The organism is Paenibacillus sp. FSL R7-0163, assembly GCF_037969975.1.
Lineage (GTDB): Bacteria > Bacillota > Bacilli > Paenibacillales > Paenibacillaceae > Paenibacillus_AQ > Paenibacillus_AQ odorifer.
The window spans coordinates 3863986-3921656 of record NZ_CP150224.1; the positions used below are offsets into that span (position 1 = coordinate 3863986).

Consider the following 57671-nt stretch of genomic DNA (forward strand, 5'->3'; position numbering starts at 1 on the left):
ATGAACGAGAACAAAAAAGCGGAGAGTATGGGGATTCTTAATTACGAGGTCTATACTATTTTTGCCGATACAAGGGAAACAGAAGAAATAATCGACAGCAAAGAAATCACGCAACCATCCATTAACGAGACCAAAGGAATTACAGAGCCTGGCTCACCGAAGTACTGGGCGGCAGCTCAAGGTAAAAATCTAATCGTGGTACAAATGGAATCTTTTCAGAACTTTTTGCTGGACCTGAGCATTGACGGACAGGAAGTAACACCCAATCTAAATAAGCTTTTGAAAAGCGAACATTATTTCAATAACTTCTATACTAATGCCGGGCAAGGAACAACTTCGGATGCTGAATTTGTGGTGAATACTTCGTTGTACGTTCCTCATCACGAGGTAGCCACTTCATCCAATTATATGGATAAGGCGCTTCCGAGCCTGCCTAAGCTGATGAAAGCTAATGGATATAATACAGCAACCTTTCACACCAATAGCGTAGAATTCTGGAACCGCAAAACTCTATACAAAGTCCTAGACTTTGATAAGTATTACGATCAAGCGTTCTATGGGGATGGTGATCATATCGCATTCGGTGCTTCTGATGAGGTACTCTATGCCAAGACTGTGCCTGAATTAGTCAAAATGGATGCTAAAGATGATCCTTTTTATGCAATGGTCATTTCTATGAGTGCTCATCACCCTTATAAAATGCCAGAGTCAAAAAATAAAATGACGCTGCCTAAACGGTATGAAGGTACCCTAGTTGGCAACTATATTCTAGCTCAAAATTACGCAGATTATGCAATGGGACAATTTCTGGATCAATTAAAGTCCAGTGGTCTATGGGATGATAGCGTCATTGTCTTTTACGGGGACCATCAGGGTGTATCGCTATATTCCCTTGATGGCAACGAGAAATCGTTAATGGAAGAAATGGTCGGTCACGAATATGGTTATACCGATATGTTCAACATTCCTTTCATCGTACATGCGCCAGGGGTAGGTCAACCTACGGTATACAGCCAAACTGGCGGCCAGATCGACATTATGCCAACTGTAGCTAACCTGTTAGGGATTTCAATGAAAGATCAGCTCTACTTCGGAGAAGATCTGATGAACCAACAGACCAACATGCTCCCTGTCAGACACTTTTTGCCTACCGGCTCTTTCATTAATGACACAAGCATGTATTTGACTGGTGTCGATTACGATGATGGAGACAACTTTAATCTAATCGATGGCTCTGAAACAGAGGGCGGTTCGACAAAAGAACAATTTGACGCCGTTCAGCGGCTTCTAAATATGTCTAACAGCTACATTCAACAACTGCCGGATTTACCATCTACGGATAATGCAGAGTAACTATAAAAAGAATGCCCCTCAGCCAAATAGCTGAGGGGCATTCTTGTATTATTTTATAAGTATCTAAAACTTAATTAAGCTTCAACATCCTATCAATAATCACTGCTGCTTGAGCACGGTTGGCAATGTTTTTAGGACCGAAGGTATCCGCAATCAGACCTTGCACAATACCTTCCTGAGTTAGTAATGCCACCGCTTCTTTACCGTAAGCAGCGATTGTTGCCTGGTCTTTAAAGTTAGCCAAAGCGGCATTTGTATCATTTACCGACTTGCCTTTAAATTTCTTAAGTGCATTGGATACAATGATTGCCATTTCCTCGCGTGTAATCGCACGGTTAGGATCAAACCTTCCATTGCCTACACCGTTAATCAATCCGTTCTTGACCCCGGATGCAATGTATCCATAAGACCAGTCAGAAGCTTTCACGTCACTGAAGGCAGCGGTTGATTTCACATCAAGCAGATCAAAAGCTCGCACGATCATGGTAATAAACTCGGCACGCGTCACCTCTTTAAGCGGAGCAAAGGAATTATCGCTCACTCCTTGCAGGATCCCTTTTGCCGCCAGCTCTTGAATTGCCGATACTGCCCACGCCACCTTACCTAGATCCGTGAAGTTAGAACCTATTGGGTTTGGTGTTGCAGACGGCTGCACAGTTGGAGTTGGAGCTGGCGTTGGTGTTGCAGACGGCTGCACGGTCGGTGCAGGTGTTGATGTTACAGATGGCTGCCACGGTGTCGAAGGTGTTGTTGGCTCTGGTTCATTCACCCCGTTATCCATACCATCCTCTTTAGTCGCCGCTGGAGCAGCAGCATAGATTGAATTGGCAAGCAATCTGAATTGATTTTGCGGATGATATTTATTCATCAGATCATTCGCAAATAACGTCACATGGATGTTGTCTGTATTGTAAGTAAGCGCCAATACTTGGTCTTGTGCAGCCTCGTTATTCGGCCACCAGCCTGCTTTGAAAAAGTCAGCTCCTGATCCGTATTTCGCCAAGATCTCTGCGCCTTCAGGCACTTTTGTAATATAAGCCGCGGAAACTGTGTAGAGATATTCGCTATCGGCATAAGGCGCTGTAATTACATTGTCCTGAGAGACCTCAGCCTTAAACAATCCCTCATGAGCATCTTCTTTACCATCCTTATTGACCGGAGTTGAATAGTCCAGTCCAGGGAGGACCTTAAGCCCTTTAACAGTTTTTAGCATCGTTCTTCCATAACCGATAAACGGTTTACCTGTAGCAATCAGATTCGTTCCCGAATTGATTAGAACATCTGCTGCCACTGTATCCGTAGTTACGTTAAACCCAAGATCCTTCAGCATAAATGCAGTCGCTCCTGCAATAGCTACCTTAGGAGCCTTAAGCAATTTACCCGTTCTGTTCTCTGCAGCACTAAACGGCACAATATCCAGCAGATATTTAGACGATACCGTTCTAAGATTGGATCTGGAAACAAGGAAACTTCCCTTCTCGTAACCCGTCCCCCCATTCTCCAGCAGTGTCACTGCCTTATGGTTGGCTAGCAGCTCATTCACAGCTTTTATCGCATCATTGTTGCTGTTTTTAATCACATAATTTTGCTCGAACGGAGATTGATCCAGATTCGTACTAGGGATCGTTACACCGCTAACCTCTTCTGTCTTCCCAGTGAATGCTCCTACAGAACGGCTAATATATCGGTCAAAACCACGCATAGCCGAGAAATTCTGTACCGTATCGGAATACATCTCATTAAAATCCGAGACATCTAGTCCATCATACAAGACAAGATTCGCATAACCTCTTTTGGCTTGATGCATATTCACCACATAGGTTCCAGCCGGATAGACTACAGAATCTACAGTTACACTGGCTGTTGTCCGTTCTACTTTCACATTGTTACGCAGTAGGTACTGAACCATTTTGTAGGTTTCCAGATCATTTTTTTGCAAATCTTTTGCAACCGGAAGAATGTAATACTCAGGGAAGAAATTCGTATTCTCATCTACCCCTGGACGTCCAATAGACTCATTCTGTGCATTGATTAGATAATCTTTAACAGCAGCATTAGTATTCTCATTTTGGATACCCCGTTTGAAGATTTCCAATTGATTCAGGAACAGTTCCTGCTTGTTGTTGATCACATAATCGGTGGCCCCCAAAGCCGCATAATAAAAGGCATCCAGTGAATCTTCATTCAATTCAGGCACTTCAATGGTATGCCCAAGTGCTCCTTGATGCATGGCATATACAGCTGTGTAGGCTGGCGAAGCATCATCCCAACCTGTTGCATTCGTTCCTTTATAGTTCGGATCCTGTTGTGTTTTTTCGTATTCTTCATAAGGGATATGGTAGGAATCATATTTTGTATTAGCAATCCCCGCCTTACCCATGGCATTTGCTTGCTCAAGCATACTTGGCATTACAAGATCATATTCAATGTTAGGATCATGAGGTGGTGTGCAAGGCTCAATCAAGAAGCCACTTACAAATCCATGCATGTCCAAAAAGGTAAGCGGCGTCCACTTAGCAATTTGTGCAGTTACCGCTTGTGTCTCAGGTTGGGTCTGGTAAGAGTTGTCCCGATTTGGATCAAGCAGCGTTGAAGTTTGACGCGTGTTTAACGCGCGACCGTCAGGATTCTCTACATAATCAAGCAGGAAAATCACATGGTCAAGCGCTTCGTCGATGTTCAGAACTACCTTTTTCGGATTTCCATTCTCATCAGTGGTATCATAGGTGACAATTTGCTGTGTCATCAGCGTATCCAAAAACTTAATGATTACATCGACACCATTGGCTTCATCGGCATGAATGTTATTCAACCAAATAGGTACCTTATAATTCTGCAGATCCCCGTCGTTAATTTTCTTTTGCAGGGCTTCAGGATCATTCATCATAAGCGGTAAGGTCTCGTTCAAATATTGATCTACTGAGGACTTATCCTTAGCAACAATAGAGAAATGAATGGCACGACCTTGAGTTGAGGTCCCAATTTGCTGATACTCTACATATCGATCATATTTATTATTGCTTTCAGCAGTAATCCTATCGATCGCGGGTTTAATCTCATCATATGTATGATAGGTTTCATATGGATTTAGTTTGACTTGCTGCTCTACCAGCACATCTCCAGCAGGTAATGTCCCGATTAGATTATAAATTCCCACTCGTTTGACGTACTCTGCACGTATACCCGTTAGTGAGAGATTCTCTCCGTACAGCAAATCAAAATGAATTAAAGCCTTTACTTTTGAACCTGAGATCGGCTCATATGTCACTGTTACGAAAGGATTACCTGAATAATCTTTCGCATCTTTATTCCATTTTTTCCACTCTGCCAGCGGCTTCATCTCTTCCGCCGTTCTGCCAAAATTCCAGATGATATCTTGAGGCGATGCCCCATCAGGAAGATCTAAAGTCAATTCTAATGTTCTAGCTTCCGTCATAGAAGCTTTGTATACTTCTGTGGAAACTGTCGCCGCTATTTGTTCATAGACAGCAGTCGCTACCGTAGTTTGTTCTGAAGAAAGCACCGCAAGATCAGCTGTGTTCTCCGTAGAAACCGGAGCAACAACCGCCTGCGGGTTAATTTCGGTTGCAACTTCACCTGCATATGCAGCTGGAAGCAGACCCGACATCATAAGTGTAAAAGCTAGTAATAAAGATAGTATTCTCTTGGACATTTTTTACCTCCTATAATTTTGTCTACTTTCACCCCAAATTGAATGAATATACACTTATATGAATCTGTATTCATAACATAATATAGTATTCTATTAATTTTGGGAACAAAAATAATAGAAAAAATAATATTTTTATACGACTTGCCTAGGTAAGCGCATTCATTTTGTGCAAGAGTCCTACACTACCGCAATCGAGTAGGAGGGGGCGGCTAGCCCCCGACCTCTCACACCACCGTACGTACCGTTCGATATACGGCGGTTCATGAAATATTCCGTAAGGAGTTGTATCTGTCCAATACACTCTTTAATCCATTGGCTTCCCAATATTGGTTATTCAATGCATGTTGTAGAATTGGACTCCCTGCAATTCGCCAATACCCTTTTCGGGTATTTCCCCACTCATAGGCTTTATCCTTAGGTACCCCTAAGGATATAAGTCTTTTGACTTTGGTTCTAGGGGTCTTCCACTGCTTCCAGAGGCACATTCGTAGCCTTCTTCGTATCCATTTATCCATATCTCGAAAGGTACTTGGGGTATCCGCCAGCGAGAAATAACCGCACCATCCCATGAGGTAGTGGTTTAGTTCCTTGATTCGCTCTTCCATCTTCATCGATCTCTTTCGAGAGGATATCTCCTGTATTCGAACCTTGACTCTCTGTAAGGACTGCTTCGCAATTCTCACCTTTGGTTCTTTGTCCACACTAAAACTAAATCCTAGAAACTTTCGTTTCCAGGGACGGTCTACCGCGCTCTTTACTTGGTTCACCTTCAGCTTTAGCCTCGTCTCGATGAATCGGGTGACCGTTGTCTTGACTCTCTCTCCTGCTCTTAGCGTTTTCACGTAAATATTGCAATCATCCGCATAACGAACGAAGCGGTGCCCACGTTTCTCGAGTTCTTTGTCGAGCTCATCTAGGACAATGTTAGATAATAACGGACTCAGTGGACCGCCTTGCGGGGCACCTTCCGTTGTCGGGGTTACTAACCCGTTCTCCATCACACCTGACTGAAGATATTTGCGGATAAGCAGGAGAACTTTCTTGTCCTCCACTTTCTCCGAAATCTTCATCATCAGTCGGTCATGGTTGACGCGATCAAAGAATTTCTCCAAGTCTAGGTCGACTACGAATCGATATCCTTCTTTCATAAAGGTTCGAGCTTTCCTCACCGCATCATGCCCTCGTCTTTTCGGACGGAATCCATAGCTATGGTCGGAAAACTCTGGATCAAACAATGGAGTTAACACCTGCGCGATTGCTTGTTGAATCATTCGATCTGTCACGGTAGGTATTCCTAGTAACCTAACACCTCCGCCACCGGGTTTCGGGATTTCGACTCGGCGCACGGGGCTCGGTTCATAGGTTCCTTCTTCTATGGCATGCCGCAAGGTCTGCCAGTTTTGTACGATGTGTTCTCGTAAGGATTTTACGGACATCCCATCTACGCCATGACTTCCTTTATTCGCTTCAACACGCTTTAAGGCTTGCAGAAGATTTTCCCGTGATAGCAGTTGCTCCAACATTTTTTTTTAACCTCTCTTTACGTGATTTATACCTTCCATTTGTGCCAAAGATGAACTCCGCCCTGCTGAAGACCCCCACGGGATTCACCGTTTCCTTCTTCAGTCAGGTCCTTTCGGATTTTTTTTTCTGCATTCATCGCTCATCTTGAACGCCTGGATGTATAAATCCTATTCCATGTTCAGCCCTTCCGCAGCTGTTGCAACAGCTTGCGTACTATGGCGTCTGCTGACTTCTGTGCACTCAGCCTACTCTCACAAGTAGGGTTACGAAGTATACTCGCCTATCACACAGATCTCCCCAGGTAAGAACGCTATCTTCCTCTCCATCTATCTGCTTCATTTACTCTCGTACGCCTTTGGCAGTATGGACTTTGGTTTGTTGTGCAACCTCATCCAGCCTACGTTAGCCTTGTATGAAGTTCGTATTCCTCAGACCGGAGATTTGCCGCTGGCTTCCTTCAGATTCCACCTCGCGGTGGACACCCTTGCCTTAAGCTAATGGCTACTACTGCCTTCGCCATTCGGGACTTCAACCCTATAGATAGCGCCCATGCTGGGCGCACACAAAAAAAGCGCCCGGATAACCGGGCGCTTTGAATTACAATAAATATATTAAACTGTTTCTGGAAAAGAAGCTTCACTTAACTCTTGTGCAGGTACAAGTTCACTGCTCCCCTCTTGCTCTACAGGTGCGTTAACCAGCATATACACACGGGACTCGTAAGGCCGTAATGCGACAGTCTCAATCGGCTCCGCAGGATCAACCTCATAGTTATGCAAGAGCAACTCACTAGTATCAAACTCCAATTCAAATGGAAGGTCAAACAGCGCTTCCTCTGCTGTCAGGTTAGACATGACCAGCAGTTTTTCATTTCCAAGCGTCCTAGTATAAGCATAAATACGTTCATCTTCAGGCAAAATGAGATCATAAGTCCCGTAAACAGTAACGGGATTAGCAGCCCGAAGAGCGATAAGCTTTTTGTAATGATGATAGATGGAATAAGGGTCCTGCTTCGCCCGCTCCACATTGATTTCCGTATAATTCGGATTCACCTTCATCCATGGCTTGCCGCTGCTGAAACCAGCGTTTTCAGAGTCGCTCCATTGCATTGGTGTTCTAGAGTTGTCCCGACCGTTCTTCCAGATTACCTCCATGACTTCCTCATGTGATTTACCGGCTTCAGTCTCCAAACGGTACAAGTTCTTCATCGCCACATCATCGTAATCATCCATTGATTCAAATCTTACATTGGTCATCCCAATTTCTTGACCTTGATAAATAAATGGTGTTCCCTGCATCAGGAAATACATCGTAGCCAACGATTTAGCTGACTCTTTCCAATACTGGCCATCATTTCCCCAAGTAGAAACTGAACGCGGCTGGTCGTGATTTTCGATGAACAATGCGTTCCAGCCTCTGCCCTCAAGACCTTTTTGCCAACGGGAGAGAGCTGATTTTAGCTGCAGAACATCCAATCCACCTGTCACACTCTTATTCCAAAGAGCTAAATGCTCGAATTGAAAAATCATATTAAATTTGCCTTGCTCTTCACCCACCCACGACTCCGCCTGATCAACATTTACACCACTCGCTTCGCCAACCGTCATGATGTCATATCGGTCAAACGTCTCCTGCTTGAGCTCCTGCAAGAAATCGTGAATCCCTTCACGGTTCATGTGACCATCGCCAGACGGAACATACGGAAGATTCTGTGGATTCGGCAGATCGGGATGTCCGGTGATTTTTTTAATATGTGAAATGGCATCCACCCGGAAGCCGTCGATTCCTTTGTCCAGCCACCAGTTGACCATGCTATACAATTCACGGCGCACCTCAGGATTCTCCCAGTTGAGGTCTGGCTGTCTTTTGGAAAATACATGCATAAAATATTGCTCTGTGGCGGGATCAAGCTCCCAAATCGAACCGCTGAAAATACTCTCCCAGTTATTCGGCTCCTCCCCGTCCTTAGGATCACTCCAAATATAATAATCCCGCTTCGGATTATCCTTGCTTGAACGTGCTTCAACAAACCATGGATGTTCGTCCGAAGTATGATTAATCACTAGATCCAGAATCAGCTTCATGCCTCGTGCATGAACCTCGTGCAGCAGCTGATCAAAGTCGGCCATGCTGCCGAACTCCGCCATAATATCCTGATAATCCGAAATATCATAACCATTATCATCATTTGGGGATTTATAAATAGGACAGATCCAAATGACATTGATACCAAGCTCCTGCAAATAATCAAGTTTAGAAATGACTCCTTGCAGATCGCCTATACCATCACCATTGCTGTCCATAAAGCTCCGTGGGTAAATTTGATACGCTGTGGCTTCTTTCCACCATGTTCTGTTCAATGCATGCAGCTCCTTCGTATTCATATACCCTTCATAGGAAAATATTTTCCCTAAATTCATTAAAATTAATAATTCAGTTATTGTTTTTAGCAAAAATCCAACTTTATCGTTGAAAACAAGCTTTTTTCAAGGAAATAATTTTCCTACAGCGATCATTATAGGACCTTTTATTTCCTAGGTCAACAACAATCTTTTGGATTCTTGAAGCTATCCGTGATATGCTTGCGAGAGTTGAAACACCAAGTGAATCATATGGAAAGTTATGGTGATCTTCTTGAAGGTAAAGATAAAAGATATAGCCCAAATGGCGAACGTTTCGATCTCTACGGTGTCCAGGGTAATCAATAACAGCAAACCAGTAAACGAAGATGTCCGTAAACGAGTACTGGAAGCTATTAAACAAACCAACTACCGTCCGAATGTCATCGGCCTTGAAACGGACAAAGCTAATACACAGCTGATCGGTGTGATCATTCCGCAGAATAGCAACACTGTACTGGATGACTTCAATGTTGGTATTCGCGATCTTGCGGATTTGTATGGATACGACATTATGGTCGGATTAACGGACGGCAGTGCAGAAAGTGAACAACACTATTTGAAGATGTTCCAGCGTATTGGGACGGAAGGAAATATATTTGTGGGTTCAATTCCAAACCATGAACATCTGGAGATCATCCGCAGCTCAAATACACCTTGCGTGCTTGTCGGGCAACAATCGCAGGTGGATATGATTCCTTCCGTTCATCTGGACAATATAACTGCCTCCTATGAAGCTGTTACTTATCTGATTCAAAAAGGTCATCGCAAAATCGCTATGATTCGCGGCTCGGGAGATAATGCGGTGGGTGGGGATCGGTATAAAGGCTATCTACAAGCCCTTATGGATGCAGGCATAACCTTAAGGAAAGAATGGGTAGTAGAAAGTGCGATGGCCGTCGAAGATGGGAGCGACGCCATGCGCCGAATTATAGATAGCGGGGAGTTACCTACTGCGGTGTTTTGCTCTACAGATTGGATGGCAGTTGGAGCCATGAATCATTTAACCGATAACGGTCTACGGGTGCCAGCTGATGTCGCCGTGTTCGGTTTTGATAACAGCTTCATTGCCTCTATCGTTCGACCTAAGCTTTCCTCGGTTGAATACTCTGGAACGGAGATTGGGATGACCGCCACCCGAACCTTAATCAAGCTGATTAAAGGGGAGACCGTTGTGCCGCATCATGCAAATGTGGCTCATTATTTGGCTATTCGGGAAAGTACGGGTTAGGAGCTGTGGAGCTCCTAACCCTTTTTTATACAGATGATGTTGTTGATGTTATTGTGTGAACCCTACTTTGGCTCGTTCACGCGTTTTGGTATCTAGAGAGATAGAACAGATCGAGCTGATTGGAATATAAAACTCTTCAAAATCCGTCCGATATTTGACGAAATTTTCACTTACCGTTTCCAGCACTCCTTTTGTAGCGTTGGAGCCATCCACAAAATAGATTGTTACCTCTTTTCCCTGCAAAACCTCCAGCATAGCCTTCTTCACTCCTTCGTCTTAGAGATTTGTGATGACCTTATCGATAATTCCGTATTCAACTGCCTCCTCGGCTGACATGAAATAATCTCGATCCATATCTTGCAGTACCTTCTCTACCGTCTGCCCAGTTCGGTCCGCTGTAATTTGCACAAGCACTTCCCTTGCCTTCAAAATACGTTTGGCACTGATCGCAATGTCACTAGCTTGCCCCTGCGCCCCACCATGCGGCTGATGAATCATAATCTCGCTATTCGGCAAGGCATAACGTTTCCCTTTGGCCCCAGCCAATAACAACAAAGAACCAAAAGAAGCTGCCATTCCTGTACAAATGGTATTCACCGGCGGCTTAATAAGCTGCATCGTGTCATAAATACTGAAGCCTGCGGTGATAGAGCCACCTGGACAATTAATATACATGTGTATATCTTTATCCGGATCTTCTGCTGATAAGAACAATAACTGGGCAACAATACTGTTAGCCAGCTGATTCTCAATTTCCGCACCTACGAACACTATCCGGTCCTTCAACAGCCGCGAATAAATATCGTAAGATCTTTCACCTTGATTCGTTTGTTCGACTACATAAGGAACGTACGCCATCCGTATTCGACCTCCATCTGTTTTAGAGTTTTGAAATCTACCCTGTAAACGGATTAATATGGGGATAGGATACGTTAGGCGTGAGAATTTTTATTTTTTAAAATTGCGTATCTTAATTTCCTGCTCATTCGTTTATTATTAGAAGTAATCGAAATCACCTTACTGGAAAAGGAGTTATGCAGAGTGATCATCCTTGAGAAGCTTAGCACCGGAGATGAGCCGGATGAAAGTAACAGCAGGTCTTTGCAGATAGCTCTGAAGCGATATTGTCTTGCATTGACACAATCCCCGTGGGATGCCGATGATTTAGCTCAGGATACATGGGTCAAGGCTCTAGGTTATATGAAGACTTCGAACTCAACGAGCGCAAATAATGGGAACAGTCCAATGAATGAAGTTAAACAAAATAAAGAAACCATTGAAAATGATAAGGCTAATGGAGCAAATGGAGCTAATGAAAAACTTGAAACTAATCAAACTAATCAAATGAACTATACGTTTTCTAAGGCTGCAACGTCTGCTAATCCTGCAACGTCTGCTAAGGCTGTAACGCCATCTAAGACTGCACCATCTACAAGATCTGCAAAATCTGCAATGCATTCTACGATTCCTACAAATTCTACTCATCATACAAGTTCTACAAATCACCCAAATCCTGAGGCATTGCTTTTTCGGATTGCCCGAAACACATGGATTGATATCATGCGGCGAAAAGCCACCTTGTCACGAGTGTTGGAGTTGGATCAGTCCCCCACTGAGGCCTCTGCGGAGTATGGTTCATTTGAGATTGAAGCTGCTTTTCAAGTACTACAGGAGCATTTATCTCCGCTGCAGCAGGCGGTATTCCTGCTTCGAGATGTGTTGGGACACTCTGCAATGGAAGCTGCCGAGATTCTAGATACCACAGAAGGGGCAATAAAAGCCGCTCTGCACCGAGCCCGGCAAGCCCTTCCTCTCGTAAGACAAGAGCTGCTTCAGGCCGATGGTCCTTCCTTACCACAGGACACAGCCATGCAGATTGTCTTGAGCCGCCTTGCAGCCGCGTATGAACATGGGGAAATTGCCGAGCTGATCGAGCTTGTATTTGCGGACGAAAGCCAGGAACCTGTAATGGCGGTATCGAGCCAAAGCTTGCAAGGCTTCCAGACCTTCCAAGCTGGTGGATTCAGTTCAAACAGCTGGAATTATACCACGCCAGGAATGTGTATGGTGGCGTAGTTTTTCGTTAAGCTCGATTTCGGGCAGCTAAGTGTCTCGTTACGTTAAAAACGAACAGATATAATTGTGATTAGTGCGCTTAATCTGTAATTAACATTTGGGCTGTTTGTGGTAACTAGCTACAAACGTTGCATATTGTACAACAGAATCCGCCGTCCTAGCCGCAAAAATTGAATCTGCTGCAATCTCTGCAATAGATTCTGGTGAAAAGCTAGTTTAATGCCACTTGCTCATCCATTGATTGTATAGAGTGCAATAGGATCAAATTTTCTCCACTCTAATACGAATTCTATTGCACGAAGTACAATCAAACTAACTCTTTCCCGTTAGTCCAATTTGTATCACTCAAAACTCAATACATTGCTGCTGATCTGGCTGATCCCGCCGCTTCTCTACAATGAATCAGAAGCTTCACATAAACCAATAAACAGTCATTTTAATAACCATTAATAGCAATCAAGGAGTGAGGTTGATGAGTAAGATTCTTATTTTAGGCGGCACACGCTTTTTTGGGAAACGTTTGGTCGAGCGTCTGCTTGAGGATTCTAAGAACGAAGTAACCATATTAACGCGCGGGGAAACAAGCGACCCTTTTGGCGATCTCGTTCACCGGATACAGGTGGATCGGTCTCAACCGGAGGCCTTCGCTCAAGCATTAGGTGATACGAGTTGGGATGTAGTCTACGATAATATTTGTTTTTCACCTGATGAAGCGGATCAGGCGCGCCGTATTTTTGACGGCAAAACCACACGTTACATACTGACTTCAAGTTTATCTGTTTATGATTTCAGTGAGCAAGCGCTGACGGAAGAGGTGTTCGATCCTGAAACGCACCCTATTCGTTATGGAGGACGAAATGACTTCACCTATCAGGAGGGGAAAAGACTGGCGGAAGCCGTCCTTATCCAACAAGCTAACTTCCCTGTAGCCGCTGTCCGCTTTCCGATTGTTCTGGGAACTGACGATTATACACGAAGACTCCATTTTCATATCGAACATGTACGTAACGAGCTGCCCATCGGGATTCCGAATCCAGATGCAAATATCTGTTTTATCCGTTCGGACGAAGCCGCTGATTTTCTGTATTGGCTTGGCAACTCGACGGTGACGGGTCCTCTCAACGCTTGCTCAGACGGTACGGTTAGTATTAAGGAGCTTATCTCGCTGATTGAAAAAGAGACCAGAAAACAAGCCGTCATTCAAAGCGAAACAGCGGATGCGCATAATTCTCCATTCGGGATCACACAATCCTGGTTTATGGATACAGCTAAAGCTCAATCGGAGGGATACAAGTTTCTCACTCTAAGCGACTGGCTCCCAGAGTTAGTTAGCACCCTAAATCAAACTTACGAGGACTAATTATATTTCTACATAAAAAAGCTGGCTCCTTCGTGGATACTCCCACGAAGGAGCCAGCTTCTTTATGCAACAAATCACAATTATGCGTTGAGTTAATTGCACTCTATACAACTATTTTCAGGTATGTGCACTCCCACCTGGTTTTAGTTGTATTTCATGCAATTAAATCCCCACTAAACAGCCGCTATCCCCTTTTCAGCTCGAAATAGCTGCACTAAATACAACTAAACCCTAATCAAGCTAAATACAAACCTTTTTAGTTGTATAAAATACACTTAAAATCAAAACGGCAGATAGAACCTCACTAAGCGCTAAACTTTAGCCTCTCATCTCTAAACTCTATTCTATAAACTCTAATCTCTGGACTCTACTCTCTACTCTCTACTCTACTCCCTACTCCCTACTCCCTACTCCCTACTCTCTACTCTCTTCTCTCTTCTCTCTTCTCTATTCTCTATTCCCTATTCCACCTTACGCTACGAATGCCAATTCCCGCTGAGCTACGCAGAGATTGTCAGATAAGACCCCTCTTTAGAAGCGTCTGCATTTGGTGTACCACCATCATTTGGAGTACCGCTATCATCTGGAGGATCGCCAGCACCTAATGTATCATCTCCTAATGCGTCTCCTAATGTGTCCCCAGCTTCTGGAGTGCCAGCATGCTTTGTATCCCTGTCCCCTTCATCGCTGACCCCATCGTCCCCATCTGAATCAATCTTAAAAATATTGATTTCTTTGAATAAATTCTGCGAAATTTCATTAATCTCAATGGCTTGACGGGCTATATCACGGATAGCATGATCCTGCTGTACGCTGGAGGCGTTCACCTCTTGCACTCCTGCCGCAGTTTCCTCGGCGATGGCCGCGACGGCATGCACAGACTCTGCGAGTCTACGGTTCATAGTCTGAGTCATATCCACTTTGTCGTGAATTTGCCCAATCTGTTTACTAATCTCCACAATAGATTGATCAATCGCTTCGAAAGAGGACAACGTTTCGGCCACTTTATGATCCTGTTCCTCAAGATTTCCTTTGGTCACCAGCATATATTGCTGGAATTCATCCATCCCGGATTGCAGCTCGCTAATAATCTGACTGATATGTACGGAGGACTCTTTGGTCTGCACAGATAATTGTCTTACTTCATCAGCGATGACAGCGAACCCTTTTCCGTAGGCACCTGCACGAGCTGCTTCAATTGCTGCGTTAAGTGAGAGGATATTGGTCTGATTAGAAATATCTGTTATGGATTTAGTGATGCGCGAGATGTCCTTTGATTGATCACTCAGTTTGGTTAAAGCCAGATATACTTTATTAACAGATTCTCGCGAATGCTCAGACACCTCCCGGAGGGCGATGACGGATTCAGATCCTTTACGAGTATTGTGATTAGCCGTTTGACTGGTAGCCAGCATAACCTCGGTATACTCCGTGATCTCATTCACTTCACGTTCCAGCTCCTGAATCAGGCCAGCGCTCTGCTCGGATTGTCCTGCCTGCTGTTCTGCGCCTACCGAAATTTCCTGTATAGTGCTTACGATATCTTGATTCGTATGCGCCGTTATAGATGAAGATTCTTGAAAAGAATGCGAATAAGTTGCCAGCGAAGAGGCTACTGACTGGGTATGCTGAAGCATTTCCCGGACCCGCTCCACCATATGATCAAAATGATGACTCAAACTGCCCAACTCATCGTTGTAAGGTGAGTTAATCTGCTGACGCAAATCTCCTTCTGCAATTTTTCGCAGAGCCACTTGCAGTTTATGGATAGGATTCAGGAAGGAACGTATGAGCATAACCGCAATCACTAATGTGAAAATAAACACTAGCACAGCTGCGTAAGCAACTATAGAGGTGGTTAGATTAAGCAGATCAAAAGAATAATCCTGTGCTTTTTCTGCATTTTCTGCTGCTGCCGTATACAAATGTTCATTAGTCACTAGCATGACTTCACTCAACGCTGTAGCCTTCGTATGTAATTCATCGATTTGTTCCAGCACACTCATGGGATCGAGCTGCTCATCTTCTATGGTCTTTACCAATTCGTCAAAATATCCCGTATATTCCCCAATCTGACTATGTAATTGTTCTAACTCTTTAAATGCCGGCGAATCTGCCGCAAAATCCACCGTCGCCAACTCTTTAGTCAGCTTTGTTTGCTTGTCCTTAAAGGGTTGGACGAACTCCAAATCACTCGAACCCGCTAACGAAGATTCTACCGCATTCATTTCCTGCAGCAGCTGCGTAATTAATGACACGGTAATTCGTTTTTCCATCTCAGCTTTTTGCGTTTCCATAGAAATCTCCACTTGGCTGATTTTATGGTTTTGATAAAACGCTACTCCCAAAAAGAAAAGAACAACGGCGGAAAAACTCAAAATCAACTTCCATTTCATAGTTAGATGCATAGACCTAGCTTTCAACAATATCATCCTCCGTATAAAGCCTCATATTGCAATAGGTACATTCTACCAATATCTTGATTGTAGAAGCTGGACGTTAAATACTGGACAATGTTTTGTATGAGAAATGTAAATTATCTCGAATACCCAATCATTAATTCTCCTTGCAATTGACGTAACGTTAAATGCTAAAATAATCCACATAAGGCGCCTTATCAAACTATGAAACGGGAGTTGTCTATGAGCGGATTTGTTACCATTGATAAGCTTTCTGCGCAATTCGGACTGACGAGTCGGACTCTGCGTCACTGGGAAGCACAAGGATTGTTTGAAAGTAAGCGGGACAGCAGCTCTGGCTGGCGGATTTATGATGAGAAAGCAATACTCGCCATTCGGGTTACCTCATTATTAAGAAAGCTGGATATTAGCATCAAGGATATTGGAACCGTGCTTAAAAATATGTCCGTTCAGTCCATGTACGAAGCGCTCAGCCAGCAAGCGGCTTCTATTCACAATCAAAAAACAGAACTAACAAATAGAGAAGGTGAAATCCATCTCTTTTTACAGTGGATATCCGCCCATCTCGAGGAACCCATTACAAATCAATTATTATCTGAACTAAACGAAAAGTTATGCAGTCCATCGGATGGTATGACTAAAACTGAGGAGGTTATATCTATGCCAACTATTAATCACTCTACCCCTATTCATGTAAGATTCATTACTCTCCCAGCTATGAGATTTGCCTACAATGTTGCGGTTAGTACCTCTCCAGAAGATGAAGCTATGATCCCAGTTAATGAATGGCTGGAAGCTAGTCAACTATTAGGCACAGCACGGCTGTTTGGCGGCAATACGAACCCGCATCCAAGTGGTGAGAATAAACCTTACGGATATGGATTCTGTGCCTCAATACCGGAAAATGTGAAGATACCAGCTCATCTAAAGGAAATGCGGCTCGACGGCGGCCTCTATGCTCTGACAGAAAGCACTGATGATATCTATGGTTCATGGCAAGCCCTAATGGGGTATCTGGATAATCATCCTGATTATCAAGCGGATCACGACTCCAGATTATGTCTGGAGGAGCATATCCGCAACGATAGTCCCAAAGGTAGCGGAAATGAGTATGCCCTAAATCTACTCGAACCTGTAAAAAAGAGAGTTCACGCGCTTACGTAAACGAGCGAGCCATAGATAAACGTTTCTAATCTTTTAAAAAACAAAACGCTCTCTTCTGCTTATTCAGGCAGACGGAGAGCGTTTTGTTGTACATTGCTTCTATTGATTTATTCCCTACGCAGACACTGCTGGAGTAATTTTCACAAAAATAAATCGTGTAAGCGGCCCAACTAAAATGATCTGCAGTGGAAGTGCAAAAATAAAATTTTTACCTATGGCAGACAGATAAGCTCTTGGTAGTTCAGCAGAAAATCCAACATGGAGAACTGCGCCATAGAAGGACATGAACAATACCATTCCGGTCACCATAAAAAAGGATATGAACATGATTTTTTTGATCATCGGATCATTTTCTTTAACCAGCTTATGCGCGATCCCCTTTGCAACCTTGCCTACAACAAATACATCTAGAATGAGTGCAACTATAAATGCAGGCAAGTAGCCGACAATCACATCCTTAACTAACGTGCCTGACCAACCCTCCATTAGTGCTACATTGTAAATACTCATCCCCAGCACCATTAAAAAACACATGATGAACGTAAATAAAAATGCTTCTTTTTTGTTTCTTCCCATCTTCAAGCTCCTTTTATCTCTGTATTGTCAACTTGGATTACAATAACATAGATCCTTAAATCAAGTCAACCAAGTTGACAATATTCACAAATGACTTATACTGGGATAAACGAGCCATCATTTAGGAGTGTTCTAATGAATAAGCAGCTGCAAAAAATGAACCTGATTGATTTACTCAGTGAGAAGCATCTAGCTTTACGTAAAATAGTGACAGACAAAGACCCGGATCAAATCAATAAGACCGAATCCCACATTCTTGCAGTTCTTGCGGCCCGAAAAATGTTATCGATCTCAGAAATCAGTAGAATAATTCATATTTCAAGACAGGGCACCCATAAAAGCATTCAAGGCATGTTATCCCGTGGTTATGTTGAAGCCGTTGAAGTCGAAGGAAATCAGCGTGACAAAAATATTGTCCTCACTCTAAAGGGTATAGAATGCAATAACAGAATGATGATCACCAAAATTGAATTAGAGCAGCAGATCGCTGCCAAGCTGGGAGTAACAAATGTAGAGCTTCTTAAATCTTTGCTAAAAGAAGATTGGCTCTAATCTCCAACAAAAAAAGCCGCAGAGTTGTCTACTCTGCGGCTTTAAAAAGTTTGAATTATTTTCCGGGAAATTGTCGTTAATTAGCTTTCAAAGCACTGTTTGCCGCGCTCTCTCCACCTAGACGACCTGAGGTAAAGGAATAACCAATTCCAACCCCATTGCCAACATAGGTATCGTTGAATAATACGCCTTCCGATTCAAGCCCTACAGCAAACAATCCTTTTACTGGTGTACGTTTATCATTTAGCACTTGGAACTTAGTGTTTACCAGCAAGCCACCTACAGAACCCAAGTTGTTGATTTCAGCGACGATGGCATAATATGGTCCTTCTTCGCCCATTGGCTCTAAATAATCAGCAGCTTTACCAAATTCAGTATCCACACCAGTTTTTGTAGCTTCTTTATAACTATTGGAATTTTCTACAAACACATCTACATCCATACCTGCATTTGTTGCTAATTCTTCGATTGTATTTCCTTTGAAGCCATCTCCGTTTTCTACCATAGAATCAAAGACCTTTTCTGCATTTACCCATGGATTCTCTAACGTGAATTGATCTGCAAATTCGGCATAAAATTCTGGTGGCATTCCTGGCAGGCTTGGTGCGTTAACACCTTTCATCCCCTTGGACTGAAGAGCAGCCAATTGTGATTTTGATACGATAACCATATGATAAGCACCATTAAATGCACTCGTATTAGCTGCTGCGACCGATGTTAATGTAGCTGCTTCATCTCTGAAACGTGCTCCGGAAGAACCGACATTCATGAAGTTAGGCAGATATGTCAACATCAGCGGATAACTTGCTTCAAAAGGCTCATATTGTGCTTTTAGTCCTTGTGTTGCTCTGGCTAATGTTTGGTGCAGCATCTGTCCACCGAAGTTATCAGGAACCTTGGCCCCTGCTTCCCAAGCCATCTTCAGACCTTCCCCAACGTTCTGACCTAGTCCTCCGTTAACCCCTTCAAAGCCAAAAGCTTCTTTAACCATTTCCGAATTTGCGGCATAACCGCCTGTTGCCATTACGACACTTTTTGCTGTGATTTCAAGAGTAGTCCCGTCTGATTTCTCAGCCACAATACCTGTAACTTCTCCTGCTTCATTGGTAATCAGCTTTTTTGCAGTGGTTTCAGTGATCACTTGTCCACCCTTTTGTTCAACCGATTCAGCCAACATTTTCCGAAGGGTCTCTTCACGGGTTTCATAAGCTGGCAGTACATGCAGCTGCTCTCCGAAGAAGTTTAGGAAGCTGGTTTTATACCCTTTTTCTGCTAACCAATCATAAGTTTCACCGGATTTCGTTACGTATTGTCTAATCGCTGCAGCGTCAACTCTCCAGTGATTGTTGACAATCCAATCGGCAATTTCTTTTTCCACATTTACTTTAAGATTATTGTCAGTAGCTGCGGAAGAATTGTAGAACTTACCAGCCCAGGATAGATTACTTGCTCCCCCGATAACTCCTGTTTTTTCGATAATAATAACCTTGGCACCTTTATCAGCAGCGGTTACCGCTGCGGACACACCAGATGCACCGGCGCCTACTACCACTACGTCTGATTCAAGCTTTTCCGTTTTACCTTCACCCGCTTTTTGCACGCCACCGGCTTTGAGGACTTCCAGATTTCCTCCACCTTTGGTTACGGCATCTTCAACTGCAGCGAGCATTGCTTCACTGGAAAGACTCGCACCACTAACAGCATCTACTGCCAAGGTTTGTCCCTCCAGAATTTGATCTTTTATTTTTTCAAGTGCACTATCGCCTAGACCACCCGTTTCTGACTGGCTTACGATCTTGATATCTTTAATTTTATCTGGCTCATCCATAGTGACTTCTACTTTAATCACGCCTTCTTTGCCTTCCGCTTCCCCAGCGAATGTACCGGCTTTAAAAGATGATGATGACGAATTTGCCGACTCCCCATTTCCTTTGCATCCGCTCAGCATGGAAACGATCAGCACCATACAAAAAGTTAACATGAGCATTTTCTTGGTGAAATTTCTGTTGCGCATTCTCTTCTCCCCCAGTATCTAATATCTTATAGCTCGCCAAGAACGTGATATTTTTCACATTCATATCTATACATATCTACCGAACGTTGCCAAGCTATATACCGAAGTATAAACATTGGTGCAGCACCAAGGTCAATGTCCAATTCTTGTCCAAAAAGAAAAACACCCGCTCTCAGAGCAGGTGTTTATAAAAATACACTTATACAATTGGGATATTCACTTCCAAATACGAGCGGTTATTGCCTTCTATTTTTTCAGTAAGCATTAATTTACCCACCACATCACCCGCTATAGTATATCCATTTGCTTCGATGTAATCTATCATAAACTGCAAGGATTTCTTCGTGATATAATGTCCATCCGTAGATAACATGATAGCAGAGATACAGGTACTCGGGCTAATGTACTCTACATATTCATCGATATCCATCGCAAATTTCTGCACTTCCTCCTCTGGTAAGGTAAGCCCCCAGCTATAGTCAAAGTTATTATCACCGGATAACACCCCCGCGTCCTCAATCTTAAAAGAATAAAACGCATAAGGAAGCCTATCCATCCAAGTGTTGACGAGGCTTTTTACGATATCATTTTTTAATAATGCATTTTTATCCGTTTGCTTAAGCCTGTACATGCCTGGCAGCTGTTTAAGTTTACATATATATAATGAGGACTCTATTTCCTTAAGCTCTTTATGAATTTCATTCATCTTGTTTAGCAGCATCGTCTTTTGCTTAATCTCTTCTTCTAAACTCTGCTGAGACTGCTGCATCATTCCCATAACTTGCTCAATAGAGGACTCCTTCATCAAAAGTGCCACTTCGGGCAATGGAATTTCCATACTGCGATACCATCTGCTCATTAACAGATCCCTTGCATCTAAATCATTAAAATATCTATAATTATTGCTGTTATCTTTTGTAGGCCTAACAATATCATGTTTCTCGTATAATCTCAGCGTATCCGCAGTTACCCCGAGAATGGAAGCAAATTCACCTATGCAATACTTCACCTGAAGTCCCTCCATTCATTATGCATACCCTACCACACTAAATGATAAAGAGAAAGACGCTGTTGGGATATGAAGTAACTCATTTCATACTCAGGGTGTACATGCTAACTACGCTAGTGCAAGTATGTGAACTAACATAAATCCAACTAGAGATAACATGACCGAGCCTATAAGTCCCGCTGCAAAAGACTTCATTCCAAGCCGTCTAAATGCCGCCAAATCAACGTTTAACCCAAGCCCTGCCATCGCCATAGCGATTAACATATAAGCAATCGTAACGATTCCATTGGCTACTGATGCGGAGACGATCCCTAACGAATTCACACCACTGACGACTAGAAATCCTAGAATAAACCAAGGGATTGGAATGCTTTTCCACGAAGCTTTAGCCGCTCCACCTTGCACTTTTCTTTCTTCACGATTGGACCAAATCCCAATTAAAATAGCCACTGGCACAAGTAAGGCCACCCGGGTCAATTTAACGATGACCGCCATATCAACGGCAGCATTTCCACCAGCATCCGCAGCTGCGATAACGTGAGCAATTTCATGTAAAGTCGCTCCTGAGAATACCCCATAACCTAAATCTGATAAGCCGAGATAAGGATATAGAAATGTGTACAGCAGTGTAAATATTGTACCTAATATAGCTACTATAGCTGCACCAATGGCAGTTTCGTCATCTTTGGCTTTTATCTGTGGAGCGATGGCAACCACCGCTGCCGCACCGCAAATCGCAGTTCCGCAGGCAGTTAAGATACTGAGGCGCTTATCTACTTTGAACAGTCGAGCCAGTCCGTATACAACGGAGATCGCAAATATAATGACGATGACTGCCAAAAGAAATACCCGGGGTCCTGCAGCAACGATATCCATTAGATTAAGCCGCATACCGAGCAGGATAATCCCTAGACGAAGCAGTTTTTTACTGGAAAAATCGGTGCCATGTGTGATGTTATTTGGCACTCCTATCGTAGCTCGCCAAATAATCCCGATTAAGATGGCAATGACCAATTGCCCCATAATAGATAGGAATGGAAAACCCGCTAAAAATTTCGCCAATAATGCGATAACTAAGGTTAGCCCTATCCCTAATGCAAACCCAACCTTTTTGTTGTGATCTGGTTGATACAAACCTTCTGATTGACCCATGTCGTATACACTCCTTGATGAATCTCTAGATGATGCTGTATAAATACATCCCATGACTCAACAATAATACGACAGCGCTCGGAAGTTAAATACCAATATCCTATCCGTAAGATTAGGAATACTTATGCTTAATTTTAGACAAAAAAAGCTCCTTCGAGTGAAACATAAATGCCGTAGCATCTGCCTCACCAAAGGAGCAATTATAATCGTTAGTGATATTTAAGCTTCCAGCTTCTGTAGTCGAGTCCCTTTTGGAAGTACAGAAGTTATATATTCGTATACCGGATGTTGCCCTTCCTCTTCCGCAAGTACAGTTACAATTCCTTGATCTGTACCGGTTCGAATCAGCCGCCCCATCCCTTGTTTGAGTCTTAACAGCATGTAAGGCAAATCCACATCTTCAAAAGGAGTGGAGGTTTCCGCCCTCTTTGCCATAAACACTGGATCAAGCGGAGGATACGGCAGCGACCATATGATCACATTGGATAATGAAGGTCCAGGGATGTCCAGCCCTTCCCATAAGGTGACCGCACATAACACGCTATGCTCATCCCGTTGGAATGCCGAAATCAAATAGCTGATTTCTTGATCCCCTTCATATAAAAATGAATATGAACTGCTTTCCGGTCGTAATGAGTTAAGCTGCTTGAACTGCAGAAGCTCTTCACGAGTACGGAACAGTAGCAGTGCTCTACCTTCAGTCCGCTGAATAAGCTTCAGGGAAATTTCCATTTTCTCAGCAAAATCCCCACTCTGAAGCTCTGGCACATAGACATTCATCTGGTGCTCATAGTCATAAGGTGAGTCTACAGAGAAGGATAAAAAATCTTGTATCCCAAGACTGTCCTTCAAGTATTGGAATGATTTATCCACAGACAATGTAGCCGATGAGAATACAATTGGCATTTTTTGCGTGAACAGGCTGTCTTGAAGTACCTCTTTGACATTTCGTGGCATGACCGACAGCGTTAGACCATCGCTTTCTTCTGTCGCCCAGCAGATTAGAGCTCCCGAATCCTCAAACAATCGCAAAGCGATCTCTATGGTCTCCAAACGTTCCTCCACAATTCGCAGTTGGTATTCATCAATCGTGTAGAGTCCGCTTTCGAATACTAATTCTTCTTCGATAGCAGCAATTACACTCCGCATCCGGTGTACCTCACGAATCAATGAAGCATTCAGCTCAATGCTTTTCCGATCTGATCCAGGTATGTTTCGGCATTGACGGCGAATCGCTTTGAACATTTGCTCACTTTGCATGATCGCTTCATCAATCAGAACGGCCAGCGTTTCACGGATTTCATTCTGTAGCAGGCGAGAAATCAATTCTTCAAAGACGACATGCTTCATCTTATAGCCAAGCGCCTTCATGGCCGCTGATTCTAATAAATGTCCTTCATCGAATACAACCGCACAGTGATCCGGAAGCAAAGGGATTTGCCCTTCCCGCTTACGCGCTTCATAGGTCCAAATATGCTCCATGTAATAATCGTGGGAACAAATGATCAGATCGCTTGATTTCCGGTAATGATCACGGGACAAGGTCTGCCCGCAGCGGTGACGCATATCGCAAGTAAAGCAGTCCTGAAACGTATCCCAGTTAATCTTATTCCATTGTTCGTCATTCAGATCAGGGTAATCTCTGCGGTCTCCATAAGCATGGAATTGCTGCATCGGTGCATGTGAATGTACAAAATCAGGTAATGTACTGTACAAGCTCTCCAGTGGTAAGCTTTCATCATCATGGTTCCGAGCCTGATCCAGCTTTTTCAGACACATATATTTATCCGGAGATTTCGCTAGTCTGGCATCAATATTCATGTTCAGATGCTTCGCAAGCTTGGCGATATCGCCTTCCGGTTTCACAAGCTGCTCAATCAAGGACTCGTCCGCACATGCAATAATCGCAGGTTTGCCGATATAACGCGCATAACAAATGCTATACAACAAATACACTAATGTCTTGCCTGTTCCGACCCCTGCCTCAGCAAAAATCGTCTTTTTCTCGGCAAAAGCTCGCTCTACCTGAAAGGCCATATATATCTGTTCATCACGTACTTCAAATCCAGCCTCAGGAAGAATTTCATAGAATACATCTCCGACCCATTCCCCTACTTGCTCCATAAAAGGTTTGGTCCGATCATATTCAAAAGGATACTGTTTCGCCAACAAGCCTACCTCCAATATTTGATCAGGCATCTCTACCATGCCATGAAAAATAGAATCAACGGAAAAACTCTATTATCTCATACGTTTGGAGGAATTACAAAAAAAAATTAGAGATCTAAAGATCAGATTAACAACGAAGATACTCATTTTCGTAGATATTATTAATCTTTTCCAAAACATTCCGGGCTTGATCCTTAAATTTCAAATCCGCAACCTGGCCTTTCCGAAGAAATATACCTGTCTCTTCACGGTGTTCTCCCAGAGCACCCTCATACAATTGGCCGGCGCCGTGGGTTGGCGGAGAGAAAAACAGCTTCATCAACGGTTTAACTATAAGAGGCAGTCCAGAATTTTTCCCTTTTCGCAATGTGTTATTGCTACCCGGATCAACACTGCGAATCATGATGCCCTCGTTAGCAAGTTGCGGCGCGGCGGCCTGTGTCCATAACGATAATGCCAGCTTTGAGGTGGCGTAAGGACCAAGCAGCTTGCGGAAGGTTGTGGGATGCTCCAAGATTTCTATCGTAAACTCTTTCGTATAATTAAGCGCTGAGGATGAGGTGTTGATCACCGTTTTTAAGCGTCCTTTTTGTAGGATATCCTTCAATTCCATTAAAATAATATACGGAACAACGGTCATCAATTCATAGTGCTTTTCGCGCCCCTGTGTCGAATAGCTTAGTTCGGGGAAGCTCCCGCCGGCATTGTTGAACAAAATATCGATTCGCTGCTCTTTGCCTTTGATCTCTTCCAGCGTCCCTCTCAAGCTAGCAAAATCCGCGTGATCGGTTGTTTTATAAATACGAAGCCAGCCGTTTTTGATGGCTTTTTGGATGTTCACATCGTCGGCGGGAAAATCGGAACGGTTCAAAGCAATCACCTGCCAATCCTCCGCTAGCAGTTTTCGAGTTAATTCCAATCCAATCCCGGCGTTAGCGCCTGTAATCAATGCGATATTTTCACGTTGCTGTGTGCTCATTGTAAATCTCCTCCTGAATTCGGGATATCTTCCTCTTATAACGCACATTTTATTAATTGGAGTCGACTCCAAGTCAAGGCGTAATAAAAAGATTTTGTCCCAGAGATAAGGTCTTGACTTGGAGTCAGCTCCAAGTTGTATAATGCACACACAAAGCAATCTCCAGGAGGTACAGTATGAAGGCAGAGCAAACGTTTACGATAAAAGAAACCGCCGTGCAAACCGGAATATCCGAGGATACGATCCGCTATTACGAAAAGATCGCGCTGCTTCCCCGGGCGGACCGGAAGGACAACGGGCATCGCGTTTACCGGCAGGAAGACATAGATACAATCCGGCTGCTATCCTGCCTCAAAAAAACAGGTATGCCCTTGCAGGATATGCAGCCATTTTTGGCGGTCTCCGCCGACGCTGATCCCGCGGATTATCCTGAACTGGTGGAGCATTTAAGGAACCATCGAGAAAACATCGTCAGCCAAATCTCGTCGCTGCAGCAGGTTGTCGATTTTATTGATATCAAGCTGGAACAAGGGAAATATCGCCGAGACTGCTCAGATAAAAGCGAAGACCGATCGGAACCAAAAACCATCTCCCCCGTTGAGATGAGTTATTTTTCTGGAACAGCAAAAATGAATAATTAATGAGTTGGAGGTTTTAGGATGAAAGCAATGATCATAAAAAAATACGGGAATTCCCCTCTTCAGCTAGCCGACATCCCAACACCCGCAGTGGGTGATTATGATGTATTGGCAGAGATCCATGCAGCAAGTATTAATCCTATCGATTTCAAAGTGCGGGATGGCAAAGTTCGTACGCTGTTGAAATACGATATGCCCCTAGTTTTAGGAAATGATTTTTCAGGGATTGTCATCCAAGTAGGAAAGAATGTTAAAAAAATCAAGATAGATGATGGCAAAAGGTATTGATTCAAGCGGGAGCGGGCGGTGTTGGCACTTTTGCTATCCAACTTGCCTAAGCGATGGGGATATACGTGGCTACTACTACAAGCGATGCTGGAGCAGAATTGGTCAAGTCACTTGGAGCCGATCAAATTATCAATTATAAAACCGAAGCATTTGATAAGGTCCGGACAAATAAAACCTGTTATTGATCAAGTGTTTCCTTCTGTAGAGGCGCAGAAAGCGATGGAGTATTCCGAATCGGGCAGAGCTAAAGGAAAGATCATATTAAAAATAAAGTGATACAACACATAAATAAAACGGCAGTCTAAGACTTTATGCTTCTCGTCTAGACTACCGTTTTTTATTTGTGTACTCGTTAATTAAATTATCTATTTCCAAAAATCCGTGCCAGCAAAAACAAACTCTTTATCCAACGTCTCGTCCCCATCTTCAAAGCAATCTGCCCAAGAAACACGTTGCTTACTCAGGAGAATTGCATCCTTCACGCCATATTCCTGATAACAAACGGTTTGTTCATTAGCGGTGTTGTTCCAGTTATCCCAGCCAAGTGGATGAATATGTGCACCCAGCTGACAATCTACAAATACGGTTTTAGCATACTCACGCCATGGACGGCCCAGAAACACCGGAGCAATATCAGGAGCCGCTGTTAAAAAGCAATTTTTAAAAATATAACCATACGATTGTCCCACGGGTGTGGAGGCTGCCGTAATATAACCTGCTTGATTCTCACTATGACGCAAGCTGCGAATTTCACATCTGTCAAAATAAGCCGTAGCCCCACCAAATATAAAGTCCACTGTTCCCTCTATATAGCAATGCTGATACAACTGCCGATATTGGGCATGGTGCTTTCTCAGTGGTATACCTCCAAACGTAGATCGCTCTTTGGGTGCAGGTGGCAAAGGTCCCGTGAACAACGTGTCCTGATACCCTTTTAAAGTACAATTTCTGAATACGGTTTGATCACAATTAGCATACACGGCTACCGCCTGCCCGATATTTTCACCCTGCCCTGCATTATTGGTAATCACCAGATTCTCCAAGATCAGGTGGCTGCCGCCCAGAAATAACGTTGGTGTAGAGAATGTATTGATTTCTTCGCCCGCTTCATCACGCTCTTTCGCGTAACGATTCATAACAATCTCCACGTAGCCAATCCCTATGATCGTAAGATTAGAACGATAAATCCGCACTGCCTCTTTATAGACCCCTGACAAAATATAAAGCGTATCCGCTTGACCGGATGGCCCCTGCTCTAGTGAATCTATCGCCTCTTGAATCGTGTGATAAGCGCAAAAGGATTCTTTTCCTACAACAAGCATAGTGGATTCTTTTCCTTTCAATAAATTGATGACTCTCTCTTATGGACAGACATTCTGTTCTTCAGGTGACACTGTAGCTTGTTCTACTAATTTTTCCGGCTTCTTCGTGTTTTTTGATCGACAATTTATGATCTCTACAGCTTCTCCATTTTCAATGTAAAAAGCAGGCCCTTCATGGTTCTCAATCGTCACCTGATGAAATTGAACATCTCTTGCATTCCCGAGGAAAAACCCGCGATTATTCATGTTTTCGATCCCTGTCATCATGTCTGGATGGCCGGGAATTGCATTCGTCGCCATGGAGATGTCCACATTGGTAAACGTAATCTCGGATACATACTGCTCCGCAAGCCCGTATAAGAAACCCGCTGCGGCATGAACATTACGTGCGGTAATATTGGCAAAATGAATGCGTCTAAAACACGGCGTTTCCTCTGTAACCGGATAAGGATTTTTATCCCACACATATTTTTCTTTTCCGCGTGGTCCACAGAAATAATATAGATTTAGAGTAAACGGACAAATAACGTCCTCCATTACAATATTGCTGATCCGAATATCTTCAATCGTTCCCCCGCGTCCCCGTCTTGATTTCATCCGGATTCCACGATCGGTTTGTTTAAACACACAATTACTAATCGTGACATTACGAATATCTCCACTCATTTCACTACCGAGTACGACACCCCCGTGTCCATGTACCATAGTGCAGTTGGTGATCGTAATATTCTCACAAGGAACTCGTTCTTTGGTATCCTCAGTTCCTGCCTTGATCGCTATGCAGTCATCACCGACATCAATATTGCAATTGCTAATTCGCACATTGGTGCAAGACTCTGGATTAATACCATCTGTATTTGGAGAGTCCGCCGGGTTCAGAATGGAAATATTATCAATAGTCACATTGTAACAGCCTATCGGATTAACGGTCCAGCTTGGAGAATTGACCAGCGCGATATCTTTAAGGGTTACCCGCTGACAGCTGTCCAAGCCGATTAGAGTCGGCCGGGGATACTGCAGCTCTTCCCGGCGGTTCCGAAACTTATCCCACCAGAGTTCACCATTTCCGTTAATCATTCCGCTGCCAGTGATCGATACATTAACTAACTCTCTTCCATAAATACAAGGTGAATGAACCTGCTGCTTCACTCCTTCCCATCTGCATTCCACTGCAGGGTAATCCTCCGGGTTCGTACTGAATGAAAGAATGGCACCCGGATTTAAATTCAATTCGATATTGCTTTTCATATGAATTGCACCGGTTAAGAACGTACCAGCCGGCACATAAACGGTTCCTCCACCGGCTTTATTTGCCGCTTCAATTGCACGCGTTATCGCTTCTGTCGCTAACTTTTTACTATTCTTAAGCGCTCCAAAATCCTCAATATTGTAGATCAACATTCATAAGCCTCCCTGTTCTATATCAGATCCAGCCTCTTAATTGTTCGTATTCCACACAGGCCTGAAGGAAAGCACCCACACCTTTTTGGTCGTTAGTGACAATAGGCTCGCTAATGTAATAAGCGAAAGTACCGTCACGTTGGTCCACTCCACCTAATCCTGCTACTTGGCAATTCTTATTTAAATTGACCCATTCTTCTTTGGTTTCTAGTACAAACTCCGAGATAAGTCCTTGTTGAGCCAGATCTAATGTTTCGTACCATCCAGCGTTTAACACGCCTAATCGGATACCTTTAGCCATGGCATACACGATCATACTTGAAGCAGAGGCCTCAAGATAATTTCCTTTGCGTTCCCCTAGATTAATCACTTGATACCAGACCCCGGATTCCTTATCCTGATATTTCTTCACCGCAGTTAAGGTATCATTTAGTATTCGTACCAGCTCTGGATAATCTGAGTGCTCACTAGGCAGCAATTCCAGAACATCAACCAATGCCATGAGATACCAGCCAAGTGAACGGGCCCAAAAGTTAGGCGAAAGTCCTGTTTCAGGGTCGCACCAAGGTTGAATACGCTGTTCATCCCATGCATGATATAGCAGACCTGTTACCGGATCTTTCGTATGCTTCTCACACAAGATAAATTGTTTGGTTACATCCTCAAGTCCCTGCCCTTCTTCAAAAGCTAGCAAGTAGGCTAAATAAAAAGGAGCGCCCATATAAAGTCCATCTAACCAAATCTGATAGGGATATATATTTTTATGCCAAAAAGCACCTTCCGAGGTTCGCGGATGGGTCTCAAGTTGCTTTCTAAGTAGAGCAGCCGCTTTTTTGTATTTTTCCTGCTTCGTTTCTTTATATAGAGTCAATAATAATTTTCCGTTGTTAATATGATCGATGTTATACTCCTCTAGGTGGTAGCCCTTGACACTGCCATCTTCCTGAATAAAGTAGTCCATATTATCTTGAATGAACTGCAGATACTTCGAATCACCGGTCTGCTTCCAAAGCCATTCAAAACCGTTCAATACCACGCCATAATCGTAGGTCCAGCTTCCTTTGTAGCCTTTATCTTCATAAAGCTTCGGTGTCCGCGCCATAATAGAGTCTGCCGTTTGAATTGCCCACTGTGATTTCTTCATCCCAACCCCCAAAATATTTATAAATTTAAGAGCTCAAAAACTATAAATAGGTTCACCCGATTTAAGGATTACTTTGTACATAAAATAATACGACTTGATTCTCTGCAATCTCAGAGAATCAAGTCATTGTTTAGTAAGGATACGGAGCGATTCAGTCTTGGAGCATTGACTGTATTTCAACACAAGCCATCACCAATGCGCCCACACCATGCAGATCATTTTTAACCTTAGGCCGAGTCACGTAACTCTCGTAATCTCCAGCTGAGGTACCGATACAAATGTCCGGCAGAACTAATCGGTTATGCTCATCCCACTGGATTACTTTGGTTAACCCTTCATATCCTTTTTTAGCGGCAGCTGTAGCGATAGTCACATCACTTACAACGCCATGCTTCACGGCTTTGGCAATCGTATAGACGAACAAACATGACCCTGAAGTCTCCAGCCAATTATCTGGCTCATGTCCCTTATCTACGACTTGATACCAAAGTCCACTTTTTTGATCTTGGTAACGAATAAGTGCATCCACAAAATCTCTCAGCGTAGTAGACAGCTCTGTCCGGGCTGAATCATGGGAAGGTAACAGATCCAGAAATTGCGATAAGGCGAGACCATACCATCCTAATGATCGGCTCCAGAACTCCGGTGAACAACCCGTCTCCGGATTCGACCAAGGCATCCGCCGGCTCTCATCCCAGGCATGGTATAACAAACCCGTTGTCTCATCCTTCATATGCTTGCGCATTAACATTTCCTGATGAAGGACCGTTTCACGCAAGCTTGGTTCATCGTAGACATTAGCATATTTCAAGGAGAATACGCCTGCCATATAAAGTCCATCCAACCACATTTGGTTGGCGTACTTATCCTTGTGCCAATACCCGCCCTCAGAGGTTTTATTTAGTGTGAGCAGTAAATTTCTTAGCTTCTCTGCTGCAATACGATACTTAAGTTTGCCTGTCCGTTCATAAAGAGTGAATAGTAGCTGTCCTGCTTGAACCGCATCCAGCTCATCACGTGCAAAATAAAAGTTCCCGTATTCATCCACCAAATCATCTACATATTCCTGAATATAGTTGATATAACGGTCTTCTTGATAAGCATTCCACAAAAGCTCCATGCCACACAGAAATACACCCTGATGATAGTGCCATCGATGCGCGGGGGGAAGCTCTCCCGCCCTGTAAGTATCCATTAGTGAATCGCAAGCTTTTTTTGCCCACTCTATCGGCGTTGTAGGTATCTGTACAGTCATCTCGAAGCTCCTCCCCTAAGTATAGTCTCTCTCTTTCTTGCTAGCCCTTCATAGAACCCAACATGGCACCTTTGGCAAAATGCTTTTGCAGGAACGGATACACACAAACTATTGGTAAGGTAGCTACAACGATAACAGCCATTTTAATTGATTGATCTGGCGGTGGAACAGCAGCATCCAGTGTAGCGCTGTGATCCATACCGCTGGCAAGGACGACAATTTGTCTGAGCAGAACCTGTATTGGCCATTTCGCACTATCATTCAAATACAGAATCGCATTCATGTAGGTATTCCAATACGTTACCGCATAGAACAATCCGATAGTCGCTAACGCAGGTAAGGATAGTGGCAATACAATCCGAAATAATATTCCAAAATCGTTACAACCATCAATTTTGGCCGATTCCTCCAAACCTTCAGGTATATTTTGGAAAAAGTTTCTCAAAATGATCATATTAAAGGCACTAATCGCTGACGGTAGGATCAGTGATGCGTACGTGTCAATTAGTCCTAATTCCTTCACCACGAGGAACGTTGGAATCATCCCACCATGAAAAAGCATGGTGAACACGACCATGAAGTTAACCACTTTACGACCATCCAGATCTTTTCTGGTAAGAGCGTAGGCCATCAAAGAAGTTATAAACAAACTAAAAATAGAACCAATTGCCGTGATACCAATGGAAACACCCATGGCTTTAAATATTGTATTCGTCGAAAAGATGAACTTGTATGCTTCCAGACTCCATACCTTTGGAATCAGTACAAATTTGCTAGAAGCTAGTTCTGCACTCGTTGTGAAAGAGCCTGCTACAACGTGAACAAGGGGAAGCACAGTAATTAAAGCAATGATCGCAAGCAGCGTAAAGTTTATAGCAGAAAAGATTCTACCACTGATTGTTTTATCTTCTACCATTTCGATTCCTCCCACAAAATATCAATAAACGCCTTCTTCTCCCATTTTCTTGGATAATTTATTCACCATCATCACCATTACAAAGCCTACAATCGATTTAAAGAATCCAATAGCTGTACTGTAACTAAACTGCCCTTGTCTCAAACCAGCAGTATATACATACGTATCGATAATTTCCGCAACTTCTCGATTCATGGAGTTAAGTAGCAGATATACATGTTCAAATCCAAGATCAAGAACGGAACCAATTTTCAGAATAAATAATGTAATAATTACGCCTCTAATCGCTGGAAGAGTGATATGCCAGACTTGTCTAAGTCTTCCAGCTCCGTCCATACGCGATGCTTCATAAAGCCCTGGGTCAATCGCAGCTATGGAAGCTAGATAAATAATCGTTCCCCAACCTGCTTCTCTCCAAATCACCTGAATAATATACATGGGCCTGAACCACCCTGGATTAAGCAGGAAATTGATTGGTTCAAAGCCAAAATAGACAAGCAGCTCGTTGATAATCCCTCCATCCATCGTGACCATTACATAAGAAATGGAGACGATGATAACCAATGACAGAAAATGGGGCAAATAGAAGATCGTCTGAAAGGTTCTTTTGAAAAAGCTGCCTTGAAGTTCATTTAACATCAGGGCAAGAATAATCGGCATCGGGAAATAGATAAGAATATTTAATCCGAAAAGAATAAGTGTGTTCACTAATATATTTAAGAAATCCGGCTCTGTGAACAACCTGCTGAAATGCTTCATCCCTACCCAATCACTACCGTTGATCCCTTGATAGGGTTTGTAATCCTGAAATGAGATAATTAATCCGTACATTGGAAGATATTTAAAAATCAGAAAATACAGTACTCCCGGAGTTAGCATGACGTAGAGCCATTTATTTCTCCACAGCCGCTTTTTCAGTTCGCTGCTACTTTTATAAATTTCAGGCTTAGGATTCATTTGAGGAGCTGAGCTGGGCTGTGCGGTGACTTCCTGCATGATATTCTTCCTTTCTCCTTCTTTATTCAAACACGATATTTCTGAACCCAGTGAGGAATAGAAAAGGTTGTTGAAACAAGATCAACAACCTTTTCAGCTACAATTTGTCGCTTAACTATTCCAGTACGGGTTACTATTTTTTGTATAACGCGTTGTATTCTTCAATAATCTTATCTCCACCACGGCTCTTCCAGTTCTCTACTTCCTTCTCAAATCCAGCCTTGTCAATCTGACCATAAATATATTTATAGGTTGCATCTGTAATAATCTGTTGAAGCTCTACGCCTTTTTCTGTATAGGTAGCCGAATCCATAGCAGCTGTTGGATCCGCTACACCAACTTTGACATTCTCAAGAACCAATTGATCTGCATGAATTCTTCCTGGCAGCGTGTTATAGTTTTCGTACATTCCATTGGTTTCAGCTTCGCCGATAACGCTGTCCTTATATCCCTTTACTTCACGTTCAATCAATTCTTTGTCGTCTGCAGCTTTCGCTTTACCGTCTTCAACGGTATAGTGAGTACCTTCAATTCCCCAATACATCAAATTAGCTACTTCTGGAGTCATCATTTGATCAAAGAAAGCAAGAATCTTCTTCAGCTCTGCCTCATCCTTGACAGCAGATTTCGGGAACAAGACAACATTGTTATAGCCTGGAATCATCCATTGAGCATATTTTCCATCTGGACTTGCAACCATACTATGCGCATCCAAAACAGCGTCAGGGTTATTCTTAATAGTATCTTTATTGAGGGAATCAATATCTTGCATGGAGCCCCCAATATAGAGTCCACCCTTTCCAGCCTTAAACATATTTACTGCATCCGTTTTACTGGTGGCAGCGAAATCTTGATTAATGTATCCGCCATCACGAGCTTTTTTGAAAAAATCCATTGTGTCGAAATATTCATCGAAGGTAAATTCAGGCGCTAATTTGCCATCCTTCTCACCCCAGGTATTCGGTGTTCCGAACCAAGACGAAACAGTTTTGAAAGCTCCATAGGTCAACTCATTACGGTCAATAATACCGGTAGTATCTTTCTTTCCATTACCGTCTGGATCTTGTTCTGTGAAGGCTTTAGCCATTTCAAATAATTCATCTACATTAGCTGGTGCAGCAAGTCCTAATTTATCTGCCCAGTCTTTGCGGTAAATGATCCCTTGGCGTGCAAGTGGACGCCCGATATATAGGGTATAAAGCTTGTCATCTACTTTCGTGTTATTAAGAATTTCTGGTTTCAGTTTGCTCAAATTCGGAAATTCGCTTAATAGTGGACCGATTTCCCAGAATTGTCCGTCTTTTATCGCTTCTTTCATCTGAATGAAGGTTGTCTGATTCTTCAAATATGTTACTTGCGGCAATGAACCCGTTGCAAAAGATGAATTCAGTTTTTCTTCATAAGTATCAGCCGGAAAAAATTGATAAGTCAGCTTCGTGTTGGTCAATTTCTCTAGTTCATTCTTAATCGTATCAGGCGGAGTCTCTGATGTATTCAATGGAAGCATGATTTTGATTTCTGTAGGTTCCTCTTTAGGTGCTTCAGTCTCTTCCACCTTCGTAGTGTTCTCTGCACTTGTAGTTGGGGCTGCTGCTTCTTCTTTGTTATTGTTGTTACCACCGCATCCAGCTAACAATGTGCTGAATGTTAACAGTGCTGTTAACAACATGGTGAAGGATTTCTTCTTCATACCATTTTGACCTCCATAATTTGTATTGGTTACGAGTTCCACGTTACATCGTCGGCAAGGTTACGAAAACAATCATTTCCCCATAACGGCGTGTTCTGAAAGGGATCTGAGCAAATGATTATCGTGATATCGCAGCACAAAAAAATCCACCGCATTATCCGCAGTGGATCAAAACCTTTTTAACCTATTTACTTTTCTGTCCCAAACTCAGCCTCAGCATATTCCTTAATAATAAGATTGCCTCCACGAGCTCTCCATTTCTCAACCTCTTGCTGGAATCCCTCGACGGTAATATTACCTAATATATAGTTATATGTAGCATCCACAATGATTGTAGATAACTCCATATTCTTCTCATCAAAAGTAGATGAGCTCAGAGAAACTGTCGGGTCATCGACCAGAAAAGATTCATTATCTTTACTCAGCTGATCTGCTAGAGAGGTTAATTGCTCCTTCTGAGCCACTTCCATAATGTTTTTATTACTAATGTCCGCGATCATTAAAGCATATAGCGGATTCACTTCCTGTACCCGCAGTTGTGAGGTTTCCTCGGGAAGGATAATCTTGCCGCCTTCAAGCTTATAATGCCGCCCCTCAAAGCCATACATCATTATATTGGCTACATCTTTATCCATGGTCCGATCAAAAAATCCAAGCACCTGCCGAAGCTCCTCCTCTGTGGCAATGGACTTTTTGGAAAAGAGATACAGTCCGTTGTAATTGGGGATAGACCACACTTTATATCCATCAGGCCCCTCGATACGATTGATCAGGGTAAGTTCAGCCTTTGGATTGTATGCTTGAGCTTCAATTGACAACCGCTGCACATCAGTCATGCTGCCAATAAACACACCAGCGATTCCGTTAATGAATTTATCGCGTTGAACCTCTTTACTGGTAAGAGCAAAGTCCTGATTTATGATTTTTTCATCATATAATTTCTTCATAAAATTCATTGTGTTCATATACTCCGCTGTTACGAATTCCGGAACAAATTGATGATTCTCTAGCTTCCAATTATTTGGTGTGCCAAAATAAGAGCTTAGTGTCTTAAATACACCATAAACAAGATCATTACGATCGACTAATCCAAGGGTATCTTGTTTGCCATTCTGATCCGGATCGTTATATGTAAATTGCCTCATTACTTCATATAGATCATCTAAGGTCTGTGGATTGCTTAAATGAAGATTGTCCAGCCAATCCTTACGTATAATGACACCCTGTCTGGAGGAAGGGCGTTCTGTATATAGGCCGTAGATCTTTCCATCTACAGCGGTCTGTTTAAGAATAGCGGGGTCCAGTGCTTTAAGATTGGGGAACTCCTGAAGATATGGGCCGATCTCCCAAAATGCTTCAGAACGGATGGCGTTTTTCACCAGATTATAATCTGAGAACTTCACAAAGGTGACTTTTCCTAAGGAATTAGTGGTCAACGCCGTGTTCATTTTATCGGTATAAACACCCTCAGGCACCCACGTGATATCAAGCTCCACCCCTGTTAATCTTTCAATCTCAGCTATAATCTTTTTTGAAGGCTGCTGTGGAAAATGAAGGGGTGCCAAGATGGAGAGGTTCGGGCGAGCTTCTTGCAGTACAGAACCAGCTGACTTTCCATCACTGCAAGCGCTTAACATAGGGAAAACAAGCATGAAAAATAAGCAGAAACAAAACGTTGCCCTTCTACACAAAAATTGTCTGAACATTTCTACAGCCTCCTAAGGTATTGTAAGGATTTTCACCCTACAGCTTGAAGATTTTCCATTTTGTAGTCATAATTAGGATTAATGATTATTGCGGAACGAGATGATTATTGTTATTTTCCACCAGGTTTCATACACTAAGAACAAGTGTCTACTTCTACATAAGTAAAGGTGCTGAGCCCCGTGAGACCATTAAGCTTTTTAAGTAAATTAACGATTTTTGCCTTTGTAATTAGCACGTTGCCGGTGATATTCATCGGTTCTTTTTCCTATTTCACATCATCTAATGAGATCCAAAAGAACGTAAACAACAGTAAAATGGAACTTATATTACAAATCACCTCAAATGTAGAACATAAGTTAACAACTGTCAATCAAACATTAAACCAAGTGATCAACTCTAGTGTATTAAAAAAAGCACTAAATAACCCTTTAAATGAAACCGATTTCATTTTATATAATGATTTAAGAAACGAAATCCGCAATATGCAATCCTTCGATACGAAACTGGAGGATGTCATCCTGCTCAATCAGCAGCAGAACTGGATGATCAAAAATTCAGGCGTCTACCGTCTGAATGAATACAAAAACCACGCGCAACTCTCTAATCTAATGAATATAGCTGACGATACTTCATGGATTTTGAATCCATCGTCCTTATTTTATAGCGAGGAGAGCATTAACGTCACTGGCTGCAATTACAGCATTAGTCTTATCAAAAAGCTTCCCACCAATAAGCTGCAAAAATATGGGCTTGCCCTAGCTAATATTCCGGTCTGCAGTCTTCAGGATTTCATTAATTCAGATGTGCAGCCACTCGATGACATTATCGTTCTGGATCAAGCTGGCCGCTTCCTGCTCCATCCGGATACCAGCTTAATCGGAAAACCTAAAGAGCAAGGCGGATTTAAAGAAGTCCCTTTAATCTCTGATCCTTCTAAACAATCCGGACAGTTCAAGACTGTGATCAATAAAAAGAATTACTCCGTCACTTTCATGCGTTCTCAGTTAAATGGCTGGGTTTATCTATCGGTTACTTCTATGGAAAGCTTGACGAAGGAGTCCAATAAAATCGGGATGTTTACGATAATCGTGTGCACCATTATGCTCTTGTTCTCCATTCTTCTGGCATGGATCGGTTCCAGGCGTATGTACACCCCTATCGAAAGACTGCTTAATCAGATGGGCCAACGCAAACCGGATATTAAATCGAGACATCGCAATGAATTTCAGATTATAGGAGAACAAGTTCATTCTTTGTTCCAATCCAAATCACAGCTGGAAAAAGAAGTCCGGCAACACTTTCAGCAGGTGCGAACGTTTTTTCTGATCAATGCCTTCCACGGAAATGTTAAGAAACGTGATTTGCTCGAAGAATTAGGGCAATTCGGCTACCAAACACAGCTTAAAGAATGGAAAACCATGGCAGTAATTACGTTGTCTATTGATTATGCCGAGGATTCCAGCTATGAGAAAAAAGATCTCAGCCTCTTATTGTTCGCTGCCCACAATATGATCGAAGAGTTAATCTGTCCTGAACAACGGCTGGCTCCTGTAATCATGGACCATGCGGTAGTCGTATTATTGGGCAGTTCAGACTGCGATACCCAGTCTTTTCATAAGACACTGTATTCGTTAACGGAGAAGCTGCAGCAAGAAATAAATAATTATCTAAAGGTGCAGGTGAGTATTGGGCTGAGCCTTCCCTTCAACGCCTTCGATAAACTAGCCATCGCCTACAGAGAAGGTCTAGAAGCACTGAAACATCGCATTAAGCTTGGCAAAGGCGTTATTATTCAATATGAGAACATTAACTCCGGCAAACATTATCTGAACTTGAACTACCCTACGCATAAAGAAAACGATCTAATGGATGCTATCAAGCTGGCTGAAACGGATAAAGCCAAGGAACTGATTCATTTGCTTTTTAAATCTATTTTTGCCCTTGAGCTTTCACCACAGGAATATCAAATCCCGTTGACCCGCTTACTCAATAACTTGCTCATTATGATGCAGGAATCGGGCATTAGCTTAAATCAGATCTATCATGCTAATGGCTCTATTTTTGAGGAATTGCATGACCTTCATACCGTGGCTGAGATTGAGGATTGGTTCTGGAGCATGGTCATTTACCCGATGATCAAAATTTTTATCAGCAGGCAAAATGCCCAATACCAAAACATCTCTGAGAAAATCATTGATCTGATCCAACATGAATATGATACAGATCTAACCTTGGAAGAATGCGCTTCTCGGCTGCATTACAACGCCAACTATATCAGCAGTGTCTTCCGTAAGGAGACCCAATACTATTTCAGCGAATATTTAACGATGTACCGATTTAAAATGGCGAAAAAATGGCTGCAGGAAACCGATATGCCGATCAAAGATATTGCAGCCAAATTAAGATACAACAATTCTCAGAATTTCATTCGATCTTTCCGTAAACAGGAAGGGATGACCCCTGGACAGTACCGGGATAACAATACAGGCACTAAATCCAAACCAACATTTGACGAATCTATGTAAAAATCACAAAATAATCGTTCAAGGTCGAATCTAAAAAAAAAGAGTCTCTCTTTTTTTCGGAAAATATGTTAACGTGTGCATATAACCATTTAGGGAGGAATTTGAACGCAATGTTGAACTTTCGACTAAATACTAACCGTGTAGAACAAGATGAGATTTCTCAGGAAACCTCACTACTCACCCTCTATCCGCTCGAGACGGATCAACCCCGTCCTTTTATATTGGTATTGCCTGGTGGAGGTTATCAGCACTTAGCCAAACATGAAGGAGAACCTGTGGCTCAATGGCTAAACAGTCTAGGTATTCATGCAGGTGTACTAGATTATCAGGTCGGAGACTTCAACGTCTCTTCTTTGTTAAATGATGTTGAGGAAGCTCTCAAATGGATTAGGGAAGCACCCAAAGCTTGGAATGTGATCTCAGACAAAGTAGGGATGATTGGATTCTCGGCTGGAGGACACTTAGCTTCCATCTTTTCTACCACTAGAGCAGAGAAACCAAATCTTCTTCTGTTAGGTTATCCTGTAATCACTTTCCAAGAGTCCCATTCGCATAAGGGAAGCCGGCTACATTTTCTTGGAGACGACCCATCACAAGCGGAGCTTGACTCCTTTTCCTCAGAAGCCCAGGTGGATTCACTCACACCTCCAACCTTTATCTGGACAACAGCAAACGATGCCAGCGTTCCCGTGGAGAATAGTCTGTTGTTCGCCTCTGCCCTGTCTAATCAGGGAATTCCTTTTGAATTACATATCTTTGAAGAAGGGCGGCATGGTTTAGGGCTTGCTAAAGAACACCCTCATTGCCAGCAATGGCTTTCCCTTGCTGAGAACTGGCTAAGGGAACATCAATACGTTAAAGGAGCAGAAGGCCTTATGAGACAACAACTATTTATTGCAGGCGATTCCACTGCGGCTATTAAAGGCGCTGGAGAAAAACCTATGACTGGCTGGGGAGAATACCTGCAAAGTTATTTTGGGACTTCTATTCAAATCCAGAATCGTGCAATTAATGGTCGAAGCACCAAATCGTTCATAACAGACGGCCGCCTGGATGCCATCAAAAAAGACTTTCAACCCGGCGACTACCTGTTTATTCAATTTGGACATAACGATGAGAAAAAAGATGATCCATTACGTTACACCGATCCTGAAACTGAATATCGCCACAATCTAATTCAATATATAGATGCAGCTCGGCAGCTAGGGGGGACTCCGATTCTGTTAACCTCTGTAAGTCGCCGCCGCTTTAACGCCGATGGAGAGCTTGACCCGTTGGCTGTAGGCGCTTATCCCGAGGTAATGAGACAAGTGGCTGAAGAAACGCACACTCCGCTACTTGATATTTTCACAGCCTCGCAAGCGCTCTATCGTTCATTAGGCGAAGAAGAATCCAAGAAGTTATTCATGCACTTACCAGAGAAAACACATCCCAATTACCCCAATGGAGTTACGGATGATACTCATTTCTCGGATGAAGGTGCCCAGCAAATTGCTAAACTTGTGGTTCAAGCACTTAAACAAAATACAGCCTCCCCTATATCAAACTTACAACAACTTTTATAAGGAGTGATCACAGATGTCTATAATTAAAGAAGTTATTACAGAGTACTATCGTATCCCTTTGCCAGAAATCATGGAGGATGCTAAACACGGCTTGCATACTCATTTTGAAGTACCCATTGTCAAAATTAGAACGGATGAAGGTCGTGAAGGTGTAGGTTATACCTATACTGGCGGATTTGGCGGCAAAGCGATCTGCTCACTAATTGCTAATGAATTAACACATATTTTAGTTGGCAAAGACGCCAGCTGTGTGGAAAGTATCTGGGAGCAGATGAACTGGGGAATACATTATGTTGCTCGCGGGGGTCTGGCGAGCTTCGCCATTGCGGCATGTGACATTGCGTTATGGGATTTACGTGCGAAGAAAGCAGATGAACCTCTCTACAAACTTCTGGGTGGCGCAAGCAATGAGGTCAAATGTTATGGTGGAGCGATTGATTTGAATTTCCCATTAGAAAAGCTCCTGCGCAACAATCAAAAATACTTAGATATGGGCCTCCAGGCTGTCAAAATTAAACTAGGCCAAAAAACATTAGCTGAAGATGTGGAACGAGTGGCTGCGGTACGCCAATTGGTCGGCCCGGATGTAGCCTTTATGGTCGATGCCAATATGAGCTGGAGTGTGGAAAAAGCGATAAAAGCCGCACGTGAATTTTTGAAATATGACATTCTTTTCTTAGAAGAACCAACGATTCCGGAGGATTATGCCGGCTATGCACGGATTGCTGAAGAAACAGGAATGGCCGTTGCAGGCGGAGAGAACTTGCGCACATTAACCGAATTCCATCACATGCTGCAATATGGTCATGTTGATTTCCCTCAACCTGATGCTTCCAATATAGGCGGAATTACGGGCTGGTTAAAGGTAGCTCACTTAACACAAGCCTATAACCTTTCCGTTTCCACACATGGGATGCAGGAATTACACGTTAGTTTGTTAGCAGCTATGCCAAATGCAGGTTATCTCGAAATGCATAGCTTCCCTATCGATCAATACACTACACGTCCGCTAGTGATTAACAAAGACAATGGGATGGCAGTAGCGCCTGAAGTAACGGGCACTGGCGTTACCTTTGACTGGGACAAATTAGCACCTCACAAACAACAATACTAATAGGAGCGATCGATCATATGAGCATTCCCCTTCATCTAGGTGTTCGAGCACATGATTTCACACAAGTTCCATTGCAAGAGTTAATTGAGAAGATTAAGTCCTATCATTTCACTCATATCCAGTTTGCACTTAAGAAATCTTTTCCTGATAGTGCCCCTAGTCTGACGGCTATAAGCCCTGGAACAGCCAGCTATTATGGCAATGCCTTTAGGCAGGCAGGTATTCAGATTGCGGTTCTGGGCTGCTATGTAAACATTGTAGATACCGATCCTTACAAACGGGCACAAGCGTTAGCCGCGTTTAATACCCACCTGCGCTTGGCCAGAGATTTTGGCGCTAGTCTGGTAGGTACGGAAACCGGAAGTGTGGGACTTGGGTATACCACAGATAATTTTACAGAAGAAGCCTTCCAAGAGGTGGTGACATCAGTTAAGGCCATGGTGGCGGAGGCCGAACGTTTTGGTGTGACGGTAGGAATCGAAGCAGGACTTCATCATCCGCTGTACACCGCGCCCTTAACCCGCCGACTTCTGGATGAAGTCCCTTCTAACAATCTTCAGGTCATATTGGATTGCGCAAATCTAATGTCACCTACAAATTACTTGCATCAAGAAGCTATTATTATGGAGGCTTTGAAGCTTTTAGGAAATCGAATTGCTATCATTCATTTAAAAGACTTTATCGTCCAAGATGGAGCTATAAAAATTGTCCCTGTAGGTCAAGGGTGGCTAGAGTTTGAGCCGATTCTTCGTTATATGAAATATGAACGTCCTCATATTCAAGGAATCCTGGAAAGCACTCCTGAGTCACATTTAGGAGAAAGCATTACCTTTTTGCAACAGTTATACGAATCCCTGTAGGGCTTCATCCCATTAAAACTAATAAATCCACTGCACACCTCTTTACCTTACTTGGTGCAGTGGATTTTTATATTCTGTTTAACATCCGTTTGACCTCCATCAAATAATCGCCTGTTATGATCAGGGCATCAAGAGTATCTGGGAGGGGTTCCATGCGTCTTGCTTTATTCACGGACACATTTCTTCCGCAAACCAACGGAGTTTCACGTACGCTTCAACGATTAACCACTCATTTGAAAGGGTGTGGTATTGAACATCTGCTTTTCTCACCGAAATCTGCTCCTGAAGACAGTTATGCCGATCCCATACGTCCCATTACCAGCATCCCCTTTTTCTTATACCCCGAATGTAGACTCGCACTGCCCAATATGTCCTCTATCCAATCAGAGCTGAAAGCTTTTCGTCCCGATCTGCTTCATATGGCAACTCCGTTCAATATCGGTCTCTGCGGCCTTCGTTATGCGCGAAAACATGACTTGCCCCATGTCGCCTCATACCATACCCATTTTGACCGCTATCTTGAATATTACCGGATGAAAAAAATCGCTCCGCTCTATTGGAAATACATGAAGTGGTTCCACCGCTCCTGCGACGCCACCTTTGCACCATCCTACGAAACCCTCGATTCCCTCCAAGCTCAAGGCTTTCATCGCCTGAAGCTGTGGTCCAGAGGCATCGACTGCCAGCAGTACACCCCCAAAAAACGCAGCCATGTGGTCCGTGAGCGCTACGGAATTACCGCACCGTTACTGCTTCTATATGTGGGAAGGATCGCCCCTGAAAAAGATATAAACACCCTTGCTCTCGCCATGCAGCAATTACCCGAATCTATGCAATCTCAGGTTCATTGGCTGGTCGTAGGGGACGGCCCCCTTCTGCCGGAAATGCGGGCACAGGCGCCCCATAATGTCACGTTTACAGGCTATAAACATGGTGATGAGCTTGCCCAATTATATGCCTCAGCAGATCTGTTCGTCTTCCCTTCCAGTACGGAAACCTTCGGTAATGTTGTCCTTGAGGCTATGGCCTCAGGACTGCCTGTCCTCGCAGTAAATGAAGGTGGAGTGAAGGATCTGGTCACACCCGGCCGCACAGGAATGATTGTCGAGTCCCGCTGCCCGGATGCTTTTATTCGTGAGATTTGTGCATGTATAGAGCACCCTCAAAAGCTAGCTGCTATGGGACATGAAGGTCGACAGCTGGCACTCGGCCGCTCTTGGGAGAATATTTTTGATGGACTCATCCGCGATTATGAAGAGATCATTGAGAATAGACGTTATGATCTTATACCGGCTTTACTACCATTAATATAATAATGACGATAGTAAGCACATGAACCGCCGCTTCTAGGGGAGCGATCTTGTTCATAGCGGTAGTGTAACCCTCAGGGATTTCCTCCCCTTCGCTGGTCATTACGAGCTGGGTTAGCTTTTTCAATCGGGGCTCAACCATTCCAATAATAATCACTTCGATCACGATAAAAAATAATAACGACAGATTTAACCACAACACCGACAAGCCCATTTTATCTATGATCATTAACAAAATACCTGTAACGATCAGGGTGACCCCACCTGTCTTAGGGAATCTGTTTATTTTCTTCATAAGACCAAATACAAAACGAAGCTGACTGCCTGTCTTGGCTGAGCTTGTCAGTATTGGCAGCACAAAAGCTGGCCCAATTCCCACTATGGATGCTATAACATGTATAACTACCACAAGCTTTGAGATCATATGCGTCAAATCCATATTTACAATCCCCCCTATCATTCGTTGTTTAGATTCATATGAGGCAGATAGGAGAATTAGTCTTGCAGAATCTTTTAAATCTTAGATAATCTAAAAAAAGCGCCTAGCCGGATATTACCGACTTAGGCGTTTTTTTAACAAATATTCAGTTATTTTACCGTAACTTTCATGATAACACTCTCATTTACCCCTTGATCATTCAACAGCTCAGCCCGGTATTCATAGACGCCTGGAGAACGGTTAGTAATAGAAGTAGAAGCCGTTTGTGCGTTTGGGGTGCCTGCTGTTAAAGTCTTAGTATCGATCAGTATTCCGTTCTCATACAAGCGATACTCTTTGCCGTTCATCCCCCACCATAAATTCATAGTCACTTTATACTCTCCATCGCCATCCCAGTTGTCATTGGACAACACCGGCTTAGCTGGTGCAGCATCCTTCACGATAACCACATGAGCAGCAGACACCGTTGTGCCAAAAGAATTGGTTAGCTCAGCCGTATAGGTGTAGGTTCCGTTTTCTTTTCCGGTAATATTAGTCACTGCAGTCTGTGCAGCTGGGGAATCATCACGTAAGGTTTGCGTGTCGATTAAGGCACCATTCTCATATAGCTTGTAGACCGTACCATTATTGCCCCACCACATATTCATTGTGATTTGGTAATCCCCGTCCAAAAGTCCTGTATCCTGCCCATTATTATTGGATAGAACCCATTGCCCCGGAACACCTGTAGCCTTCTGAGGTCCACTTACGACCACAATCACTTGTTCTGTCGTTGAGAGTCCAGCGTTATTAATGGCTGTTGCGATGAACGTATGCGCTCCCGCAAGTTCTGTGAGTGGAATCTCATCTCCATAAACTACAGGTTTACCATCAAAAGTAATATCCAGACTGCGAATACCAGACTCTGGATCTTCCGCTACGACCTGCACCTTCAATACATCCGTTTCACTCATTTGAGCAGAAGGTAAGCCAGAAATCGTAGGTGGTGTAGTATCTTCAGTTTCTCCCGGTGAGCCTACATATTGAATTTTTGGAGCCGCTGGTTGTTCCATCCCTTCACTAAGAAAGAATCCAGGGTGCGGAGGTTGATTATAGCCTACATTTTGCCAAGCTACTGCCAGGCGGTAGATCGGATCATGCATCAATGTGCGAATACGATAGTCTGTCATATCCGTTGTTGTGTAGATCCGTAGTTCAGAACTGTCCGTTGCCCGCCAGATCACTTCTTCACGCCAATCCCCGAACAGATCTGCCTGCAAGCTTGGATTCGCCTTGGTGCCATTATTTGAAGAAGCACCTACAGCCGTCAATAAGTTAACCGTTGTCTGATTGCTATAGTCCCACTTATCCACTCGATTAGCATCCAGTAATTCACGTAAAAGATCACCATCCCACCAAATACCAAAATTCGTGGAGGAAGGCAGTTTTTTAGTAATTAGTTCACCTTGCGCACTGTATAGGCCCGTAACAGGTATATGCTCCTCATTGGTGATCGTTGCAGCCCATACCTCTTCGCCAGCATATCGCGGATCAATATCCGCTGACATCCCCCGTCCAGTATCAATCCCCGTGAACACACCCCATAATATATCTCCTGTAGCTGCATCACGCATTTCAATCCCATACTTCGAATCGGTATGCTCATGAACATCAAAGACTTCCAGCCCGGGTCTGGTAGGATCAAGGTCCCCGAAATGAATTGCATCACCATGGCCAAGCTTTGTATTATACAGCGGCAACCCATCATCGTCGATTGCCATCGCACCGAAGGTTATTTCGTCCTTACCGTCGCCGTCCACATCTCCTACAGAAAGATTGTGGTTTCCTTGACCTACGAAGTCTCCATATCCTTCATCATTAGAATCGAAACGCCATACTTTCTCGAGCTTGCCCTCGCGATAATTGTAAGCTGCAAGTACAGTTCTAGTATAATAACCGCGGCTAAAAATCACGCTTGGCTGCTCGCCGTCTAAATAAGCTACAGCTGCCAAAAAGCGGTCTACACGGTTACCATAGGTATCCCCCCAAGCGCCAACATCTCCACGTGGCGGATCATAATCCACGGTATCCAAGGCCCGGCCTGTTGCCCCTTCGAACACCGTTAAATATTCATTGCCCAGCAGCACATAACCCGAACTGTTACGATAGTCTGCACTGGCATTGCCAATGACTTTTCCTTGACCGTCCACTGTGCCATCTGCCGTCTTGATCATAATGTCGGCACGTCCATCACTATCCAGATCATATACCAGGAATGGAGAATAGTGTGCACCGGCACGAATATTAGGCCCTAAATTAATCCGCCATAAGCGAGTTCCATCTAATTTATAAGCGTCCATATAGACAAGTCCAGTATACCCAGCTTGAGAGTTATCCTTGCTGTTCGAAGGTGACCACAACATGATGATTTCATATACACCATCACCGTCCAAATCACCTACACTTGCATCTCCCGCACTATACGTATACGGTTGACCATCCTTGGTGTAATCATCTGCTGGCTTTTGCAAAGGGATCGATAGATATTGCTTCTGCCATACGCTGAATGGTTCCGAAGCAGATTTCTCGACTCCATTGATTACTGATGTGATTCTATATTTGGCATCCTCCCTGCCTGTAATATCGAGATAGTTCGTGTTTTGAGTAATCAACGAATCATTTAGTTTCTTATCGCCACGATACAGATTGAATCCTATCGTTTCCGGATCCAGACCTAACATCCGCCAGCTGATATACACACCTTCATCTGTCTTAACCGCTACAGGCGCACGGTCCAGCGCCTCCATCTTCCGGTATAAAGTTGTCACCGCTGAGGTTTCCAACGTAGCGGATAGATCAGAGATGCCGCCTGCATTTACCGAGGCTACTTTGTAATAGTAAGGAATGGTAGTCAGAACGGTCATGTCTGTGTACGAAGCTTCGAATGATTTGCCGATCAGGATGAACTCACCGTCTGCGGATTTCGCACGATAAATGTTGAACATCCGTGCATCCGGTACCTCATTCCAAGTAAAGGTCACATCATTTTTGTTCGTAGATTGTACAGCTAGACCACTAGGTACGGGTGCTTTTGCTACGGAGGGATCAATCATAGACACTTTTAGCGCATTAGAGCCTACGGATTCCAGTCCCGTGCTGTCGACCGAAGTTACCGTATAGATATATTCCATACCAATATCCGCAGTGGTATCTGCGTAGAACGGCTCTATTGTCTCGCCCAGCAGCTCTGCACTATTCGCAACCGTAGCCTGACGATATATACGGTATTTCAGCGCACCCTCCATACTGTCCCAAGAAAGATTAGCTGTAATAGGCTCACTGTTTAAATCCAGGCTACCCAGTTTCAGATTCGTTGGGGCTAATAATAACGGTGTGATCTCCAGCCCATTGAGATGAGCGGTTGTGCCACTAAAGACAAGATTCATCTGCCCGTCTTTGACAGCAATCTGGTTATACAGCTTCTCAGCAATATTTTCCTTACCTGAGGAGACTGTTCCGTAATCTTTGCCTTCAATGGCTACATTCGTCTTAGCAGATCCAATCCAATCTCCTGTATAAGTCTTAACAGAATAATAACCATTGGGTAAATCAACTTTGAATTCATACGATCCTCCAAAATAAATCACAAAATCTCTGCGCAGATCGTCCGTCGCATTTCCCCGATCCCGATCAATCATCCCTGCACTCGAGGTCAAACCATATCCTCGTTCTGGGGTATATAGGACATTCACATTCACTTCCGTATAACCCGCAGCAACGGGTGAACCAACAGGTCCGAAATCATAACGATACTGAGCGGATTTCGTAGTCAGCTTCACTTCATCTGAAGGCTCAGACTCTCCTAGCCCATTCACTGCAGTCACTCTTACCGAGTAGCTTTGACCTTCAACCAACCCGCTTAATGTCAATGAAGGGACAGTTGAAGTTCCCGCTAATGTATAAGCAGATTCGGCTTCTGCCGCTAGCTTACGATAGATTTTATAGATATCTGTACCTTCTACTGTATTCCATTTCAGTACTGCACCTGCATTACTGATACTCCCAGCTACAAGTCCTTCAGGCTTCGCTGGCACCGTTTCCGGCTGTTTGATGTCCTGCACAAAGCTGGAGAGTGGAATATTTAATTCCCCTATTCCTTTGGCCAGCAGACGGGCCATTTGAATGGCTCCGTACTCTTGAAAGTGAGTATCGTCTGTCGAGCCATTTGGGAAAGCACCATATATCCCTGCATCGAGGTGAAGGAATACAGAGCGTGTAGCTGCAAAACCGATAGAATTGTAATAAGCTACACTGAGTGCGCTAAGATCGACCAAGTCAACATCCAACTCACTTGCTACTTCTTTCATAGCCTGCACATATTCTGGAAAGCTCACATTAAATTTTTCACTCGCGGCATTATAATCTCTGCGGCCCATGGGAGTCACCAGAATCGGAGTTGCTCCTCTTTGCCTAGCTCCATTGACATAAGTTTTTAAATAAACTTTGTAATCGGCTGGAGAAGCATATCGGTCTGGAACGCTAATCGTTGCGTCATTATGACCAAACTGGATAAGGAAATAGTCGCCCGGTTGGATCTTACGCAGGACTTCATCCAGCCTTCCCTCGACCATAAATGACTTAGAGCTGCGGCCTCCGATAGCGTGATTCTTAAACGTTACTTCCTCACTAAAGAAATCAGGAATCATTTGTCCCCAGCCTGCTTGTGGTATCCAATAAGGATCATAAGTCTGCACGGTTGAATCACCCGCAATATAAACTGTTGGCAATTCATTAGCAGGACGGTCTGGCTGCTTAGTAATCACCAGTGCATTGATATTAGGCTTAGTGCCAGAGAACACCAAGTTCATTTGTCCATCCACCAAAGCGATGTCAAAGCTCATTTCCAAATACTGGCCTGCTGTTTTGCTCGTCTGTTGAACTTTTTGAATGGATTCTACTTTGATGCCAATCTCTGTATCTCCGGCGCTGTCACCAGCGATAAGTGAAACTGTATAGTCGCCATTCGGTAAATCTACATTAAAAGTTGCATCCTTAGGGACCACAAAATCTGAACGCAAAGGATCTGAGGTTCCTCGGTCTACCCCAGTTACTTTCGATATATCTGTAAATCCATATTTGACCTCAGAGGAATAAGATACCCCTGCATCTGCCTTAAGATAACCTTCAGCCACAGCACCTGGGCCAAAATCAAAGGAATAAACATCTCCTTCTGGCAAAGTTCCAGGAGGCGTATACACGGCACTTTCCACCTTGTTAGATAGCTCTGATTCTCCTTGGCCATTGGCTGCCTTCACCCCATAATATTGCCGTTTTGAGGTGTCCGCTGAGGCATCCGTAAATGTCGTCTTCTCTGACTGACCAATCTCATGGAATGTTCCATCTGCTGCATCAGACCTTAAGATCGTATAGCGGTTTGCTCCAGCCACACTGTTCCAACTCAGTTGAACAGAACTTACACCTACACTGACAATTGAAAGACCGGTTGGTGCTGCGGGAACCTCTACCCCCGGAATTTTGTCTACTGTCACAGATGCGCTCAAAACAGACTCCTCACCCTTTCCATTTACAGCTGACACATTGTAAATGTAACCACTGCCTTCATCTACATCTGAATCCACGAAGCTGTTAGCAGCAACTTGACCTATGGCTTGAAGGGTTCCACTAGGAAGAACCGTTCGATAAATATTGTAATAGACTGCTTCTGTCACGCTGCCCCACCCCAGAGATACCTCAGTGGGGGTGATATTATGAACCACTAATCCCTCAGGGGCTTTCAATGGACCTGGTACAATCTGCTGAATAATTAGTCCATTTAAATATCCGCCAACCCCTGTACCCGTAATGCCGACAGTTAGTTGACCATCTTGAACAGTCGTCCGATAGGTAGCTTGATTTACAGCTTGCTTGCTGCTTATCGACCCAGCCGTGCTACCTTCCAAAGTAATCGTAGTTTTGGTTGTACTTGTACCCGCTAGTAAATCTCCTGAGTATACAGTCACATCGTAATCCCCATTAGGAAGATCCACCAAAAAAGAATAGGACAGTCCCAATACAAAATCGTTGGTCATACCGTCTCCACCCGAACGATTCCTCGAAGCAACCGCCTGATCTAAACCATACCCTAGCTCATTCGTATATAACTTAGATTCATGCACGCCTGTATAACCACTCATAACAGGACTTGTTGCTGTTCCAAAATCATATTGCAAGGTTATTGGGCCTGAAGCTGCACTGGCCTGTTGCCCCCCAAATGTTGTAGATGGAAGTATTGATGAACAAATGAAGATCCACGACAATAACACCATAAATATTTTATTTCCAAGTTTATTCCTCTTCATCTTCCGTGCTTCACCCGCTTTCTTATGATTGAAAGAACTTAGTACGCATCTAGCCCTGTTGTAGTAAACGCTTACAATAAGCTTCGTTGTCATTCGTTCTTCAAATATAAGTTCACTTCGTGCGCGTATCCCCTCCTCTTTGCTCAGGCAGCTGTATGGTAGATGATTCCAGTTTTACTCATATCCAACACGATACTACCACCTAAGTGTCACTCTGAACATTTAAAAAACAGATTTTATCATACACTAAACCGTTCAATTTCTTCGCCTATAGTTATAAAAACCTACGATTTGGTAAGCAGTTAGGACAGAAGAATCAGTGAGGGGACACCCGCCTTTTGAGATCACGACAACAGTTTTGCTATTCCTTCATCCTTAACCATTCACTTCTGAGCAATCCATAGGAATAAGTATCATGCCAGATTGGCTCTCCATTACTATCGTATTTAAAATAACCCGTCTGCAAAAAATGTCCTTCTCGACGAAGCTTCAATCGTTCAAGCAGTTTCCATGAGCGTGTATTTTCGGGATCACAGTTCGCAATCACACGTCTCATTTTCAGATTATCAAAGCCATAGTTTAACAATTGATTACAAGCCTCTGTAGCATACCCGCTTCCCTGAAAATCAGGGTTAAAAACATATCCAAATTCCCAAACGCCAAAAGCCTTTGGTTCGCTCGCTTGAAAATATAAGTTGCCGATCATTTTGGTCGTAGATTTAAGACAGACTGCCCAAAAAGCACGGTCCGATGACCGTCTGAGCGCCTCAGTGCGAGATTCATCTGCACTAAACAAGGAATAGGGCTCATATTTCACAACACTTTCTTGCGACAAATATTCATGAAGGTCTTTCCAATCCTCTGCTGAGAACCTTCTAATCCATAAACGTTCGGTTTCCATAATTTCCATCAGAACAACACTTCCCCAATATTAATAGTAAATATATACCATACACCCCATAATACCCCTATGCCTTTTTTATTTCATATGAGCAAAATCATTTCACAAACAGCAAATAGGCCTCCTTGGATTCCCAAGAAGGCTGATGAATGTTTCTCTATATCTTAACTCCGCTTAAACTGCCACCTGACGCAAATAATCGTTCGATATGCTTCTGAACGGTTGGGTCTGGGATCAGTGGTGGGGCTTGATGGGGTTTTACCCGAGCATCAATAATCACGTTATCACAGGACCAATGTTTATACTCAGTAGAACTGTTCACTCCATAGATATCATGAGATGGATTACTGCGGGTAAACGTCGCCCATAGGAAATTGTCGATCTTTTCACTCAAAAACTCGCTATCATCACACAAAATAATCATTGGACAAGAAGGAAGTGCCCCTTGCTCCTGAATAGCTTCACTAAGCTTGTTCATTTCCAATGCTGCTTCAGCGTAGCTTGTGAATTTAGCACCTTGAAGGGCAACAAGACCAGGCATCACCATTCGTGCATGTCCAAATCCCTGTAATTCTTTAAGCATGCCCGGTACCTCTGTACATAGCTCTCTTTTCTTATCCCCTACTGCTGCGAAGATCACTTTACTTCCGCTGTTTAATCCTGTGCCGGAATAATCAAGCGTATCAATCGTGGTGTTGGTATAGAAATGAATATCTCTACGAAGATTAATCCGCTCCAAGATATACGTCAAGAAATCCTCGATATTATGTGTACTGATAGGCTGATTTTCTTCTGCAGTAATAAACAAAAACTTAGCTAAACTAAGCTGACCCGTACCTAAAATCCGGTTAGCAATGGTCAGAATTTCCGCTGGCTGCTTTACTTGCTGATAAGGCGTATAACGTTCACTGCCAATGGCGAACAGCAGGGGATGAACACCCGCAGCATCGACTGCATGAACTTCTTTGACGCCCGGAATTTCTTGGCGGATAGCCCCACCTGTCAGCTCGTGAATTAACTCACCAAACGCGGTATCTTCCTGTGGCGGCCGACCGACAACCGTAAATGGAAAGATTGCATTTTTTCTGGCGTACACTTTATGTACTCTCATTACTGGGAAAGGGTGAACCAAGCTATAATAGCCTAAATGGTCGCCAAATGGCCCCTCCGGCTTCGTCTCACCAGGGTGAATTTCACCTGTTATCACAAAGTCCGCATCATTGCTGATACAGTAACCATCCACATAGCTATAGCTGAAATGGCGTCCTGATAATAAACCTGCAACGATCATCTCACTCATTCCCTCAGGCAAAGGCATAACCGCCGATAAGGAGTGAGCGGGTGGCCCACCGATAAAACAACTCACTTTAAGCGGTTGTCCTTGGCGGTTCGCTTTTTCCTGATGTACGCCAATGCCGCGATGAATTTGATAATGAATGCCCACTTCTTTATTTAATTCATACTCATTTCCAGTCAGCTGCACACGGTACATTCCCAGATTGGAATTCATAATGCCCGGCTTGTCCGGATCTTCTGAATACACCTGCGGCAAGGTTACAAAAGCACCACCATCTCCCGGCCAATGTGTGATTAGCGGAAGATCAGAGATACTAATTTCCTGGAAACCGCTTGGCAGACCTCCTGGCTTTTTAATAGGCAATGCTTTTCTCGCGGATAATCCGGTTCCAACATATTTAAATGGATTTTTGAGTGCTTTTACGGGATCGTTGCGAAGGGCAATTACGTTATGTGTGGAGTCCCAAGTCCGCCGAAAGATAAACTTACTGCGCTCTAGCGTTCCAAAAAGGTTAGATACGGCCCGAAACTTCGAGCCTTTTACATTCTCAAATAATAATGCGGGTCCACCAGCCTCATAAACCTTTAGGTGAATCGCCGCCATCTCTAGATAAGGGTCCACCTCTTCACGAATCCGAACTAAATGTCCGTGTTTCTCTAAATCATTAACACACTCTTCTAAATTGCTATATTTCATTTCATTACTCCGATCTCTAGAAGGTTATTACAAGATTACTTGGATGCTTTAATTATACCCTGTAAGATATTAAAATAAAGCGCACGCGTACCCTATGTACTAGAACCTAACGTCTTTATCTTGTATTCTCTGGTTTCGGTTCACTCCGCAATATATTTTTAGCAGGAATACCTACTGCCGAAGCATTATCCGGCACATCCTTTACCACTACAGACATGGCCCCGATATTAACATCGTTACCAATGACAACCGGTCCAAGAATCTTGGAGCCTACTCCAATAAAAGCTCTGTCTCCAATCACAGGCTCTCCTAAGTTATTTCTCCCGCCAATCGTCACTTGATGAAAAATAGTAGCATGGCTTCCAAGCACCGCTTTAGGACTAATGATAATCCCATTTAAACCATGCGGTAAATGAAGCGCATCACCAATTTGAGCTTGAGCGTGAAGCTCTCCATTTGCAAGAATACGGACAAAAAGCACATCCATTATTCGATATAAAAGCCACAAAGGTTTTCGCACGATGCCATTCTTCACTCGATAATACACCCAATTTCCATAACGATAAGTAAACAAGGCCATAATCGTTTGAGGATTTTTCAGATTTGCTTTCCAGTCCGTTTTGAATGATTTCATCATTTTATCGTTCTCCTTTTTAGGGGCTAGGGTATGCACTGTATTCTGGAGTAATGAAGGGCAGCTGTGGATAAAACATCTGGGAGGATCGCGGGCTGGAGGGTCAGTCGGTGATTGTACTTTCACCAGTGTAAGATAGATTTTGAGATTCATCAAGCAAGTGGACAGTTCTCTCTATATAATCATCAACCGATTTAGAGGCTTGTTAAACAACAACACGCGCCGAACAAAAAGATCGGCGCGTGTTGGAAAGCATATTTTCTATTAAATCAGATCCAGAACAATCACATTTACGGAATTGGCAGCTAGCTTCACAACTGCCGTGTCTTTATCAATTACGATTTCTGTTTCGACTGGTGTAACCTTCTCATCATTTTTTCTGTTCACATTAGGTGTATGAACCAGTGAGGCGTCTCCAGTTAAGGTAATCCGTTTACCAGTAGCAGCTACTTTTAAACCTTTTAGATCAAGCTTCGTTGCTTTTTCTACACCATCCGCATTTACAAGCTTCACATAAAGATGCTTATCATCTTTAGTTACGGAATTATATACCTCTCTGTTATAAGCCTCAAGCTTATAATCCAGTACTTTGCTTGTTACCTTGCCATCTGTATAAGAGCAAATCAAATGTTTGCCATCTGCTCCGCCATAATTAACGGTGATAGTATATTCCGTATGATCCGCAAGCTCTTCATAGCAACTGGCTCTCAGGTTACCAGCAGCGGTACTAGAGGAATAATCGCCCAGAGTATAAGCCTCAATCCCTTGCTTGTACACCTTGACTCCTGTGGCATCACCATTATAGCCAATCGCATATTCGATGACATCTTTATTTTCCGGTGAGATTTCTGTCAGACCTGCGCCTACATAGAAGCCATCTTCGCCAGAAGCTTTTTCAGCTACAACCTCTACTTTATAATTAGTCCACGCGTCATTAAGGATATACAATCCATTCAGTCCGCCATTCTGCGCTTTCAATACCAGACCTTTGGAAGGATCAATCGTATATCCGGCAGAGCCAGGAATCACTTTCCAAGCTTCATTCAGCGGCTGCGTGAAATCTTGATCCAACCAAACACTGCCATCTACATTCGAGGTCACTTTCACCCGTTTCACGATCACAGCTGATTTCCCGGCAGCCACTTCAATTCCTCCATGAGGAATGAGGTCTACCTTCTCCCCGTTGCGATAAGTCGAAAATGAGGTGCCAACCACTTTGGTTCCCAGGTATTTAGCATACAGCTGCTGAACATAATAGTTCGGTGTGTACCATACGGTCTCATCATCGAACCAGATGCAATCCGGTGTCCATCTATAGGTGCCATCTGTCAGAACCTTGTTGAACAATGGTGCCGTTGCCGCCAATCTAATCACATCAGAGTTATTCTCGAAGCTGGACATAATCGCTGCCTCAGCAACAGCTCCTGCCAATGTGTTTTTATCTGTGGAAGCATATTCACCCACAAAAACCTTTGAAGTTTCAGCCTCATCCAAGCTGCCGTCTTCCTTATAGGCTCTGTAATAGTAGTTGTAACGATCAGCATTCTCTAACAAATACTCATTGGAACGGTAGTAATGCTCATCCGCAATGGTATCCATGTAGTTCTTTTGTTTTTCGTACCAGGTAACAGTCTCTTCGATGCTCGATGTACCATCCGTAAAGCTGATTTTTTCCGAGCCCTGTAAATTTCCGCTTAGGAATTTCCAACCTTGCTGGTAAGCATCATCATCTGCCTGTGCACCCACGGTAGAGAGAATAGTCAATTCATGATCAGGATAGTTCTTCACCATATACTCATCAATCACTGTTTTAAAATATTCGAAGTTGGCAAAAAACTCTGTACCCCAGTTTTCATTCCCCACACCCAAATAACGCAGGTCAAACGCTGCTTCATGGCCCATCTTTTTACGCAATGCAGCCCACTCATTATTGTCAAAATCCATGCTAATCGCAAAATCAATCAGATCCGTAAAGTTCTTCACATAATAATCTCTTAACGCACCGCCAGCTGGATTCGCATAATCCGAACGAGCTTGACAGAGTACGCCGCAGGCCATAACCGGAAGTGGTGTTGCGTTCAAATCCTCGGCTAATTGGAAATACTCCATATATCCAAGACCCATGGTCATCATGTAGCCCCATACGTTATAGTTCTCTTTGCGCAATTCGATATCGTTGACGGACTCTTTCCAATCGTACACGTTCTCCCAAATGTGAGAACCTTCAGAAATACAACCCCCAGGGAAACGCAGGAATGTAGGATGAAGATCAACGAGTGCATTCACTAAGTCTTTTCTTAATCTATAGTTTGGATTTCCTTTATAGTTAGCATGAGCTGTAGCAGAACGTTCCTCTTCACCAGCGCCCCAAACGTCATCAGGAATTAAGGATACCATATCAATGGAGATCTCACCGTTAAAGGTTAACGCCAGCTGACCAAGCACAGTTTCAGACCCTGTTAATACAAGCTTAGAATCGACACCATACTTCTTCCAGTTGCCGTCACCGTTTACTTCAACAACTGCAGTATCGCTGATGGCTTTACCGTCTTTGTCGAGCAATTGCAAGGTAATTGTGCCTGCTGCTTCAGCCTTCGCCCAGATTGTGAAGTTGTACTTGGCATCTTCCTTAATAAACATCGAGCAGTGCTGATTGGAATCCGCAAAACCTCTATTATTAATAGTCGCGCCATCCGCTACCGTCACATAATGAGCATTCATATCTTTATCTTCGATGCCGAAGAAATCGTTTAATCCGCCTGTATTATGGACAGTCATTTTCTCTGTATCCCCAGACCATGCGTGAAGAGGTGTATAATTTCTTCCGGTGGAAGCACCATGTACACCACATACATGCGAATAGCTGTCAAAAGCAAAAGATTCGAAGGAGCGATTCTGCACTAGCTCTGCATAGATCCCACCGTCTGCTGCGTTGTTAATGTCCTCATAGAATAAACCATATAGAATTTGGCTAACATCCAAAA

38 protein-coding genes and 1 pseudogene (2 of these 39 only partly in view) are annotated in these 57671 nt (G+C 43.4%); 13 read left to right on the forward strand and 26 right to left on the reverse strand.

Annotated elements, in window-relative coordinates; translation table 11 throughout:
* On the forward strand, positions 1-1353 hold the 3' portion of the coding sequence (locus tag NST45_RS17295; protein WP_076107493.1) for an LTA synthase family protein. 525 nt of this gene lie to the left of the window's left edge; the window shows 1353 of its 1878 coding nt (coding positions 526-1878); the start codon falls outside the window, past its left edge; it ends in the stop codon at positions 1351-1353.
* A 70-nt stretch (positions 1354-1423) separates the two neighbouring features.
* Here the strand turns inward: NST45_RS17295 and NST45_RS17300 are convergent, their stop codons facing one another.
* From NST45_RS17300 to NST45_RS17310, 3 genes are all read right to left on the reverse strand, one after another.
* On the reverse strand, positions 1424-5026 hold the full coding sequence (locus NST45_RS17300) for a M14 family metallopeptidase (protein ID WP_339823303.1): 3603 nt from the start codon (positions 5024-5026) through the stop codon (positions 1424-1426).
* Between the two features lie 260 nt (positions 5027-5286).
* On the reverse strand, positions 5287-6549 hold the full coding sequence (gene ltrA, locus NST45_RS17305) for a group II intron reverse transcriptase/maturase (protein WP_036681916.1): 1263 nt from the start codon (positions 6547-6549) through the stop codon (positions 5287-5289).
* Between the two features lie 612 nt (positions 6550-7161).
* Entirely contained in the window at positions 7162-8910 is a 1749-nt protein-coding gene (locus NST45_RS17310; protein ID WP_339823306.1) for an alpha-glucosidase, read from the reverse strand.
* 274 nt (positions 8911-9184) lie between these two features.
* Here NST45_RS17310 and NST45_RS17315 point away from each other — a divergent pair, with 274 nt between their 5' ends.
* Positions 9185-10180 carry a LacI family DNA-binding transcriptional regulator gene (locus tag NST45_RS17315; protein ID WP_256717584.1) on the forward strand — a complete coding sequence of 332 codons (996 nt, stop codon included), beginning with the start codon at positions 9185-9187 and terminating at the stop codon, positions 10178-10180.
* Between the two features lie 48 nt (positions 10181-10228).
* Here the strand turns inward: NST45_RS17315 and NST45_RS17320 are convergent, their stop codons facing one another.
* Both NST45_RS17320 and clpP read right to left on the reverse strand, forming a co-directional pair.
* Positions 10229-10435 (reverse strand): hypothetical protein, encoded by a 207-nt coding sequence (locus tag NST45_RS17320; RefSeq protein WP_036679303.1) that lies wholly within the window; start codon positions 10433-10435, stop codon positions 10229-10231.
* Between the two features lie 21 nt (positions 10436-10456).
* Complete coding sequence (gene clpP, locus NST45_RS17325; protein ID WP_339823309.1) at positions 10457-11038, reverse strand: ATP-dependent Clp endopeptidase proteolytic subunit ClpP; 582 nt, start codon at positions 11036-11038, stop codon at positions 10457-10459.
* Positions 11039-11221: 183 nt separating this feature from the next.
* Between clpP and NST45_RS17330 the strand changes: the two genes are divergently transcribed.
* Together NST45_RS17330 and NST45_RS17335 are read left to right on the forward strand one after the other, a co-directional pair.
* Positions 11222-12256 (forward strand): RNA polymerase sigma factor, encoded by a 1035-nt coding sequence (locus NST45_RS17330; protein ID WP_339823312.1) that lies wholly within the window; start codon positions 11222-11224, stop codon positions 12254-12256.
* A gap of 472 nt (positions 12257-12728) precedes the next feature.
* Complete coding sequence (locus tag NST45_RS17335) at positions 12729-13616, forward strand: NAD-dependent epimerase/dehydratase family protein (RefSeq protein WP_076107500.1); 888 nt, start codon at positions 12729-12731, stop codon at positions 13614-13616.
* 500 nt (positions 13617-14116) lie between these two features.
* Here the strand turns inward: NST45_RS17335 and NST45_RS17340 are convergent, their stop codons facing one another.
* The gene (locus NST45_RS17340; protein WP_339823314.1) at positions 14117-15913 is read right to left on the reverse strand and encodes a methyl-accepting chemotaxis protein; all 1797 of its coding nucleotides are present in this window, start codon (positions 15911-15913) and stop codon (positions 14117-14119) included.
* A 345-nt stretch (positions 15914-16258) separates the two neighbouring features.
* Between NST45_RS17340 and NST45_RS17345 the strand changes: the two genes are divergently transcribed.
* Positions 16259-17200 carry a MerR family transcriptional regulator gene (locus NST45_RS17345; protein ID WP_339823316.1) on the forward strand — a complete coding sequence of 314 codons (942 nt, stop codon included), beginning with the start codon at positions 16259-16261 and terminating at the stop codon, positions 17198-17200.
* A gap of 114 nt (positions 17201-17314) precedes the next feature.
* Here the strand turns inward: NST45_RS17345 and NST45_RS17350 are convergent, their stop codons facing one another.
* Positions 17315-17776, reverse strand: a complete 462-nt coding sequence (locus NST45_RS17350) for a DUF2798 domain-containing protein (protein WP_076218537.1) — start codon at positions 17774-17776, stop codon at positions 17315-17317.
* Positions 17777-17911: 135 nt separating this feature from the next.
* Between NST45_RS17350 and NST45_RS17355 the strand changes: the two genes are divergently transcribed.
* A complete protein-coding gene (locus tag NST45_RS17355) occupies positions 17912-18328 on the forward strand; it encodes a helix-turn-helix domain-containing protein (RefSeq protein ID WP_076273136.1) in 417 nt (138 codons plus the stop codon).
* A 76-nt stretch (positions 18329-18404) separates the two neighbouring features.
* Here NST45_RS17355 and NST45_RS17360 read toward each other — a convergent pair whose 3' ends face one another.
* The 5 genes from NST45_RS17360 to NST45_RS17380 all read right to left on the reverse strand — a co-directional run bounded on the left by NST45_RS17360 (position 18405) and on the right by NST45_RS17380 (position 25651).
* On the reverse strand, positions 18405-20342 hold the full coding sequence (locus NST45_RS17360; RefSeq protein ID WP_339823319.1) for an FAD-dependent oxidoreductase: 1938 nt from the start codon (positions 20340-20342) through the stop codon (positions 18405-18407).
* A gap of 199 nt (positions 20343-20541) precedes the next feature.
* Complete coding sequence (locus NST45_RS17365; protein WP_076107506.1) at positions 20542-21351, reverse strand: MerR family transcriptional regulator; 810 nt, start codon at positions 21349-21351, stop codon at positions 20542-20544.
* Positions 21352-21459: 108 nt separating this feature from the next.
* The gene (locus NST45_RS17370; RefSeq protein WP_339823321.1) at positions 21460-22503 is read right to left on the reverse strand and encodes a YeiH family protein; all 1044 of its coding nucleotides are present in this window, start codon (positions 22501-22503) and stop codon (positions 21460-21462) included.
* Positions 22504-22722: 219 nt separating this feature from the next.
* The gene (locus NST45_RS17375) at positions 22723-24702 is read right to left on the reverse strand and encodes an ATP-dependent DNA helicase (RefSeq protein WP_339823324.1); all 1980 of its coding nucleotides are present in this window, start codon (positions 24700-24702) and stop codon (positions 22723-22725) included.
* 97 nt (positions 24703-24799) lie between these two features.
* Positions 24800-25651 carry an SDR family NAD(P)-dependent oxidoreductase gene (locus NST45_RS17380; RefSeq protein ID WP_339211738.1) on the reverse strand — a complete coding sequence of 284 codons (852 nt, stop codon included), beginning with the start codon at positions 25649-25651 and terminating at the stop codon, positions 24800-24802.
* 176 nt (positions 25652-25827) lie between these two features.
* Between NST45_RS17380 and NST45_RS17385 the strand changes: the two genes are divergently transcribed.
* Both NST45_RS17385 and NST45_RS17390 read left to right on the forward strand, forming a co-directional pair.
* A complete protein-coding gene (locus tag NST45_RS17385) occupies positions 25828-26292 on the forward strand; it encodes a MerR family transcriptional regulator (RefSeq protein WP_038569741.1) in 465 nt (154 codons plus the stop codon).
* Positions 26293-26310: 18 nt separating this feature from the next.
* Positions 26311-26853, forward strand: a pseudogene (locus NST45_RS17390) (NADP-dependent oxidoreductase).
* 89 nt (positions 26854-26942) lie between these two features.
* Here the strand turns inward: NST45_RS17390 and NST45_RS17395 are convergent.
* The 8 genes from NST45_RS17395 to NST45_RS17430 form a co-directional block, all read right to left on the reverse strand.
* The gene (locus NST45_RS17395; protein WP_036679262.1) at positions 26943-27899 is read right to left on the reverse strand and encodes a pectinesterase family protein; all 957 of its coding nucleotides are present in this window, start codon (positions 27897-27899) and stop codon (positions 26943-26945) included.
* Between the two features lie 39 nt (positions 27900-27938).
* Positions 27939-29300, reverse strand: coding sequence for a glycoside hydrolase family 28 protein (locus NST45_RS17400; RefSeq protein ID WP_036679261.1), 1362 nt, complete (start codon positions 29298-29300; stop codon positions 27939-27941).
* A 22-nt stretch (positions 29301-29322) separates the two neighbouring features.
* Positions 29323-30444: a glycoside hydrolase family 88 protein gene (locus NST45_RS17405; RefSeq protein WP_076098492.1), complete on the reverse strand. Its 1122-nt coding sequence runs from the start codon at positions 30442-30444 to the stop codon at positions 29323-29325.
* A 151-nt stretch (positions 30445-30595) separates the two neighbouring features.
* Positions 30596-31699 (reverse strand): glycoside hydrolase family 88 protein, encoded by a 1104-nt coding sequence (locus NST45_RS17410; protein WP_036679257.1) that lies wholly within the window; start codon positions 31697-31699, stop codon positions 30596-30598.
* 40 nt (positions 31700-31739) lie between these two features.
* Positions 31740-32615 carry a carbohydrate ABC transporter permease gene (locus NST45_RS17415; RefSeq protein ID WP_076107520.1) on the reverse strand — a complete coding sequence of 292 codons (876 nt, stop codon included), beginning with the start codon at positions 32613-32615 and terminating at the stop codon, positions 31740-31742.
* Positions 32616-32636: 21 nt separating this feature from the next.
* Positions 32637-33611: a sugar ABC transporter permease gene (locus NST45_RS17420; RefSeq protein WP_036679252.1), complete on the reverse strand. Its 975-nt coding sequence runs from the start codon at positions 33609-33611 to the stop codon at positions 32637-32639.
* Between the two features lie 133 nt (positions 33612-33744).
* Complete coding sequence (locus NST45_RS17425) at positions 33745-35301, reverse strand: extracellular solute-binding protein (RefSeq protein WP_036679248.1); 1557 nt, start codon at positions 35299-35301, stop codon at positions 33745-33747.
* A gap of 188 nt (positions 35302-35489) precedes the next feature.
* A complete protein-coding gene (locus NST45_RS17430) occupies positions 35490-37007 on the reverse strand; it encodes an extracellular solute-binding protein (RefSeq protein ID WP_339823328.1) in 1518 nt (505 codons plus the stop codon).
* A gap of 180 nt (positions 37008-37187) precedes the next feature.
* Between NST45_RS17430 and NST45_RS17435 the strand changes: the two genes are divergently transcribed.
* From NST45_RS17435 to NST45_RS17455, 5 genes are all read left to right on the forward strand, one after another.
* The gene (locus NST45_RS17435; RefSeq protein WP_076098493.1) at positions 37188-39533 is read left to right on the forward strand and encodes a helix-turn-helix domain-containing protein; all 2346 of its coding nucleotides are present in this window, start codon (positions 37188-37190) and stop codon (positions 39531-39533) included.
* A gap of 110 nt (positions 39534-39643) precedes the next feature.
* Positions 39644-41098: a GDSL-type esterase/lipase family protein gene (locus NST45_RS17440; protein WP_036679431.1), complete on the forward strand. Its 1455-nt coding sequence runs from the start codon at positions 39644-39646 to the stop codon at positions 41096-41098.
* Positions 41099-41111: 13 nt separating this feature from the next.
* On the forward strand, positions 41112-42212 hold the full coding sequence (locus tag NST45_RS17445) for a mandelate racemase/muconate lactonizing enzyme family protein (protein WP_036679245.1): 1101 nt from the start codon (positions 41112-41114) through the stop codon (positions 42210-42212).
* Positions 42213-42229: 17 nt separating this feature from the next.
* Positions 42230-43072 (forward strand): sugar phosphate isomerase/epimerase, encoded by an 843-nt coding sequence (locus tag NST45_RS17450; protein WP_036679244.1) that lies wholly within the window; start codon positions 42230-42232, stop codon positions 43070-43072.
* A 152-nt stretch (positions 43073-43224) separates the two neighbouring features.
* The gene (locus tag NST45_RS17455) at positions 43225-44385 is read left to right on the forward strand and encodes a glycosyltransferase family 1 protein (RefSeq protein WP_076098494.1); all 1161 of its coding nucleotides are present in this window, start codon (positions 43225-43227) and stop codon (positions 44383-44385) included.
* On the opposite strand, the gene NST45_RS17460 is transcribed toward NST45_RS17455, so the two are convergent.
* From NST45_RS17460 to NST45_RS17485, 6 genes are all read right to left on the reverse strand, one after another.
* Positions 44357-44821, reverse strand: coding sequence for a DUF2269 family protein (locus NST45_RS17460; RefSeq protein ID WP_235219424.1), 465 nt, complete (start codon positions 44819-44821; stop codon positions 44357-44359). The genes NST45_RS17455 and NST45_RS17460 overlap by 29 nt on opposite strands.
* A 149-nt stretch (positions 44822-44970) precedes the next feature.
* Positions 44971-51159 carry an SGNH/GDSL hydrolase family protein gene (locus tag NST45_RS17465; RefSeq protein WP_339823332.1) on the reverse strand — a complete coding sequence of 2063 codons (6189 nt, stop codon included), beginning with the start codon at positions 51157-51159 and terminating at the stop codon, positions 44971-44973.
* 361 nt (positions 51160-51520) lie between these two features.
* Positions 51521-52069 carry a GNAT family protein gene (locus NST45_RS17470; protein WP_174890035.1) on the reverse strand — a complete coding sequence of 183 codons (549 nt, stop codon included), beginning with the start codon at positions 52067-52069 and terminating at the stop codon, positions 51521-51523.
* A 148-nt stretch (positions 52070-52217) separates the two neighbouring features.
* On the reverse strand, positions 52218-54053 hold the full coding sequence (locus NST45_RS17475) for a UbiD family decarboxylase (protein WP_036679241.1): 1836 nt from the start codon (positions 54051-54053) through the stop codon (positions 52218-52220).
* A gap of 115 nt (positions 54054-54168) precedes the next feature.
* Positions 54169-54690, reverse strand: a complete 522-nt coding sequence (locus NST45_RS17480; RefSeq protein ID WP_036679239.1) for a serine acetyltransferase — start codon at positions 54688-54690, stop codon at positions 54169-54171.
* Positions 54691-54951: 261 nt separating this feature from the next.
* Positions 54952-57671, reverse strand: the 3' portion of a protein-coding gene (locus NST45_RS17485) for an alpha-L-arabinofuranosidase C-terminal domain-containing protein (protein ID WP_036679238.1). The gene runs 1039 nt beyond the window's last position; only the last 2720 of its 3759 coding nucleotides appear in the window; the start codon falls outside the window, past its right edge; it ends in the stop codon at positions 54952-54954.

What these genes read in the sequence shown, in the direction of transcription:
- NST45_RS17440 (WP_036679431.1), top strand. Translation starts at nt 39,644, where the DNA reads ATGTTGAACTTTCGACTAAATACTAACCGTGTAGAACAAGATGAGATT.
- NST45_RS17445 (WP_036679245.1), top strand. Translation starts at nt 41,112, where the DNA reads ATGTCTATAATTAAAGAAGTTATTACAGAGTACTATCGTATCCCTTTG.
- NST45_RS17405 (WP_076098492.1), bottom strand. Translation starts at nt 30,444, where the DNA reads ATGAAGAAATCACAGTGGGCAATTCAAACGGCAGACTCTATTATGGCG.
- NST45_RS17385 (WP_038569741.1), top strand. Translation starts at nt 25,828, where the DNA reads ATGAAGGCAGAGCAAACGTTTACGATAAAAGAAACCGCCGTGCAAACC.
- NST45_RS17345 (WP_339823316.1), top strand. Translation starts at nt 16,259, where the DNA reads ATGAGCGGATTTGTTACCATTGATAAGCTTTCTGCGCAATTCGGACTG.
- NST45_RS17450 (WP_036679244.1), top strand. Translation starts at nt 42,230, where the DNA reads ATGAGCATTCCCCTTCATCTAGGTGTTCGAGCACATGATTTCACACAA.
- clpP (WP_339823309.1), bottom strand. Translation starts at nt 11,038, where the DNA reads ATGGCGTACGTTCCTTATGTAGTCGAACAAACGAATCAAGGTGAAAGA.
- NST45_RS17425 (WP_036679248.1), bottom strand. Translation starts at nt 35,301, where the DNA reads ATGAAGAAGAAATCCTTCACCATGTTGTTAACAGCACTGTTAACATTC.
- ltrA (WP_036681916.1), bottom strand. Translation starts at nt 6,549, where the DNA reads ATGTTGGAGCAACTGCTATCACGGGAAAATCTTCTGCAAGCCTTAAAG.
- NST45_RS17465 (WP_339823332.1), bottom strand. Translation starts at nt 51,159, where the DNA reads ATGAAGAGGAATAAACTTGGAAATAAAATATTTATGGTGTTATTGTCG.
- NST45_RS17420 (WP_036679252.1), bottom strand. Translation starts at nt 33,611, where the DNA reads ATGCAGGAAGTCACCGCACAGCCCAGCTCAGCTCCTCAAATGAATCCT.
- NST45_RS17410 (WP_036679257.1), bottom strand. Translation starts at nt 31,699, where the DNA reads ATGACTGTACAGATACCTACAACGCCGATAGAGTGGGCAAAAAAAGCT.
- NST45_RS17475 (WP_036679241.1), bottom strand. Translation starts at nt 54,053, where the DNA reads ATGAAATATAGCAATTTAGAAGAGTGTGTTAATGATTTAGAGAAACAC.
- NST45_RS17400 (WP_036679261.1), bottom strand. Translation starts at nt 29,300, where the DNA reads ATGTTGATCTACAATATTGAGGATTTTGGAGCGCTTAAGAATAGTAAA.
- NST45_RS17455 (WP_076098494.1), top strand. Translation starts at nt 43,225, where the DNA reads ATGCGTCTTGCTTTATTCACGGACACATTTCTTCCGCAAACCAACGGA.
- NST45_RS17375 (WP_339823324.1), bottom strand. Translation starts at nt 24,702, where the DNA reads ATGCCTGATCAAATATTGGAGGTAGGCTTGTTGGCGAAACAGTATCCT.
- NST45_RS17395 (WP_036679262.1), bottom strand. Translation starts at nt 27,899, where the DNA reads ATGCTTGTTGTAGGAAAAGAATCCTTTTGCGCTTATCACACGATTCAA.
- NST45_RS17355 (WP_076273136.1), top strand. Translation starts at nt 17,912, where the DNA reads ATGAATAAGCAGCTGCAAAAAATGAACCTGATTGATTTACTCAGTGAG.
- NST45_RS17300 (WP_339823303.1), bottom strand. Translation starts at nt 5,026, where the DNA reads ATGTCCAAGAGAATACTATCTTTATTACTAGCTTTTACACTTATGATG.
- NST45_RS17335 (WP_076107500.1), top strand. Translation starts at nt 12,729, where the DNA reads ATGAGTAAGATTCTTATTTTAGGCGGCACACGCTTTTTTGGGAAACGT.
- NST45_RS17350 (WP_076218537.1), bottom strand. Translation starts at nt 17,776, where the DNA reads ATGGGAAGAAACAAAAAAGAAGCATTTTTATTTACGTTCATCATGTGT.
- NST45_RS17380 (WP_339211738.1), bottom strand. Translation starts at nt 25,651, where the DNA reads ATGAGCACACAGCAACGTGAAAATATCGCATTGATTACAGGCGCTAAC.
- NST45_RS17360 (WP_339823319.1), bottom strand. Translation starts at nt 20,342, where the DNA reads ATGCGCAACAGAAATTTCACCAAGAAAATGCTCATGTTAACTTTTTGT.
- NST45_RS17370 (WP_339823321.1), bottom strand. Translation starts at nt 22,503, where the DNA reads ATGGGTCAATCAGAAGGTTTGTATCAACCAGATCACAACAAAAAGGTT.
- NST45_RS17480 (WP_036679239.1), bottom strand. Translation starts at nt 54,690, where the DNA reads ATGATGAAATCATTCAAAACGGACTGGAAAGCAAATCTGAAAAATCCT.
- NST45_RS17320 (WP_036679303.1), bottom strand. Translation starts at nt 10,435, where the DNA reads ATGCTGGAGGTTTTGCAGGGAAAAGAGGTAACAATCTATTTTGTGGAT.
- NST45_RS17430 (WP_339823328.1), bottom strand. Translation starts at nt 37,007, where the DNA reads ATGTTCAGACAATTTTTGTGTAGAAGGGCAACGTTTTGTTTCTGCTTA.
- NST45_RS17460 (WP_235219424.1), bottom strand. Translation starts at nt 44,821, where the DNA reads ATGGATTTGACGCATATGATCTCAAAGCTTGTGGTAGTTATACATGTT.
- NST45_RS17470 (WP_174890035.1), bottom strand. Translation starts at nt 52,069, where the DNA reads ATGGAAATTATGGAAACCGAACGTTTATGGATTAGAAGGTTCTCAGCA.
- NST45_RS17340 (WP_339823314.1), bottom strand. Translation starts at nt 15,913, where the DNA reads ATGGAAACGCAAAAAGCTGAGATGGAAAAACGAATTACCGTGTCATTA.
- NST45_RS17415 (WP_076107520.1), bottom strand. Translation starts at nt 32,615, where the DNA reads ATGGTAGAAGATAAAACAATCAGTGGTAGAATCTTTTCTGCTATAAAC.